At 72.0% G+C, this 55162-nt stretch carries 55 protein-coding genes and 1 riboswitch (2 of these 56 cut by a window edge); of the genes, 21 read left to right on the top strand and 34 right to left on the bottom strand.

The annotated features are described in order from the left end of the window. A protein-coding gene (locus ABZ642_RS14250) for a DUF3488 and transglutaminase-like domain-containing protein (protein WP_360482313.1) crosses the window boundary here: on the top strand, window positions 1-1253 show its 3' portion. The gene continues 1132 nt to the left of window position 1, outside the view; the window shows 1253 of its 2385 coding nt (coding positions 1133-2385); its start codon lies beyond the left edge, outside the window; its stop codon occupies window positions 1251-1253. A 175-nt stretch (window positions 1254-1428) separates the two neighbouring features. On the opposite strand, the gene ABZ642_RS14255 is transcribed toward ABZ642_RS14250, so the two are convergent. The 3 genes from ABZ642_RS14255 to ABZ642_RS14265 form a co-directional block, all read right to left on the bottom strand. Continuing rightward, a complete protein-coding gene (locus tag ABZ642_RS14255) occupies window positions 1429-1818 on the bottom strand; it encodes a DUF3040 domain-containing protein (RefSeq protein ID WP_360482316.1) in 390 nt (129 codons plus the stop codon). 277 nt (window positions 1819-2095) lie between these two features. Further along, a complete protein-coding gene (locus ABZ642_RS14260; protein ID WP_360482319.1) occupies window positions 2096-2866 on the bottom strand; it encodes a methyltransferase in 771 nt (256 codons plus the stop codon). Window positions 2867-3047: 181 nt separating this feature from the next. Continuing rightward, entirely contained in the window at window positions 3048-3611 is a 564-nt protein-coding gene (locus ABZ642_RS14265) for an SAV_6107 family HEPN domain-containing protein (RefSeq protein WP_360482322.1), read from the bottom strand. 195 nt (window positions 3612-3806) lie between these two features. On the opposite strand from ABZ642_RS14265, the gene ABZ642_RS14270 reads away from it, so the two are divergent. From ABZ642_RS14270 to ABZ642_RS14290, 5 genes are all read left to right on the top strand, one after another. Further along, complete coding sequence (locus tag ABZ642_RS14270) at window positions 3807-4577, top strand: ATP-binding cassette domain-containing protein (RefSeq protein ID WP_360482325.1); 771 nt, start codon at window positions 3807-3809, stop codon at window positions 4575-4577. Next, entirely contained in the window at window positions 4549-6633 is a 2085-nt protein-coding gene (locus tag ABZ642_RS14275; RefSeq protein ID WP_360482328.1) for a YhgE/Pip domain-containing protein, read from the top strand. Before ABZ642_RS14270 ends, ABZ642_RS14275 begins: the two co-directional genes overlap by 29 nt. A gap of 62 nt (window positions 6634-6695) precedes the next feature. Further along, window positions 6696-7322, top strand: coding sequence for a TetR/AcrR family transcriptional regulator (locus ABZ642_RS14280; protein ID WP_360482331.1), 627 nt, complete (start codon window positions 6696-6698; stop codon window positions 7320-7322). A 443-nt stretch (window positions 7323-7765) separates the two neighbouring features. After that, window positions 7766-8380 carry a DUF4126 domain-containing protein gene (locus tag ABZ642_RS14285; protein ID WP_360482334.1) on the top strand — a complete coding sequence of 205 codons (615 nt, stop codon included), beginning with the start codon at window positions 7766-7768 and terminating at the stop codon, window positions 8378-8380. Between the two features lie 47 nt (window positions 8381-8427). Beyond that, window positions 8428-9942: an NAD(P)/FAD-dependent oxidoreductase gene (locus tag ABZ642_RS14290; RefSeq protein WP_360482337.1), complete on the top strand. Its 1515-nt coding sequence runs from the start codon at window positions 8428-8430 to the stop codon at window positions 9940-9942. A 31-nt stretch (window positions 9943-9973) separates the two neighbouring features. On the opposite strand, the gene ABZ642_RS14295 is transcribed toward ABZ642_RS14290, so the two are convergent. The 5 genes from ABZ642_RS14295 to ABZ642_RS14315 all read right to left on the bottom strand — a co-directional run bounded on the left by ABZ642_RS14295 (window position 9974) and on the right by ABZ642_RS14315 (window position 14556). Next, a complete protein-coding gene (locus ABZ642_RS14295; RefSeq protein WP_360482340.1) occupies window positions 9974-10948 on the bottom strand; it encodes a hypothetical protein in 975 nt (324 codons plus the stop codon). 56 nt (window positions 10949-11004) lie between these two features. Beyond that, the gene (gene metF, locus ABZ642_RS14300; RefSeq protein WP_360482343.1) at window positions 11005-11928 is read right to left on the bottom strand and encodes a methylenetetrahydrofolate reductase [NAD(P)H]; all 924 of its coding nucleotides are present in this window, start codon (window positions 11926-11928) and stop codon (window positions 11005-11007) included. Window positions 11929-12137: 209 nt separating this feature from the next. After that, window positions 12138-12785: a thiamine phosphate synthase gene (thiE, locus tag ABZ642_RS14305; protein WP_360482346.1), complete on the bottom strand. Its 648-nt coding sequence runs from the start codon at window positions 12783-12785 to the stop codon at window positions 12138-12140. Between the two features lie 34 nt (window positions 12786-12819). Beyond that, window positions 12820-13185 carry an Rv2175c family DNA-binding protein gene (locus ABZ642_RS14310; RefSeq protein ID WP_360482349.1) on the bottom strand — a complete coding sequence of 122 codons (366 nt, stop codon included), beginning with the start codon at window positions 13183-13185 and terminating at the stop codon, window positions 12820-12822. A gap of 132 nt (window positions 13186-13317) precedes the next feature. Beyond that, window positions 13318-14556 (bottom strand): FAD-dependent oxidoreductase, encoded by a 1239-nt coding sequence (locus ABZ642_RS14315; protein ID WP_360482352.1) that lies wholly within the window; start codon window positions 14554-14556, stop codon window positions 13318-13320. A 129-nt stretch (window positions 14557-14685) separates the two neighbouring features. After that, window positions 14686-14797: riboswitch (TPP riboswitch) on the top strand. On the opposite strand from ABZ642_RS14315, the gene thiO reads away from it, so the two are divergent. The 5 genes from thiO (at window position 14795) to ABZ642_RS14340 (ending at window position 19990) form a co-directional block, all read left to right on the top strand. After that, the gene (thiO, locus tag ABZ642_RS14320; protein WP_360482355.1) at window positions 14795-15964 is read left to right on the top strand and encodes a glycine oxidase ThiO; all 1170 of its coding nucleotides are present in this window, start codon (window positions 14795-14797) and stop codon (window positions 15962-15964) included. (Overlaps the previous riboswitch by 3 nt.) Next, a complete protein-coding gene (gene thiS, locus ABZ642_RS14325) occupies window positions 15961-16161 on the top strand; it encodes a sulfur carrier protein ThiS (RefSeq protein WP_360482358.1) in 201 nt (66 codons plus the stop codon). The genes thiO and thiS overlap by 4 nt, the downstream gene beginning before the upstream one ends. Before the next feature lie 3 nt (window positions 16162-16164). After that, window positions 16165-16959: a thiazole synthase gene (locus ABZ642_RS14330; protein WP_360482361.1), complete on the top strand. Its 795-nt coding sequence runs from the start codon at window positions 16165-16167 to the stop codon at window positions 16957-16959. A 132-nt stretch (window positions 16960-17091) separates the two neighbouring features. Beyond that, a complete protein-coding gene (pknB, locus tag ABZ642_RS14335) occupies window positions 17092-19053 on the top strand; it encodes a Stk1 family PASTA domain-containing Ser/Thr kinase (RefSeq protein WP_360482364.1) in 1962 nt (653 codons plus the stop codon). 34 nt (window positions 19054-19087) lie between these two features. Continuing rightward, window positions 19088-19990, top strand: a complete 903-nt coding sequence (locus tag ABZ642_RS14340) for a deoxyribonuclease IV (protein ID WP_360482367.1) — start codon at window positions 19088-19090, stop codon at window positions 19988-19990. A gap of 11 nt (window positions 19991-20001) precedes the next feature. On the opposite strand, the gene ABZ642_RS14345 is transcribed toward ABZ642_RS14340, so the two are convergent. From ABZ642_RS14345 to ABZ642_RS14365, 5 genes are all read right to left on the bottom strand, one after another. Beyond that, window positions 20002-20499, bottom strand: a complete 498-nt coding sequence (locus ABZ642_RS14345; protein ID WP_360482370.1) for a Pycsar system effector family protein — start codon at window positions 20497-20499, stop codon at window positions 20002-20004. Then, window positions 20496-21584, bottom strand: coding sequence for a hypothetical protein (locus ABZ642_RS14350; protein WP_360482373.1), 1089 nt, complete (start codon window positions 21582-21584; stop codon window positions 20496-20498). Before ABZ642_RS14350 ends, ABZ642_RS14345 begins: the two co-directional genes overlap by 4 nt. Then, window positions 21581-23788 carry a hypothetical protein gene (locus ABZ642_RS14355; RefSeq protein WP_360482376.1) on the bottom strand — a complete coding sequence of 736 codons (2208 nt, stop codon included), beginning with the start codon at window positions 23786-23788 and terminating at the stop codon, window positions 21581-21583. The genes ABZ642_RS14350 and ABZ642_RS14355 overlap by 4 nt, the downstream gene beginning before the upstream one ends. Next, window positions 23785-24567 (bottom strand): hypothetical protein, encoded by a 783-nt coding sequence (locus ABZ642_RS14360; RefSeq protein ID WP_360482379.1) that lies wholly within the window; start codon window positions 24565-24567, stop codon window positions 23785-23787. Before ABZ642_RS14360 ends, ABZ642_RS14355 begins: the two co-directional genes overlap by 4 nt. A 111-nt stretch (window positions 24568-24678) precedes the next feature. Beyond that, the gene (locus tag ABZ642_RS14365; RefSeq protein WP_360482382.1) at window positions 24679-25377 is read right to left on the bottom strand and encodes a Crp/Fnr family transcriptional regulator; all 699 of its coding nucleotides are present in this window, start codon (window positions 25375-25377) and stop codon (window positions 24679-24681) included. A gap of 394 nt (window positions 25378-25771) precedes the next feature. On the opposite strand from ABZ642_RS14365, the gene ABZ642_RS14370 reads away from it, so the two are divergent. Further along, window positions 25772-26194 (top strand): DUF4396 domain-containing protein, encoded by a 423-nt coding sequence (locus ABZ642_RS14370; protein ID WP_360482516.1) that lies wholly within the window; start codon window positions 25772-25774, stop codon window positions 26192-26194. 16 nt (window positions 26195-26210) lie between these two features. Here the strand turns inward: ABZ642_RS14370 and ABZ642_RS14375 are convergent, their stop codons facing one another. Then, the gene (locus ABZ642_RS14375) at window positions 26211-26843 is read right to left on the bottom strand and encodes a sulfite oxidase-like oxidoreductase (protein ID WP_360482385.1); all 633 of its coding nucleotides are present in this window, start codon (window positions 26841-26843) and stop codon (window positions 26211-26213) included. Between the two features lie 200 nt (window positions 26844-27043). Here ABZ642_RS14375 and bfr point away from each other — a divergent pair, with 200 nt between their 5' ends. Next, complete coding sequence (bfr, locus tag ABZ642_RS14380) at window positions 27044-27526, top strand: bacterioferritin (protein ID WP_360482388.1); 483 nt, start codon at window positions 27044-27046, stop codon at window positions 27524-27526. Window position 27527: 1 nt separating this feature from the next. Here bfr and ABZ642_RS14385 read toward each other — a convergent pair whose 3' ends face one another. Both ABZ642_RS14385 and ABZ642_RS14390 read right to left on the bottom strand, forming a co-directional pair. Further along, the gene (locus ABZ642_RS14385; protein ID WP_360482391.1) at window positions 27528-27782 is read right to left on the bottom strand and encodes a (2Fe-2S)-binding protein; all 255 of its coding nucleotides are present in this window, start codon (window positions 27780-27782) and stop codon (window positions 27528-27530) included. 160 nt (window positions 27783-27942) lie between these two features. Further along, on the bottom strand, window positions 27943-29295 hold the full coding sequence (locus tag ABZ642_RS14390) for a class II 3-deoxy-7-phosphoheptulonate synthase (protein ID WP_360482394.1): 1353 nt from the start codon (window positions 29293-29295) through the stop codon (window positions 27943-27945). A 105-nt stretch (window positions 29296-29400) separates the two neighbouring features. Between ABZ642_RS14390 and ABZ642_RS14395 the strand changes: the two genes are divergently transcribed. Next, on the top strand, window positions 29401-29457 hold the full coding sequence (locus tag ABZ642_RS14395; RefSeq protein ID WP_111582571.1) for a trp operon leader peptide: 57 nt from the start codon (window positions 29401-29403) through the stop codon (window positions 29455-29457). 98 nt (window positions 29458-29555) lie between these two features. Continuing rightward, complete coding sequence (locus tag ABZ642_RS14400; RefSeq protein WP_360482397.1) at window positions 29556-31436, top strand: anthranilate synthase family protein; 1881 nt, start codon at window positions 29556-29558, stop codon at window positions 31434-31436. A gap of 62 nt (window positions 31437-31498) precedes the next feature. On the opposite strand, the gene ABZ642_RS14405 is transcribed toward ABZ642_RS14400, so the two are convergent. From ABZ642_RS14405 to ABZ642_RS14420, 4 genes are all read right to left on the bottom strand, one after another. Further along, window positions 31499-32527, bottom strand: coding sequence for a 6-phosphofructokinase (locus ABZ642_RS14405; RefSeq protein WP_360482400.1), 1029 nt, complete (start codon window positions 32525-32527; stop codon window positions 31499-31501). A gap of 135 nt (window positions 32528-32662) precedes the next feature. Beyond that, window positions 32663-33337, bottom strand: coding sequence for a response regulator transcription factor (locus ABZ642_RS14410; protein WP_360482403.1), 675 nt, complete (start codon window positions 33335-33337; stop codon window positions 32663-32665). Then, window positions 33334-34548, bottom strand: a complete 1215-nt coding sequence (locus ABZ642_RS14415) for a DUF5931 domain-containing protein (protein WP_360482406.1) — start codon at window positions 34546-34548, stop codon at window positions 33334-33336. Before ABZ642_RS14415 ends, ABZ642_RS14410 begins: the two co-directional genes overlap by 4 nt. Before the next feature lie 43 nt (window positions 34549-34591). Continuing rightward, window positions 34592-35314, bottom strand: coding sequence for a lysophospholipid acyltransferase family protein (locus tag ABZ642_RS14420; RefSeq protein ID WP_360482409.1), 723 nt, complete (start codon window positions 35312-35314; stop codon window positions 34592-34594). A 180-nt stretch (window positions 35315-35494) separates the two neighbouring features. Here ABZ642_RS14420 and ABZ642_RS14425 point away from each other — a divergent pair, with 180 nt between their 5' ends. Then, window positions 35495-36274 (top strand): alpha/beta fold hydrolase, encoded by a 780-nt coding sequence (locus tag ABZ642_RS14425; protein ID WP_360482412.1) that lies wholly within the window; start codon window positions 35495-35497, stop codon window positions 36272-36274. After that, window positions 36267-36830 (top strand): hypothetical protein, encoded by a 564-nt coding sequence (locus tag ABZ642_RS14430; protein ID WP_360482415.1) that lies wholly within the window; start codon window positions 36267-36269, stop codon window positions 36828-36830. The genes ABZ642_RS14425 and ABZ642_RS14430 overlap by 8 nt, the downstream gene beginning before the upstream one ends. A 25-nt stretch (window positions 36831-36855) precedes the next feature. On the opposite strand, the gene ABZ642_RS14435 is transcribed toward ABZ642_RS14430, so the two are convergent. From ABZ642_RS14435 to ABZ642_RS14460, 6 genes are all read right to left on the bottom strand, one after another. After that, complete coding sequence (locus tag ABZ642_RS14435) at window positions 36856-37608, bottom strand: endonuclease/exonuclease/phosphatase family protein (protein WP_360482418.1); 753 nt, start codon at window positions 37606-37608, stop codon at window positions 36856-36858. Between the two features lie 172 nt (window positions 37609-37780). After that, a complete protein-coding gene (locus tag ABZ642_RS14440) occupies window positions 37781-38734 on the bottom strand; it encodes an ROK family glucokinase (RefSeq protein ID WP_360482421.1) in 954 nt (317 codons plus the stop codon). A gap of 55 nt (window positions 38735-38789) precedes the next feature. Then, a complete protein-coding gene (locus ABZ642_RS14445; RefSeq protein WP_360482424.1) occupies window positions 38790-39251 on the bottom strand; it encodes a DUF5304 domain-containing protein in 462 nt (153 codons plus the stop codon). A 63-nt stretch (window positions 39252-39314) separates the two neighbouring features. Then, window positions 39315-40469 (bottom strand): ArsA-related P-loop ATPase, encoded by a 1155-nt coding sequence (locus ABZ642_RS14450; protein WP_360482427.1) that lies wholly within the window; start codon window positions 40467-40469, stop codon window positions 39315-39317. A gap of 204 nt (window positions 40470-40673) precedes the next feature. Then, on the bottom strand, window positions 40674-41117 hold the full coding sequence (locus tag ABZ642_RS14455) for an SRPBCC family protein (RefSeq protein WP_360482430.1): 444 nt from the start codon (window positions 41115-41117) through the stop codon (window positions 40674-40676). A 134-nt stretch (window positions 41118-41251) separates the two neighbouring features. Next, complete coding sequence (locus ABZ642_RS14460; protein ID WP_360482433.1) at window positions 41252-42049, bottom strand: metallophosphoesterase; 798 nt, start codon at window positions 42047-42049, stop codon at window positions 41252-41254. Window positions 42050-42365: 316 nt separating this feature from the next. On the opposite strand from ABZ642_RS14460, the gene ABZ642_RS14465 reads away from it, so the two are divergent. Beyond that, the gene (locus tag ABZ642_RS14465; protein ID WP_360482436.1) at window positions 42366-44162 is read left to right on the top strand and encodes an AMP-dependent synthetase/ligase; all 1797 of its coding nucleotides are present in this window, start codon (window positions 42366-42368) and stop codon (window positions 44160-44162) included. A 37-nt stretch (window positions 44163-44199) separates the two neighbouring features. Here ABZ642_RS14465 and ABZ642_RS14470 read toward each other — a convergent pair whose 3' ends face one another. Together ABZ642_RS14470 and ABZ642_RS14475 are read right to left on the bottom strand one after the other, a co-directional pair. Continuing rightward, the gene (locus tag ABZ642_RS14470; protein ID WP_360482519.1) at window positions 44200-45783 is read right to left on the bottom strand and encodes a GMC oxidoreductase; all 1584 of its coding nucleotides are present in this window, start codon (window positions 45781-45783) and stop codon (window positions 44200-44202) included. Between the two features lie 127 nt (window positions 45784-45910). Beyond that, window positions 45911-47053: a glycosyltransferase family 4 protein gene (locus tag ABZ642_RS14475; RefSeq protein WP_360482439.1), complete on the bottom strand. Its 1143-nt coding sequence runs from the start codon at window positions 47051-47053 to the stop codon at window positions 45911-45913. 111 nt (window positions 47054-47164) lie between these two features. Here ABZ642_RS14475 and ABZ642_RS14480 point away from each other — a divergent pair, with 111 nt between their 5' ends. Then, window positions 47165-48400, top strand: a complete 1236-nt coding sequence (locus ABZ642_RS14480) for a glycosyltransferase 87 family protein (protein WP_360482442.1) — start codon at window positions 47165-47167, stop codon at window positions 48398-48400. Window positions 48401-48412: 12 nt separating this feature from the next. On the opposite strand, the gene ABZ642_RS14485 is transcribed toward ABZ642_RS14480, so the two are convergent. The 5 genes from ABZ642_RS14485 to ABZ642_RS14505 all read right to left on the bottom strand — a co-directional run bounded on the left by ABZ642_RS14485 (window position 48413) and on the right by ABZ642_RS14505 (window position 53788). Next, on the bottom strand, window positions 48413-49609 hold the full coding sequence (locus ABZ642_RS14485) for a hypothetical protein (protein WP_360482445.1): 1197 nt from the start codon (window positions 49607-49609) through the stop codon (window positions 48413-48415). A gap of 30 nt (window positions 49610-49639) precedes the next feature. Then, window positions 49640-50656, bottom strand: a complete 1017-nt coding sequence (locus ABZ642_RS14490) for an NlpC/P60 family protein (RefSeq protein ID WP_360482447.1) — start codon at window positions 50654-50656, stop codon at window positions 49640-49642. A 263-nt stretch (window positions 50657-50919) separates the two neighbouring features. Continuing rightward, on the bottom strand, window positions 50920-51954 hold the full coding sequence (locus ABZ642_RS14495; RefSeq protein WP_360482450.1) for an NlpC/P60 family protein: 1035 nt from the start codon (window positions 51952-51954) through the stop codon (window positions 50920-50922). Between the two features lie 210 nt (window positions 51955-52164). Further along, window positions 52165-53508, bottom strand: a complete 1344-nt coding sequence (locus ABZ642_RS14500; RefSeq protein ID WP_360482454.1) for an NYN domain-containing protein — start codon at window positions 53506-53508, stop codon at window positions 52165-52167. A gap of 40 nt (window positions 53509-53548) precedes the next feature. Further along, window positions 53549-53788: a hypothetical protein gene (locus tag ABZ642_RS14505; protein ID WP_009309707.1), complete on the bottom strand. Its 240-nt coding sequence runs from the start codon at window positions 53786-53788 to the stop codon at window positions 53549-53551. A 152-nt stretch (window positions 53789-53940) separates the two neighbouring features. On the opposite strand from ABZ642_RS14505, the gene ABZ642_RS14510 reads away from it, so the two are divergent. After that, window positions 53941-54684: a rhomboid family intramembrane serine protease gene (locus ABZ642_RS14510; RefSeq protein WP_360482457.1), complete on the top strand. Its 744-nt coding sequence runs from the start codon at window positions 53941-53943 to the stop codon at window positions 54682-54684. Beyond that, window positions 54681-54962 (top strand): Lrp/AsnC ligand binding domain-containing protein, encoded by a 282-nt coding sequence (locus ABZ642_RS14515; RefSeq protein ID WP_024882613.1) that lies wholly within the window; start codon window positions 54681-54683, stop codon window positions 54960-54962. The genes ABZ642_RS14510 and ABZ642_RS14515 overlap by 4 nt, the downstream gene beginning before the upstream one ends. Window positions 54963-54984: 22 nt before the next feature. Here ABZ642_RS14515 and ABZ642_RS14520 read toward each other — a convergent pair whose 3' ends face one another. Beyond that, window positions 54985-55162, bottom strand: the 3' portion of a protein-coding gene (locus ABZ642_RS14520; protein ID WP_360482460.1) for an aminotransferase class V-fold PLP-dependent enzyme. Its footprint extends 1175 nt past the window's final position; only the last 178 of its 1353 coding nucleotides appear in the window; the start codon falls outside the window, past its right edge; its stop codon occupies window positions 54985-54987.

The following is a 55162-nucleotide window of genomic DNA, read 5'->3' on the forward strand; positions in this document are numbered from 1 at the left end:
TCGGCGACCACGGGCAGAACACCCGCGGTGAGACCTACCAGGTCACCAGCCTGGACGTGCAACCGACGGCGGATCAGCTGGCCGCGGCGCCGGAGCCGTCGGCGGCCATGAAGAAGGACTACACCAAGGTGCCGTCCTCGCTGCCGTCGGTGGTGGCGCAGACGGCCCGGGAGGTCACCGCGGGCGCGACGAGCCATTACGAGGAGGCGGTCAAGCTCCAGGACTACTTCGCGGTGAACGGCGGCTTCCAGTACGACACCCAGGTGCAGGTCGGCCGGGGCGAGGGCGCGATCGCGAACTTCCTGAAGGAGAAGCGCGGTTTCTGCGTGCACTTCTCCTTCGCGATGGCCGCGATGGCCCGGACGCTGGGCATCCCGGCCCGGGTCGCGGTGGGCTTCGCGCCCGGTACCCCGCAGGCCGACGGCACGGTCTCGGTGGGCCTGAAGGACGCGCACGCCTGGCCGGAACTGTACTTCGAGGGCGTGGGCTGGACCCGGTTCGAGCCGACCCCGACCCGGGGCACGACGCCGTCGTACACCGTCTCGGACACCCCCGGCTCCTCGGCGCCGGACGAGGCGCTGCCCTCCAAGGGCGCCTCGGCGGCACCGTCGGCCTCGGCCTCGGCGAGCGAGAGTTGCTCGGCCCAGCTGCGCAAGCAGGACGTCTGCGCGAGCCCGTCGGCGGCGGGCGTGGTGCAGCAGGGCGACGGCGGGCCGCCGTGGTGGCAGCTGGCGCTGTGGGCGCTCGCCGGACTCGCCGTGCTGGCGGTGCCGCTGTCACCGATGCTCTACCGGCAGCGGGTGCGTGCCGACCGGCTCGGGGCCTACGACCGTACCCCCGACGGTGTGGCGGCGCACACGCTGGCGGTCTGGCAGGAACTGATCGACACGGCCTGGGACTTCGGCATCCCGCCGGACGACTCGCAGAGCCCGCGCGGCGCGGCCGCCCGGATCGTCCTGCTGGGCCGCCTCGATCCGGTCTCCGCCGCCTCGGTGCACCGGGTGGCGGACGCGGTCGAACAGGTGCTGTACGCGCCACGGCCGCGGCTGACGGCGGGCCTCTCGGACGACGTCCGCCGGGTGACGGCCGCGTTCAACGGCGCGGTCAGCGTCCACACCCGGCTCAGGGCGCTGTTCGCCCCGCGGTCGGCCGTGCGGGCGCTGTGGGCGGCGGCGGGGTGGTGGGCACGGCTGCGGGAGCGGGCGGCAGCGACCCGACCGACGCTGCGCAAGCCGTCGGAACAGCAGAGCTGACCGGCGGCGGGCTCGCTGACCGGCACAGGGCCGGCCGGTCAGCGGGCTCGCTGACCGGCAGGGAGCACGACCGGCAGAGGGCCCGGCAGCGGGCTCTGCGGACATGACTGAGGGGTGACCACCCGGTGGGTGGTCACCCCTCAGTCGCGCTCTGTTCTGCCTGTTCGGCGAAGTCCTAGTGGCCCTGCTCGTCTCGGCGGCGCTGCCAGCGCTCCTCGATGCGGTCCATCATGGAGCGCTTCGGCCGGACCTGACGGCGGGCCTGCTGGCCTCCCGCGGGCTGCTCGCCGGGCTTGGGAGCCTTGCGCCAGCCGGTGACGGCGAGGACCGCGCAGCCCAGCATGACGAGGAAGCCCACCACGCTGACCCAGATCTCCTTGGCGACCATTCCGGCCATGAGGAGCGCGATACCCACGAGGAAGCCCGCGATCGCCTGGTAGACCCGTCGCCGGGTGTACGACCGCAGCCCGCTTCCCTCAAGCGCTGTCGCGAACTTGGGGTCTTCGGCGTACAGCGCTCGCTCCATCTGCTCAAGCATTCGCTGCTCGTGCTCCGAGAGCGGCACGGCGTCCTCCTCATCGTGCAGTCGCCGGGGCGACCCGGGGGGTCCCTTCAGGATAGGCAGGGAATCGCCCCCGTGAAACCCGCCCCTCTAGGCCAATTGGCCAACCGGAACCCGCCATGGCCGTTCCAGCTCGCTGAGGCTTCCATTCCCCGGCGGCCGGCCCGTCATGCCGAGCGGTCTCCCTCGATCATACGGCGCAAACCCCTCGATCGGGGGGGCTGTGGCGTACTCCATCCGCTGCCGAGTCCCTGATCAGCGGGCTCGTCTCAGGAGAATCTCAGACCCCGGCCGCACCCGGAGTCTCGCCGAGCACATGGAGCTGGGTGGCGACGGCATGGAAGGCCGGGAGCTCGGCCGCGGCGGCCTCCAGCTTGAGCAGCGCGTCGAGAGCGCCGGGCTCGGTGTCCACCAGGACGCCGGGGACGAGGTCGGCGAAGACCCGCACGCCGTGCACGGCGGCGACGGCCAGACCCGCGCCCTCGACCAGGCCGGTGAGCTGCTCGGCGGTGAAGCGGCGCGGCATGGGGTCGCCGGTGCCCCAGCGGCCGTCGGGGTCGTCGAGGGCCTGCCGGGCCTCCTTGAAGTGCCCGGCGAGGGCCCGCGCGACCACGGCCCCGCCGAGTCCGGCGGCGAGCAGGCTGAGGACGCCCTCGGAGCGCAGCGCGGCCACCGTGTTGCGCACACCCTCGGCCGGGTCGTCGACGTACTCCAGGACGCCGTGACAGAGCACCACGTCGTGGCTGCCGCGCTCGACCACGTCGAACAGGCCGAGGACGTCGCCCTGGACGCCCTTGACCCGGTCGGCGACGCCGGCCTCGGCGGCGCGGCGCTCCAGCGCGAACAGCGCGTTCGGGCTGGGGTCGACGACGGTGACGCGGTGTCCGAGGCGGGCGAGGGGCACGGCGAAGTTGCCGCTGCCGCCGCCGGTGTCCAGGACGTCCAGCGCGTCCCGCCCGGTGGCCTTGACCCGGCGGTCGAGGGCGTCCTGGAGGACCTCCCAGACCACGGCGGTACGGAGAGAAGCGCGGGGTCGTGTGGGGTCCGGCACGGCAGTTGACTCCTCGGCGCGGCACCGCCTGTTGCCCGGCGGCGCGAACTCGGTGCCTCCCCGGCCCGAGTGCGGGAGGAGGGAAGGCTTCAGGCGCTCTCCACCCTATTGCCTCCGCTGCCCGGCCATGGCCTCCGCCGCCTCGCCCCGGACCTCCCGCGCCGGGCGTCCGCCGTCCTGGTCAGCCCGCGTCGGGCAACCCCCTGTCCGGGGGGCCGTCCGGCTGCTCCCCGTCCTGTCGCCGGGGCTGCGGCAGCACCGGCTGGAGAATGAGCATCCGCTCGACGATGCGGAGGAACATCTCCACGTCCCGTATCAGGTCGTCGGCGTCGCGGCGGCCCGCCGCGCCCTGGATGCCCGCCTCGGCGCGGGCGCGGCGGCCGGCGCCGGAGGCGAACAGGGCGCTCCACTCGGTGAGCTCGGGCGCCACCTCGGGGAGCACCTCCCAGGCGCTGCGGATGCGGGCCCGGCGCCGGGGCGAGGTCTCGGGGCGGGCGCGGGCGGCGAGCACGGCGGCCGCGGTGCGCAGGGCGGCCAGATGGGCGGTCGCGTAGCGCTCGTTGGGGGTGTCGAGGAGTTCGGCCTCGTCGAGGGCGGCACGGGCCTGGGTGAGCAGGTCGAGGGCGGCGGGTGGGGCCGTGGCCCGGCGGAGCACGGGGTGCACGTCGCTCGCCGGGCCGGTCAGTGAGGGGGCAGGGCCGGTGGCGCGGCGCCGGTGGGCGGCGGCCGCTGAGGAGTTGGCCATGACGAACCTCCTGTCGTCTGGGTGACGGCTCCCTTACCCGGGGTGCCGTATGTGCCCATCGTGCGATATGGCACTGACAATCCGTTCTGACCTGGGGTTTTGCTTCGATCGCGAGTTCGGGTTAGTTTTTGCACTGACCAGTCAGTTCAAAAATGAAGCCGATGCGGACACCACTTCGGAAGGCAGGGGGGACCTGTGCACGGCGTACCTGTCACGGCCGAGCGGCTCGGGCTCAAGGGCCCGCGCGGCTGGGCGTTCCAGGGGATCTCCCTGGACGCCGGGCCCGGCGCGCTGATCGCGGTGGAGGGGCCGTCCGGCTCCGGCCGCACCTGTCTGCTGCTCGCGCTCACCGGACGGATGAGGGCCACCGAGGGCACCGCGGCCGTCGGCGAGGCCCGGCTGCCCAAGCAGTTGGCGGCCGTGCGCCGGATCAGCGCGGTGGCCAACGTCGCCGGGGTCACCGACCTCGAACCCGCCCTGACCGTCGGCGAACACCTGCGGGAACGGGCCCTGCTGCAGCGACGGTTCGGCGACTCGCTGCGCGCCCTGGTGCGGCCCCGGGCCGAGAAGGGCGCACAGGCACGGCAGTCGACCGACGAGGCCCTGGCCGCCGCCGGGCTCGACCTGGAGTCGCTGCCGAAGGGCGCCCGGACCGCCGTACGGGATCTGGAGCGGATCGAGGCGCTGCGGCTGTCGGTGGCGCTGGCGCTGGTGGGGAAGCCGCGGCTGCTCGCCGTGGACGACGCGGACCTGAAGCTGTCGGCGGCCGAACGGACCCAGGTGCGGACGCTGTTGGCGTCGATCGCCGAGGCCGGCACGACTGTGGTGGCGGTCTGCGGGGAGGCGCCGGCGGGGGCCGTGGTGGTGCGCACCGGGACCGTTCAGGAAGAGGAGACCGGGATGCCGGAAGGCCCCGGAACCGGGGAGGAGGCCGGCGATGCGCTCGCCACGACTGGCCGCGCTTGAGCTCAGGCGCTTCGGACGGGGGAGGCTGCCCCGCGCGGCCCTGGTGGCCCTGCTGGTGCTGCCGCTGCTGTACGGCGCGCTCTATCTGTGGTCGTTCTGGGATCCGTACGGCCGGCTGGACCGCATCCCGGTGGCGCTCGTGAACGACGACAAGGGGGCGAGCGCGAGCGGCAGGAAGATCACCGCGGGCGACGACATCGTCGACGGGCTGCGGGACAGCAGGACGTTCGAGTGGCACCAGGTGAGCGCGGCCGAGGCCCACCGGGGTGTCGAGAACGGCACCTACTACCTGTCGCTGACCATGCCCGCCGACTTCAGCTCGCGCATCGCCACCAGTGCCGGCGACTCCCCGCAGACCGGTGCGCTCCAGGTCCGCACGAACGACGCGAACAACTACATCGTCGGCCAGATCTCCCGCACGGTCTTCAACGAGGTGCGCTCGGCGGCGTCCGCGAAGGCCTCCCGGTCCTTCCTGGACCGCATCTTCATCTCGTTCGCCGACATCCACGGGCAGACCGTGCGGGCCGCCGAGGGCGCCGACACGCTCACCGGTGGCATCGGGAAGGCCGAGAAGGGCTCGAAGGACCTCGCCGACGGGCTGACGGACGCCAAGACCGGCAGCGGGAAGCTCGCCAAGGGGATCAGGAAGCTGGACACGGGCGCGGGGACGCTCAAGGACGGTTCCCGGCAGGTCGCGGACGGCACCCAGGCCCTCGCGGACCAGGTCAACGGGGTCTACGGCAAGGTCGGCCCGTATCTCGAGGACAACGAGAAGACCATCGGCGACACGGCGCGGCTGGTCGCCGACTCGGCGCGGACCGTCCGCGACAACCTGGGCGTCCTGGTGAAGGCGGCCCCCGTGGCGGCGAAGACCGCGCACACGGCCGCCGGCACGCTGGACGACGTCTACCGGGCGCGCTGCTCGGCCGAGCTGCTGACCGACCCGGTCTGTCCCGACCTGAAGAAGGCCAGGGACGCGGCCGACGACGTGGCCGCCGTCGCCGACGACCTCGACACGCTGATCGCGGACCAGCACGGCGACCTGAAGACGCTCGACGGGAACCTCGGCACTCTCCAGCGGCAGGCTCAGGCCCTCGCCGACCGGGCCCCGCACCTCTCCGAGGACGTCGCCGACGCCGTCAAGAAGATCAACAAGCTGAACGACGGCGCGGCCCGGGTCGCCGCGGGCGCCGAGCAGCTGGACACCGGCCTCGGCACGGCCCTGACCGGAGCGACCGGCCTGGACACGGGCGTCGGCAAGCTCGAGACCGGCGCCAACGACCTCAACGGCGGGATGTACAAGCTCGTCGACGGCTCCGACAAGCTCGCCGGCGGTCTGCACGACGGCGCCGCCCGGATCCCCGACTACGGCAAGAACGACCGCGACCGGCGCACCGAGGTGATGGCCGACCCGGTCCAGCTCGCCTCCAGGGACCTGCACAAGGCGCCCAACTACGGCACCGGGTTCGCCCCGTACTTCATCCCGCTGTCCCTGTGGGTCGGCGCGATGGTGGCCTACATGCTGATCCAGCCGCTCAACCGGCGTGCCCTGGCGGCCGGTTCGGCGGCCTGGCGGATCGCGCTGGCGGGCTGGCTGCCGGTGGTCGCGGTCGGGGTGCTGCAGACGGCCGCCCTGATGGCCGTACTGCACTGGGCGATCGGTCTGGAGATGGTCCGCGCGGCCGGGACGGTCGGGTTCCTGTTCCTGGTGACGGCGTGCTTCGCGGCCATCGTGCAGTGGCTGAACGCACGCTTCGGGGCGGCCGGCCGGATCCTGGTGCTGGCACTCCTGATGCTCCAGCTGACCTCGGCGGGCGGCACCTATCCCGTGCAGACCAGCCCGGGCTTCTTCAACGCGATCCACCCGTTCCTGCCGATGAGCTACATCGTGGCGGCCCTGCGGAGGCTGATCACGGGCGGTGGGCTGGGACCTGTGTGGCAGGCCTGTGCCGTCCTGACGGCGTTCACGGCGGGCGCCCTCGCGCTCACCGCTCTGTCGGCCCGGCGCCGCCAGGTGTGGACGCTGGACCGGCTGCACCCCGAGCTGAGCCTGTGAGGAGATCCATGTCCTTGCCTCCGGTGCCCGGCGGTGCCGCCGTTCCTGTGAGAATCAGGACCATGGAAAGCAGCAGCACCACGGGCGGCAGCACGCGCCGTGAAGCCACCCGGCAGAAGCTCTACGAGGCGGCCGTCACCCTCATCGCCGAGCAGGGCTTCTCCGCCACCACCGTGGACGAGATCGCCGAGCGTGCCGGGGTCGCGAAGGGCACGGTCTACTACAACTTCGCGAGCAAGTCGGTCCTCTTCGAGGAGCTGCTGCGGCACGGCGTGGGCCTGCTCACCGCCTCCTTGAAGGAGGCCGCCGAGCGGACCGCGCGGGAGGGCGGCAGCCGGGTCGACGCCCTGGACGCCATGATCCGCGCGGGCCTGGTCTTCATCGACCGCTACCCGGCCTTCACCCAGCTCTACGTGGCCGAGCTGTGGCGTACCAACCGGGCCTGGCAGTCCACGCTGATGGTGGTCCGGCAGCAGGCGGTCGCGGTCGTCGAGGGCGTGCTGCGCGAGGGCGTCGAGAACGGCGAGTTCAGCTACGAGATCGACATCCAGCTGACGGCGGCCGCGCTGGTCGGCATGGTGCTGGTGGCCGCGCTGGACTGGAAGTCCTTCCAGCCGGAGCGCTCCCTGGACGACGTCCACTCGGCGCTGTCCCGGCTGTTGCAGGGGCGGGTGAGCGGGAAGGCCTGAGCCCTTCCCGGACCGGCACGCGCGCGCGTGGCCACGAGAAGACCACCCGCGCGCGTGGGCGGACGAAAGCACCGCCCGCGCGTGGGCGGACGAAAGCGCCGGCCCGCCGTGGCCGCGTCCCCCGCGGGCCACCGTCGGACCGGCGCCTTCCGTACACCCCCGCGTTTCCCCCGGTTTCCCGTTGTTTCCCCCGGGTCCCCTCTCCCCCGTGTCTCGCTTCCGCCGACGGATCGGCGGAAGGAGCGGTCGAGGGCGCCGGCGCCGTTCCGCCGCCCCGTGTCGGCGGTACCGGACCTGGCGCCCCTTTCCGTGCCTCCACTCTCTCGTTCACGCAGGTCGCGGCCCATCCGCGCGCGTACTCAACTCACTCCCTAGGTACGCGTACTCAGCTCTGCGTGCTCAGGCCCAGGACGCGCGGGCGCCGACTGGCTACGATCGCGTCCGTGTCGGTACTCCCCTTGGTCTTCACCAGCGGCTGGGCCTGCGGAATCAACGCGTACGCGGTGGTGCTGCTGCTCGGCTTCTTCGGCGCGACAGGCCTGAGCGACGACGTCCCCGAGACGCTGCAGCGCCCCGAGGTGCTGATCATCGCGGGCGTGCTGTTCCTGTGCGAGTCGGTCGCCGACAAGATCCCGTACGTCGACTCGGTGTGGGACTCCGTGCACACGGTGGTCCGCCCGGTGGCGGGCGCCTGGGTCGGGGCGCTGCTCGCCGGGCACAGCGGCTCCCTGTCGGACGTGGCGGCCGGGCTGATCGGGGGCTCGACGGCGCTGGCCAGCCACACGGTCAAGGCCGGGACCCGGATGGCGGTCAACACCTCGCCGGAGCCGTTCAGCAACATCGTGCTGAGCTTCGCCGAGGATCTCGGGGTCGGCGCGATCGTCTCGTTCGCGATGTTCCACCCGCTGGCGGCGGCGATCATCGCGGCGGTACTGCTGGCCACCGGTCTGATCGTGCTGGTGTTCCTGATCTCCCGGATCCGCCGCTTCTGGCGCCGCCGCGCCCAGCGCCGGGAGGAACGCCGGCTGGCGACCCAGGTGGGCGGACCACCGGGCTGACGGGCCGCCGGTCCGGGTTGTCAGTGGCGGTCGATAAAGTCGCGGGCATGGGACGGATTGCGGTGATCGGCGCCGGGATGGGCGCCATGGCGGCGGCCGCCCGGCTGGCCGTCGCGGGCCACCGGGTGACGGTGTACGAGCGTTCGGAGACGTACGGCGGCGGGGTGCGCCGGTTCGAGCGCGACGGGTTCGCCTTCGACACCGGCCCGGGGCTGCTGCCGCTGCCCGCCGTCTACCGCGACCTGTTCGTCAAGACCGGCAAGGAGCCGCTGGAGGACCGGGTCGAGCTGGTCCAGGTCGACCCCTCGGCCCGGCACGTCTTCGCGGACGGCACCGAGGTCGCGCTGCCGAACGCGTCCCGCGCGGGCGTCGTCACCGCCCTGGACGAGGCGCTCGGGGCGGGCGCCGGACAGCGCTGGGGCGACTTCCTGGTGCGGGCCCGGGAGGCCTGGGACCGCACCCGGCGTCCGCTGCTGGAGGAGCCGCTGTGGCCGAACTGGCAGGTGCTGGCCGAGCGCGAACCGTATCCGTCCGTGCCGCACAAGAAGCTGCTGCGCACCCGCCGGGCCGGCACGCTCGCCGAGATCGGCGCCTGGGAGCTGCGCGACGAGCGGCTCGCCGCCCTGCTGAACAGCCACGCGCTCGCCCATGGCCTCAACCCCCGTGACACCCCGGCGAGCGCGGCGGTGCTGCCGTACCTGGAGCACGCCTTCGGCACCTGGTATGTGCGTGGCGGGATCAGGGAGTTGGCGCGTGCGGTGTACGAGCGGTGCGTACAGCGGCGGGTCGAGTTCGTGTTCGGCGCGGAGGTCACCGCGGTACTGGCGAAGGACGGCCGGGCGGCGGGGGTGGAGCTTGCCGGGGGCGGTGTGATCGACGCGGACCATGTGGTGGCCGGAGTGGATCCGGTGCGGCTCGACGCCCTCACGCGGCTGACGGGGTGCCACCTGGACGCCGCGGACGATGTGCGGGCCGACACGAAGGCGGCGCGCCCCGGCCGCTTCACCGTGCTGCTCGCGCTGCGGGGCGGGCCCGAGGCCGGTGCCGCGCACCGCACGATCGTGCACGCCCCGGACGACGAGACCGAGCTGGACCTGCTGTCCGCACCCGGCGGCGACCGTCCGGTGCGCCCCACCGTGACGGTGCTGCGCCCCGACGACCCGGCACTGAGACCGGACGACGACCACGAGTCCGTGGTGCTGTCGGCGGTGCTGTCGACCGATGCCGGCTGGGAGAGGGCCGACACGGCCCGGGTGTGTACGGAATTTCTCCTGGAAGCCGCCGAGGCCGCCGTCCCGGGGCTGCGGGAGCGCCTGATCTGGCACGAGACGCTGCTGCCGGAACAGGTCACGGGGACCGGGGGGTTCGGGGAGATCTCGGCTCCCGCCCTCGCCTCCGGCAAGGGCCGTTTCCTGCATCCGGCCAACACCACCCGGCTGCCGGGCCTGTACCGGGTCGGCGGCTGGTCGCACCCCGGCGGCGGGCTTGCGCACACCGGTATGTCCGGGGCGCTGGTGGCCGGGCTGATCGTGGAGGGGCCGGAGTTCCGCGGCTCGCAGTGAGGCGCGGCCCACGCCGCACGGAACAGCAGCTTCAGAAACGGTACTGCTCGTCGTACCCGGTGCCGTGCTGGCCCTGCTGCTGGCCCTGCCCGTCGCCCTGGTAGGGGTACGGCTGCTCCTGCGGGAGTTCGCCGCCGTAGGTCTCGTCGGCGCGCTGCTGGGGAACCCAGACACCGCCCGCCGGGGTCTCGCCGTAGCCGCCGTTGCCGTACTGGTCCTGGGCGTAGCCCTGCTGGTCGTACTGCTGGGTGCCGTACGACTGGTCGTACCCGGCGCCGCCGTAGGTCTGGTTGCCGATGTACGGGTCGGAGTAGTTGGCGTACTGCTGCTGGCCGTTGGCGTCGTAGCCGTACTGCTGCTGGCCGTAGCCGGAGTAGTCGTAGGCGTAGTTCTGGTCGGTGCCCTGGGCGGCGTACGCCTGGTCCTGGCCGGCGGTCGCGTAGGCGGGGTCGCCGGTGGTGGCGTAGCCGGAGTCGTTGTATATGCCGTAGGAGCCGGTGTCGTCGGGCATCGGCTGCGGCTCGTACACCGCCGTGGACTCGGCGGCCGCGGGCTCGGCGGTGCGGCCCGGGGAGAAGACGTCGTCCCGGTCGTAGTCGTCGCCGTAGGCCGGGTTACCGCCGGTGTCGTAGCCGGCCTGCTGGTCGGCGTAGGCGGCGTCGGCCGCGTCCGGGTCGGTGGCCTCCAGGCCGGGGTCCTCGTCCGGCTCGCCGCGGCGGCGCTTGGTCAGGCCGCCCTCACCGTCCGCGCCGGGGCGCTTGACCGCCCAGCCGGACTCGAAGCCGCGGCGGAACGAGAGCGTGACGTAGGTCTGGCCGACCGCGAACGCGATCGCGCCGAGCCCGATGACGATCACCGACGGAATCAGGACACCGAACACGACCCCGAGGAAGCCGGCGAAGGCGAGCAGCCGCCAGCGCAGCCGCGCCTTGTACTGCAGCAGTACCTCGCCCAGCAACCACAGCGCGACGATGCCGAACGCTACGTAGAGGACCGTCCAGCCCATGTACGCCCCTCTCCCAGTAACCGCTACGCAGTGTGTCGTACTCCGGTGCGGCCGGTCTAGGCCCGCGGGGGATGGTGCAGGCCCAGGTTCTCGTGGATTTCCAGCGTCGCCGTGGAGCTGTTGAGCGTGATGAAGTGCAGTCCGGGGACGCCTTCGGCCAGCAGCCGTGCGCAGAACTCCGTGGCGAACTCGATACCGATGGAGCGTACCGCCGCCGGATCGTCTTTGGCTGTGAGGATCCGCTCTTTCAGGGCGTCCGGGAAGGCCGCGTTGCTGAGTTTGGGCAGCCGTTCCAGCATCTTCACACTGGTGACGGGCAGGATTTCCGGAATCACCGGGGTCTCGCAGCCGGCCGCGGCGACCCGGTCGCGAAGGCGAAGGTAGGACTCGGGCTGGAAGAACATCTGCGTGATGGCGTAGTCGGCGCCGGCGCGGCACTTGTCGACGAAGTGCCGGACGTCGGTGTCCCAGTCGCCGGAGCGCGGGTGCATCTCCGGGAAGGCCGCCACGCCCACGCAGAAGTCACCGGACTCCTTGATGAGCCGGACGAGTTCGGCCGCGTAGGTCAGGCCCCGCGGGTGCGCCACCCACTCCCCCATCGGGTCACCGGGCGGGTCGCCGCGCACCGCGAGCATGTTGCGGATCCCGGCGTCCGCGTACTGCCCGATGATGTTGCGCAGTTCGGCCAGGGAGTGGTCGACCGCGGTGAGGTGGGCGACCGGGGTGAGCGTGGTGTCGGCGACGATCTGCTGGGTCTCCCTGACGGTGCCCGCCCGGGTGGAGCCGCCGGCACCGTAGGTCACGGAGACGAAGTCGGGGGCGACCGCCTCGACCCGCCGGAGCGCGCTCCACAGGTTCCGCTCGCCCTTGGGGGTTTTCGGCGCCGAGAACTCGAACGAGTACGTGGTCTTGCCGGAGGCGAGCATGTCACGCACCGTGCGTGCGCGGTCAGTCCTGGTGGATGCGGTTCCGAGGGCCATACTCGCAGGTTAGCCAGGGGTGGACGGACACCCAACCGCACTCGGGATATTTGCCCGGATTGTCGGCCCCACGTCCGGATACTGGACAAGTTTCCGGACGCTCCGCCGGTGAGCCGCGCCGACCGGAGCGGGCGCGGCGCAGGAGCTACGCCGATCTGAGCGGGCGCGGCCGAGAAGCCACGCCTACCTGAGCGGGCGCGGCCCAGGAGCTACGCCGACCGCAGTCGCTTCGCGAACTCGGCCGCCGCGGCGCCCGGGTCGTCGGCCTCGGTGAGCGCGCGGACCACGACCACCCGGCGGGCGCCCGCGTCCAGCACCTGGTCGAGGTTGCCCAGGTCGATGCCGCCGATGGCGAACCACGGGCGGTCCGTGCCCAGGGCGGCGGTGTACCGCACCAGGTCGAGGCCGGGAGCGGGACGGCCGGGCTTGGTGGGGGTGGGCCAGCAGGGGCCGGTGCAGAAGTAGTCCACACCGTCCTCGACGGCGGCCGCGGCGGCCTCGGAGTCGGCGTGCGTGGAGCGGCCGATCAGGACGTCCGGGCCGAGGATCGCCCTGGCGGCCGGGACCGGCAGGTCGCCCTGGCCGAGGTGGAGCACATCGGCGCCGGCCGCGTGGGCGACGTCCGCGCGGTCGTTGACCGCGAGCAGCTTGCCGTGCCGGGCGCAGGCGTCGGCGAACACGGCGAGGTGCTCCAGCTCCTCGGCCGCCTCCATGCCCTTGTCGCGCAGCTGCACGATGTCGACACCGCCCGCCAGGACCGCGTCCAGGAACCCGGCGAGGTCGCCCTGCTCCTTACGGGCGTCTGTGCACAGGTACAGCCGGGCGTCGGCCAGCTGCGCGCGGGCGGTGTCGGTCATCGGTGCGTCCCCCGTTGTGTCGGTACTGGCTGCCTCAGACGGCGAGCGCCTGGGCGCGGCGCTTCACCTCCGTGCCACGATTCTCGCTGAGCGCCTGCGCGGGGGTGCCGGGCAGGGTCTCGTCGGGCGTGAACAGCCACTCCAGCATCTCTTCGTCCGTGAAGCCGTCGTCCCGCAGGAGCGTCAAGGTTCCGGACAGGCCCTTGACGACCTTGTCCTCGTCGATGAAGGCGGCGGGGACGTGCAGCGCGCGGTTCTCACCACGGCGGACGGCGATGAGCTGGCCCTCCTTGACCAGCTGCCGCACGCGCGTCACATCGACGTCCAGCATCTCTGCGATGTCGGGGACGGTGAGCCAGGCGGGGACGAGAACATCGATCTTTGCGTCAATCTCGGTCACGGAAACAAGGGTAGGCGTTCCGGCGGGTGGGTCGCGATAGGGAAGCGCCAGGATGGGTGGGTGATCGGCTGCGGTTCGTCATGGCTGGTCGCGCCCGCGCGGCGGAGCCGCACATGTCCCGGCCCCGCGCCCCTAAAGGGGCGCCGCGGTCGCGTTCTTCAAGGGGCGGGCGGGGTCGGACAGGGCTTCCGGGTCCATCTGGCGGCCCCCTTCGATCAGCCTGCGCCCCTGCGCCAGGTCTCGTGGGCGGCCTACCGCCAGGAGAGCGACCAGGCGGTCCTCGCGGAGCCAGCAGACGCTCCAGGCCGGGCCCGTCGGGTCGCCGCGCCAGATCATGCGGTCGGCGACGGCGTGGTGGCCGGCGTACTGCACGAAGCGGCCGAACTGCTCCGACCAGAAGTACGGCACCGGGTCGTAGACCGCGTCGGACTCGCCGAGGATGTTGGCGGCCACCGTGCGCGGGCCCTGGAGGGCGTTGTCCCAGTGGTGGACCAGCAGGCGCTCGCCGTAGCGGCCGGACGGGAAGGAGGCGCAGTCGCCGACCGCGTAGACGTCCGGGACGCCGGTGCGCAGCCGGTCGTCGGCCAGCACCTCCCCGTGCGCGCCCAGTTCGATGCCGGAGCCGGCGAGCCAGGCGGTGGCGGGGCGGGCGCCGATGCCGACCACGACGGCGCCCGCGGGCACCCGCGAGCCGTCGTCGAGCACCACCGCGCCGGGTTCGACCCGCGCCACGCGCGCGTGCGTGCGCAGTTCGGCGCCGCTGTCGGCGTACCAGCCGGTCATCGGCGCGGCCACCTCGGCCGGGAGCGCTCCCGCGAGCGGGCGGTCGGCGGCCTCCACGACGGTCACCGCGCAGCCGGCCTGCCGGGCCGCGGTGGCGAACTCGGCGCCGATCCAGCCCGCGCCGACCACCACGATGTCGTGCTGCCGGGCGAGCACGGGCCGCAGCCGCTCGGCGTCGTCCAGGGTGCGCAGCAGATGGACGCCGGGCACGCCCTCGGTGCCGGGCAGCGTGATCGGCTCGGCGCCGGTGGCGAGCACCAGGTCGTCGTAGGGCACCGGTCCGGTCTCGGTGTCCAGCTCACGGTCGGCGGGGCGCACGCCGAGGGCCTCACGGCCCAGCGCCAGCTCGATGCCGAGCGCCTCGAAGTCGACCTCGAAGGCGGAGCCCTCGGACTTGCCGAGCAGCACCGCCTTGGAGAGCGGCGGCCGGTCGTACGGCTGGTGCGGCTCGGCGCCGATCAGGGTGACGGTGTCGGTGAACCCCCGCTCGCGCAGGGCCACGGCGGTCTGCACCCCGGCCATGCCCGCGCCCACGACGACCACGCGTCGCTTCTGTGACGTGCTCGGTCGCTGCGTCTGCTCGCTCACCTGATCACCATAGACAAGAACCATAGACAACTGACAAAGAGTCAGTCAGTGGGCGTGCTGAGTGACCTGTTCCACACCGCCGGGGCAGGCCGTCTTACAAGGGCGGAGGCCCGCGGGCTAGGGTGGCCGGGAAGCACACGCGGGAGCCCGGACGCACCGGGCTGAGAGGGAGGCTGGCGGCCTCCGACCGTACGAACCTGATCCGGGTCATGCCGGCGAAGGGAGGGGCTGGACGCCCATGTCCGCACATACGTCCGACGTCCTGGTCATCGGGGGCGGGATCATCGGCCTGGTGACTGCCTGGCGGTCCGCGCAGCGCGGGCTCGCCACCGCCGTGGTCGACCCCGAGCCCGGCGGCGGGGCCGCGCAGGTCGCGGCGGGGATGCTGGCCGCGGTCACCGAACTGCACTACGGCGAGCAGACCCTGCTGGGACTCAACCTGGCCTCCGCCCGCCGCTATCCCGACTTCGCCGCCGAGCTCACCGAGCTGACCGGCCACGACCTCGGCTACCGGCGCTGCGGCACGCTCGCGGTCGCGCTGGACGCCGACGACCGGGCGCACCTGCGCGAGCTGCACGCCCTCCAGCATCAGTCCGGGCTGGACTCCGAGTGGCTGTCCGGGCGGGAGTGCCGGCGCCTGGAGCCGATGCTCGCGCCGGGTGTGCGCGGCGGGCTGCGGGTCGACGGCGACCACCAGATCGACCCGCGCCGGCTGGCGGCCGCGCTGGTGGCGGCGTGCGAGCGGGCCGGGGTGGTCTTCCACCGCGGCTGGGCCGAGCGTCTGGAGGTGGTACGGGAGCGGGCGGCCGGTGTCCTCACGCGCGCGGGGGACCTGTTGGCCGCGGACCGGGTCGTGCTCGCCGGCGGCAGCCTGAGCGGGCGGCTGGCGGGGGTGCCGGACGAGGCGCTGCCGCCGGTGCGGCCCGTGAAGGGGCAGGTGCTGCGGCTGACCGTGCCCGCACCGTACGCGCCGTTCCTGAGCCGGACCGTGCGGGCCGTGGTGCGCGGTGGCCATCTCTACCTGGTGCCCCGGGAGAACGGCGAGCTGGTCGTGGGGGCGACCAGCGAGGAGCTGGGCTGGGACACGACGGTCACGGCGGGGGGCGTGTACGAGCTGCTGCGCGACGCGCACGAGCTGGTGCCCGGCATCACCGAGCTGCCGCTGACCGAGACCCGGGCCGGGCTGCGCCCCGGCTCCCCCGACAACGCGCCGCTGCTCGGGCCGACCCGCCTCGACGGGCTGCTGCTGGCCACCGGGCACCACCGCAACGGAGTGCTGCTCACGCCGGTCACGGGAGACGTGATGGCGGAGCTGCTGACCGGCGGTGAGCTGCCGGAAGAGGCCCGTCCGTTCAGCCCGAAGCGTTTCGGCCCCGTCCCCGGCCCACTCCTGGAGCAGACCGCATGAACATCTCCGTCAACGGGGAGCGCCGGGAGATCACCCCCGGCACCGCTCTCGACACGCTCGTGAAGTCCCTGACGGTCGCGCCGTCCGGGGTGGCCGCGGCGGTCAACGAGACCGTCGTACCGCGCGGGGAGTGGCCGGGTACGGCGCTCGCCGAGGGTGACCGCGTGGAAGTCCTGACCGCCGTACAGGGAGGCTGAGCCATGGCCGACGATCCTTTCGTGCTCGGGGGTACGGCCTTCTCCTCCCGGCTGATCATGGGCACCGGGGGTGCGCCCAGCCTGGAGGTGCTGGAGCGGGCGCTGGTCGCCTCCGGGACCGAGCTGACGACGGTCGCGATGCGGCGGGTGGATCCGGGGGTACGGGGGTCCGTGCTGTCGGTCCTCGAACGGCTGGGGATCCGGGTGCTGCCGAACACCGCGGGGTGCTTCACCGCCGGCGAGGCCGTGCTGACGGCCCGGCTGGCCCGGGAGGCACTGGGGACCTCGATGGTCAAGCTGGAGGTCATCGCCGACGAGCGGACCTTGCTCCCCGACCCGATCGAGCTGCTTGACGCGGCGGAGACGCTGGTCGACGACGGGTTCACGGTGCTGCCGTACACCAACGACGATCCGGTGCTGGCCCGGAAGCTGGAGGACGTCGGGTGCGCCGCGGTGATGCCGCTGGGGTCGCCGATCGGGTCGGGGCTCGGGATCCGCAACCCGCACAACTTCCGGCTGATCGTCGAGCACGCGCGCGTGCCGGTGATTCTGGACGCGGGGGCCGGTACGGCGTCCGACGTGGCGCTGGCGATGGAGCTGGGCTGTGCGGGGGTGATGCTGGCGTCGGCGGTGACCCGGGCGCAGGATCCCGAACGGATGGCGTCCGCCATGCGGGCCGGGGTGGAGGCGGGGCGGCTGGCCCGGCTGGCCGGCCGGATCCCCTTCCGCCACTTCGCCGAGCCGTCGTCCCCCACGGAGGGCCTGGCCGCCCTGGACCCCGAGCGCCCCGCCTTCTGACCGCCGGCCGGGTCGTTCGGGGCGCGCGGAGGGGCGCGCGGAGGGGCGCGCTGCGTCACAGGTGCGCTGCAAGTCGGTGGGGAAATCTGTCTCACCTGTGGGGGTTTCAGCCGGGGCTCGTACACTCGCGGGGTGGATACGACGCTTCAGGACCCCCTCGTCGGGCAGGTGCTCGACGGCCGTTATCGCGTCGACGCGCGAATCGCCGTCGGCGGGATGGCCACGGTCTACCGGGCCCTGGACGTCCGGCTGGACCGGGTGCTCGCGCTGAAAGTGATGCATCCGGCGCTCGCCGCCGACGGATCCTTCGTCGAGAGATTCATCCGCGAGGCCAAGTCGGTCGCCCGGCTGGCCCACCCGAATGTCGTCCAGGTCTTCGACCAGGGGACCGACGGGCCGTACGTGTATCTCGCGATGGAGTACATCGCCGGCTGCACCCTCCGTGACGTGCTGCGCGAGCGCGGCGCGCTGCAGCCGCGGGCCGCGCTGGACATTCTGGAGCCCGTGCTGGCCGCGCTGGGCGCCGCGCACCGCGCCGGGTTCGTGCACCGGGACATGAAGCCCGAGAACGTGTTGATAGGGGACGACGGACGGGTCAAGGTCGCCGACTTCGGGCTCGTGCGGTCCGTGGACAGCGTCACCAGCACGACCGGCGCGGTGCTCGGGACCGTGGCGTACCTGGCACCCGAGCAGGTCGAGAGCGGGGCCGCCGATCCCCGCGTCGACGTGTACGCGTGCGGTGTCGTGCTCTACGAGATGCTCACCGGAGAGAAGCCGCACGACTCGGACTCGCCCGCGGCGATCCTCTACAAGCATCTCCACGAGGACGTGCCGCCGCCGTCCGCCATCGTGCCGGGGCTGGCCCACGAACTGGACGAGCTGGTCGCCCACGGCACCGCCCGCAATCCCGAGGTCCGGCCGTACGACGCCGTCGCGCTGCTGGCCCTGGTGCGGCAGGCGCGGGCCACCCTGCGTGACGAGCAACTGGACGCCGTACCGCCGCAGGCTCTCTCCGAGGCGCATGACATAGCCGAGGACCGCACCAGCGTCATTCCGCGGTCGCTGACCTCCCCCACGCTCGGCTTCGCTCGCGCGGGGGGACCCCCGTCCCGGCCGCTGCCCGTCAACGAACCGGACGACCGGGTCCTGATGACCAGCCGGTTCGAGGCGCCGCCGGTGCCGGAGCGCCGGCACGGGGCGCGCCGCCGGTCCCGGCGCGGACTGGTGACGCTCGTCGTCGCGGTCCTGGTCGTCTTCGGTGCCGGCACCGGGATCTGGTACATCAACTCCGGACAGTTCACCAAGGTCCCGCCGCTGCTGTCGAAGACCGAGGCACAGGCCACCGCGCAGCTGAAGGAGGCCGGACTCGACGTCAAGAAGGTCGAGCACGCCTACAGCGACACGGTGCGGCGGGGCACGGTGATCAGCACCGACCCGGCGGCCGGCCGGCGCATCCGCAGCAACGACTCGGTGACGCTCACCGTCTCGGACGGCCCGGAGACGGTGAACGTACCGGACGTGCAGGGCCGGACGCAGGCGCGGGCCAAGGCGCTGCTGAAGGCCGGCGGGCTCGAACCGGGCATGGTGACGCGGGAGTTCAGCGACAACGTGCCGAAGGGGTCGGTCATCTCCACCGATCCGGGCGCCGGGAGCAAGCGGCACGCGGGGACGGCGATCGCGCTCGTCGTCAGCAAGGGTTCGCCGGTCGACGTCCCGGATGTCACCGGTGACGACCTGGACGACGCCCGGCAGGAGCTTCAGGAGGCCGGGCTGAAGGTGACCGTTTCGGCCACCGAGGTCACCTCCGAGTACGACCAGGGGCAGGTGGCCCGGCAGACCCCGGCGGGCGACGCGCGGGCCGCCGAGGGCGACACGGTGACGCTGACACTGTCCAAGGGCCCGGAGATGGTCGAGGTGCCGAACGTGGTCGGGGCCACCGTCGACGACGCGACCAAGCTGCTGGAGCAGTCCGGCTTCCAGGTCAAGGAGGACCGCGGGCTGTTCGGGCTGTTCGGCAACAGTGTGCAGCGGCAGTCGGTGGACGCCGGGAAACAGGCGCCCAAGGGGTCGACGATCACCATCACCATCCGGTGACGGGGGCCGGCCCACGGCGTGACACCCTTGCCTGGTGAAGAGCCACCCGTCCCGTCCCTCCGGCCCCCCGCAGTCCGGTCCCTCCCGCAACCCCGTCGGCGGTCATGTCCCGGTGGCCGGTGGCCTGCACTCGGTGGGACTGTCGTACGCCCGTGAGCTGAAGGCCGAGACCGTGCAGGTCTTCGTCGCGAACCCGCGTGGCTGGGCCACCCCGGCGGGCAACCCGAAGCAGGACGAGGCGTTCCGGGCGGCCTGCGCGGAGGGGTCGATCCCGGCGTACGTGCACGCCCCCTACCTGATCAACTTCGGCTCGCACACCGAGGCGACGGCTCAGAAGTCGGTGGAGTCACTGCGGCACTCGCTGCGGCGCGGACGGGAGATCGGGGCGCTCGGGGTGGTCGTGCACACCGGGAGCGCCACCGGCGGGCGGGCCAGGGAGGTGGCGCTGAAGCAGGTACGGGCGTATCTGCTGCCGCTGCTCGACGAGCTGACCCATGACGACGACCCGTTCCTGCTGCTGGAGTCCACCGCCGGACAGGGCGCCTCGCTCTGCTCGCGGACCTGGGACTTCGGGCCGTACTTCGAGGCGCTGGACGCACATCCCAAGCTGGGCGTGTGCCTGGACACCTGTCATGTGTTCGCCGCCGGGCACGACCTGACCGGGCCGAGCGGCATGCACCAGACGCTGGACCTGCTGGTGGAGACGGTCGGCGAGGGACGGCTGAAGCTGATCCACGCCAACGACTCCAAGGACGTCGCCGGCGCGCACAAGGACCGGCACGAGAACATCGGCGCCGGGCACATCGGCGAGGACCCGTTCCGCGCGCTGATGACCCACCCGGCGACCGCGGGCGTACCGCTGATCATCGAGACGCCCGGCGGCAAGGAGGGGCACGCGGCCGACGTCGAGCGCCTCAAGCGGCTCCGCGACGGCTGACCGCACCCGGGTCAGCCGACCGCCAGCGGCACCGCCGCCAGCAGCAGTCCCGCCCCGAGCAGCGCCATCGACCGGCGCAGCCAGCGGTACTTCGCCGAGAGGATGACACTGACGTCCTGGAACTGGGTGAGCAGCCAGCCCACCCGGTCCGCGCCGACCTCGGCGGCGGCGCGGCGCAGCGCCTCCTGGTCGGTGACGGTGAGCGCGTCGGCGTAGAAGGTCGGGCCCGGTGCCGAGCGGAACGTACGGGTGCGGGGCACGATCACCGCGAGCAGCAGCAGGGTGCCCGCCGCCCACAGCGCCGCGCCCGCCGCGAGGAACACCACGGCGGGCCCGGAGACCCCGGGCGGCAGTCCGCGCCCGAGGACCAGGGCGGGTACCGCCACGGCGCCGGACAGCAGGACGGACGCCTTCACGTCCGCCCTGCCCAGGTCCTCGCGCACGGTCAGCAGCAGCCGTTCGGCGACATAGTGCGCGGCGGCGTCGGGGTCGGGGCCGGCTGGGGTCATCGGCGCGCCTCGGGGCTGGAGTCGTCCTCCACCCCCGTCCCCTCTCCGGGGATGGTGTCCACCGGGGACACCGGCGGCGCGGGCGGGATCGGCGGGGGCGCGTCGGCCGGGAGCAGCGGCGGCGCGGGCGGCATCGGCGGGATCGGCAGCGAGGTCGGGGCCTGCGGCAGGCCGTTCGGGAAGACTCCGGTGGAGACCGTGCGGCTGAAGTCGATGAGGGCCTGGACCTGGTCGTCGATCTGGTGGCGCTGCACCACGCCCTGGTTGATCAGGTTGGTCAGGTAGTCCAGGGCGCCCTGGCGCTGTTCGCGGGCCTGCTGCTGGAGCACACCGAGGATCTCGTGCGCGCGGCTCGGGTCCGAGGCGAGCATGTGGGCGTACTGGACGGTCTCGCCGGCCGTGATCAGCTTCTGCGCGTCGTCCATGTTGGCGGCGATCCGCGCCTTGTTGACGTTGTCGATGGCCTCCTGGACCACGCCGCCCTTCTCCACCGCGACCATCTGCGCCTGGTAGTCGGCGGCCGCCTGGCCGAGGTCGATCCGGACGAACACCTGGGTGGCGAGGCCGAGATCGGCGCCGAAGTCGCCCCACCGGCCGCTGGCCAGCTCGTCCTGGATCGCCTCGTCGACCTGCTGGGCCGAGTCCAGGCTGTAGCGGCGGCTGAGCCCGCGCAGCCGGGCCTCCAGCGAGGGGCGCAGCATGCGCTCGACGTCGACCACGCGCTTCTCGGCGGCCTGGTAGAAGTCGTGCACCTCCCAGTTGACGTCCGCGCCCGCCCGGAACCGGGAGCGGTCGCCGAAGGTGGGCAGTTCCAGCTGGAAGGAGACCTGGTGCTGGCCGCGGGCGATCCAGCACACCGAGGTGGGCTTGCCGATCAGCGGCTTGTTGAAGTGCTCGGCACCGCGGACGGTGATGATGCTGTGGCCGCCGTTCTTGTAGTAGAGCACCGAGGCGACCTGGCTGTTGCGGTGCCGGTAGGTGGTCTGTGGGGCGAACTCGCGGACGAAGGGGCCTCTGAGGTCGTGCGGAAGGACGAACTCCTCGTCCTGGGGCGGCCACGGCTGCCCCCACTGGTTGTGCGTCATGGTGTACTCGCTCCCTGGACCGCGCCCCACAGGCGGCGGACCTGCTGATCGTTCAGTGGTTGGTCGGGGTCTTCGGTCAGTTCCTTGATCAGGCCGAGCAGCCGGTTGCGGTCGTCGTGGGTGTGCACGAGGAGCGGCAGGAACCGCTCCAGCCGGTCGGCCCAGGGCTGGTCGGCCGAGTCGCGCAGCCAGTCGGAGACGGTCTCGATCGCCGCCTCGTACGACCGTGGGGTCTGGAGCGCGGTCCACAGGAGCCCGGCGAGTTCCGCGGCGAGGGCGGGCCGGACGGTGGCCAGGGCCAGCATCAGCGGCCAGTCGCCGTAGCCCTCCAGTTCCTCGTGCTGGTTCCAGAGGTCGACGACGGGGATGGCGGCGAGGTAGACCGTGCTCTGCAGGCCGAGGTCCTGCTGGGTCCGGCGTTCGTCGGAGAGCCAGGCGCGGATCCGGCGCAGGGTCTGGGGCTCGGGGTGGGCGCCGGCGAAGTGGGCGACCTGGACGGCCGCTTCGGCCCGCAGTCTGCCCTCGTCCCAGACGCCGATCCCGCCGAGCAGGTCGAGCGACTCGCGGACGGTGTCCGTGGCCCGGCCCCGGCCGAGCACGGCCCCGGCGGTCCAGCGCAGTTGCTCGTCGCCGTAGCGGGCCCAGGAGCCGGCCAGGGCGCGGACGGCGGTGCCGACCTCCGGGGAGCGCACGGCGACGTCGAGCACGGTCGCGGCGAACAGCCGGCGGCGGGCCCGCTCGGACTGGGCCATGGGCTGGACCAGTTCGTGCACGGTGTGCGAGAGGTCGAGGCCGCACAGCTGACCGGCCGCTACGGCGGCCCGTACCCAGACCTGCGGCCTGGTGTCCTCGCAGAGTCCGGCCAGCCAGCGCAGCACGGGTCCGCGCGCGTTGTGCCGGTGCTGCCACAGGTGGCCGAGGACGGCCGGGGCGAGGGCCTCGCCGCCGAACCGGACGGTGCGGACCGGCACTTCCTCGGTGCCGACCTCCTCGGTGCCGAGTTCGGCGACCGCGCGGGCGGAGACCAGCCGGGCGTCGACGCCGTCGCTGAACAGCGGCCGGCCGGGGGTGGCCTCCGGGTCGACGGTGACGGCCAGTTCCCAGGCGAGCACCTCGGCGGCCTCGGCGACGGCGCTGAGCGAGGCGCCCTCCAGTACGGCGACGGCGATCCGGTAGGCCGCGTCCCGCAGCCGCTCGGGGGTCTCGGAGCGGATCCCGCCGGCGAACCATTCGGCGGCCTGGCTCTCGGCGAACCCGCGGCACTCGGCGAGGAGTTCGTCGTGGTTGAGCTCGTCCCTGGTGTGCCGGGCGAGGAGCCGCGCGAAGCGGGCGGCCTCCGCCGGCCGTAACTCGTCGAGTCCGCGCGCCTCCAGGACGTCGGGGTCCAGGGCGGTCGCCCGGGCCCGCTCGTACAGCTCGGGGCCCGAGTCCGCGAGTTCGACGGCGAGATGGCCTTCGAGTACGGCGGTCTGGGCGGCAGGGGTGTGGACGCGGTAGTAGCGGCCGCCGCGGGAGAGGACGTCGCCGGGTTCGGGGGTGGCCAGCAGGACGGCGTACGCCTCCTTCCTGCCGAGCAGCTCGCAGAGCCGGTCGAGACCGGTCTCGTCCGGCAGTCCGGTGGCGCTGGGTTCCAGGGCGTAGCCGTGGCCGTCGTGGATCTGCTCGTCGTCCAGCCGGTCCAGGTCGGTGCGCGGGTCGAGCCGGGAGACCTGGCCGCGGGTGAGGTCGTCGAGCAGGGACAGGGCGGTGTAGGCGCGGCCGGTGCCGGGCTGGCCGTACAGCACCAGGAGGCGGCCGCCACGCAGTTGCTCACGGTGGTCGCCGTAGTCCGCCGGTTCCTGGAAGACCCGGCGCAGCCTGCGCAGTTCGTCCTCCGGGAGCGGGCCGGCGAGCAGGCGTTCCGCGGTCTGTCGGCTGTAGAAGTTCATGGTGCCGACGGATCCGGAGCTGATGAGGGTGCCGGAGCCGTGCTGGTTCACGGTGGAGCGGTAGATCCGGGAGGCGGCGGCCGCGGCCCCGGGCAGGGCCTCCTCGCCGAGCGGGTTGGCGGCGGATCCGCCGATGACGTCGGCCCTCTCCGGTTCGGGTGCGCCGCCGGACTCGGCGCCTGCGGGCTTGTCCGGCTCGGCCTTCTGCTGCGGCTGCGGCTGCTGGGGCTGTGGTTTCGGGCCGGCCTGGGGCGGCTGGGGGTTCTGCGCGTTCACCGGTCACCGCCGTCGGAGAAGTTGATGGTGTCGATGGTTCCGCCGACGACGATCCGGCCGGTGCCGTGCTGGTTGGTGTTCTGGACGACGCCGGTCCCGGTGTCCTCGGGTGCCGGCGTCCGCGGCGGGTTGCCCCCCGGCGGCCGTTCCGGATCGACCGGCCCGTCGGCCGCGTCCGGCCCCTGTTCCTCCTGCGGCTCGGGCGGCCGGGACCGTCCGGGGACCATGAACCAGGCGGTGGTGCGGCCCTCCTTGAGCTCCACGTCGTGCCGGCGGTAGTGCTCGGGGTCCACCCAGCGTCCGCCGGGCAGGATGAAGTCCTCGTGCACCCGGTCGGAGGCGACCACCACCATGGGTGCGCCGTCCGCCGCCTTCAGGACCGCCTTGGCGACACCGCAGTCGGCCAGCCGGCAGGCGAGGTCGACGGCGCGTCCGGAGCGGCCGTGGGCGTCGGCCGTGACCCGGCCGATGTGCAGGCCGACGCGGAGCCGCAGCGGTTTCCTGAGGTGCCGGTTGCTCTCCCGCAGGTTCTGGTGGAGGTGTTCCACCCATTCCCCGAGGACCCGGACGGGCGGCACGTCGGGCGCCAGTACGCCGAGGATGCCGTCGCCGCGGTCCTCCTGGTAGAGGCGCGGCGGCCGGATGCCCGCCTGTTCGAAGGCGGTGCCCGTGACGTCGTAGAGTCTGCGCCGCATCTCGGGTTTCTCGGTGTCGGACAGCAGTCCCGAGCCCTGTGCGTCCACATTGACGATGAAGCCGTAGGCGGCTTCCCCCTCCATCGTTTTCTCCTCCCTGCGGTCCCGCCGGGCCACCGGCGCCTCCGGTGCGATGCTCGCGGAGCCGGCCGGTCGCCGCTGTAGCCGTTTACACAGCGCGGGACTCGGTGCTTGTCAGGTCTCCGTGCCGTGTGGTTGTCCGGCGGCGAGCAGGCGGAGCGGGTCCAGGTCGGCGACGGCCAGGGTGCCGGGGCCGGTGCGGACCAGGCCCTGTTCCCGTAACAGGCGCAGGGCCTTGGCGACGGCCTCGCGGGTGGAACCCACGGAGGCGGCCAGTTCGTGCTGGGCGAGGGGCAGCCGGATGGTCACGGCCTCGTTCTCCAGCCGGCCGGTGCGGTCGGCGAGTTCGACGAGACGCTCGGCGAGCCGCTGCAGCACGGTCATCGAGGCCAGGGCCCGACGCTCGTGGTCCGCGCTGCGCAGCCGCTCGGTGAGCTGGATCGTCATCAGCGCGTTGGCACGCGGCCGGGCGGCAAGAAACCGTCGTAACCGCTCGCCGGGTATGACCAGGCCGGTGACCGGGCCCAGGGTGCTCACCGAGGCGCTGCGCGGGCGGCCGTCGAGCGCCGCCATGTCGCCGACGACCTCGCCGGCCCGCCGCAGGGCCAGGATCAGCCGGCCGCCGCGTTCGGTGGGCGTCCACACCGTGCACCAGCCGCTGAGCAGGACCACCGCGAACGTGGTCCGGTCGCCTTCCGCGATGACCGTGTCGTACGGCGGATACTCGTGCCGGGTGCCGAGTCCCGCCAGTGCCTCCCGGTCCCCCGGACCGAGCCCGCCCATGAAGGTATGCCGCTCTCCGAACAGCCCCACCGTCGTCCCCCGACCGCTCGCCCCCGAACCGGACCACAAGCGGAACCCCAAGGGCCCCTTGGATCCGTCTTTGCCCGGTGTGTCTCCCGCCAGGCAAGGATCTCAGCGTAGCGCTCTGGGCACGGAATGTGCCGCCCGTTACCGGAACGAGCCCGAACGCTTCACGGGAATACCCCAGGGGGGTATATATGTCGGTGTCTCAAGAAGGATCCGCACCTGACACCGGGGATCAGCCATGGACCACGACCACACCCTTCACGAGCACCACGAGCGCCACGAACACGACGAGCACGCGGAACAGCCCCACGCGCACCACGAAGCACACGGGACACACGGGACACACGGGGCACACAGGGCACACGGCACGCACGGCCCCGCCGGCGCCTCCTGGGCCATGGCCGTCCAGGCGACGCTGCACTGCCTCACCGGCTGCGCCATCGGCGAGGTGCTCGGCATGGTCGTCGGCACGGCCTTCGGCTGGGGGAACCTGCCGACCACGCTGCTGGCGATCGTGCTGGCGTTCTTCTTCGGCTACTCGCTCACCATGCGCGGAGTGCTGAGGGCGGGCGTCGACCCGCGCACCGCGCTGCGGGTGGCGCTGGCCGCGGACACCCTCTCGATCGCCGTGATGGAACTGATCGACAACGGCACGATCCTGGTCTGGCCGGCCGCGATGGACGCCCAGCTGGGTGACGCGCTGTTCTGGGTCTCGCTGGCCGTCTCACTGGTGATCGCGTTCGTGGTGACGACCCCGGTCAACAAGTGGACGATCGGCCGGGGCAAGGGGCACGCGGTGGTGCACCGCTACCACCACTGACCCCGCCTCCGAGAACTCAGAGTTCCGGACCGTCCCCCGGCCCCTCCTGGTAGGAGTAGCGCTGCTCCTTCCAGGGGTCGCCGAGGTTGTGGTAGCCGCGCTCCTCCCAGAAGCCGCGGCGGTCGGCCGTCATGTACTCGATGCCGCGGACCCACTTGGGACCCTTCCAGGCGTACAGCTGCGGGACGACCAGACGCACCGGGAAGCCGTGCTCGGCGGTGAGGAGTTCGCCGTCCTTGTGGGTGGCGAAGATCGTGCGGTCGGTGGCGAAGTCCGTGAGGCGCAGGTTGGAGCTGAAGCCGTACTCCGCCCACACCATCACATGGGTGACATCGGGGGCGGGCGGCGCGAGCTCCAGGACGGTCCACGCCGGGATCCCGCCCCACTCGGCGCCCAGCATGCTGAACTTCGTCACGCAGTGCAGGTCGGCGACCACGGTGGTGTACGGCAGGGCCGTGAACTGCTCGTGGTTCCAGGTGTGCGGGCCCGCTTCGGCGGTGGCGCCGAAGACCCTGAACTCCCAGCGCTCGGGACGGAACTTGGGCACCGGGCCGTAGTGGGTGACCGGCCAGCCGCGCTGCAGCCGCTGCCCCGGCGGAAGCCCGGCTCCCGCGGCTTGTCTCGACGCGCGTTCCACCGGATGACCCATGCCTTCCATCCTGACAGACCACGGGTGGTGCACCTGACCACACAGTTCCCGCAAAAATCACAGAAGCGATCAACTGGCACCAAACATGCCCTTACTTACTAAGTACGCACTTACTGGACGATCTTCTGTGCCGGTGCAATCATGCGCCGCACACACCCAGTGCGTCCCCCCACGTAACCCATGCGGAAGGAGCCTCTGCGATGCAGGGCGACCCCGAGGTCATCGAATTCCTCAACGAGCAGCTCACGGGTGAGCTCACCGCGATCAACCAGTACTTCCTGCACGCGAAGATGCAGGAGAACTTCGGCTGGTACAAGCTCGCCAAGTACACCCGGCACGAGTCGTTCGACGAGATGAAGCACGCCGAGGTGCTCACCGACCGGATTCTGTTCCTGGAGGGACTGCCCAACTACCAGCGGCTCTTCCACGTGCGGGTCGGGCAGACCGTCAAGGAGATGTTCGAGGCGGACAGGCAGGTCGAGGTGGAGGCCATCGACCGCCTCAAGCGCGGGATCAAGGTGATGCGCGAGAAGGGCGACATCACGTCCGCGAACATCTTCGAGTCCATCCTGGAGGACGAGGAGCACCACATCGACTACCTCGACACCCAGCTGGACCTGGTGGAGAAGCTCGGCGAGGCGCTCTACATCTCGCAGATCATCGAGCAGCCCGAGAGCAGCTGAGTCACGCGGCTTCGTCGAGCGCGTCGAACCCGTCGGGCTCGGCGAGATCGGCGGTAAGCACCGGGCGGCCCTGGTCGGCCAGCTCCCGGCGGGGACAGGCGCCCCGACCGAGAATCGCCTGGATGCGACGGACGCACGAACCGCAGTCCGTCCCCGCCTTGCAGGCGGACGCTATCTGGCGAGGGGTACAGGCCCCGCCCTCCGCGTGCTTCTTGACCTGGGCTTCGGTCACCCCGAAACAGCTGCAGACGTACACGCGGATTCACCTCCCGCCGGGATCGATCAGTGGTGCCGTCCCGACTGGTCGGTGAGGCAAACCTAACCTTACCCATCACCCGGCGAGTGCAAAAGTGGAGTGGGGCGCGGATCGTATGTGATCCGCGCCCCACTTCTCGCGAGACTCCCCGCGAGGCCGCCTACTGGTCGCGGTACATCTCCGCGACCAGGAACGCCAGGTCGAGGGACTGGCTGCGGTTCAGGCGCGGGTCACAGGCCGTCTCGTAACGCTGGTGCAGGTCGTCGACGAAGATCTCGTCGCCGCCGCCCACGCACTCGGTGACATCGTCACCGGTGAGCTCGACGTGGATGCCGCCCGGGTGGGTGCCGAGCGTCTTGTGGACCTCGAAGAAGCCCTTGACCTCGTCGAGCACGTCGTCGAAGCGGCGGGTCTTGTGGCCGGAGGCCGCCTCGAAGGTGTTGCCGTGCATCGGGTCGGTCACCCAGGCGACGGTGGCGCCCGAGGCGGTGACCTTCTCGACCAGCTCGGGAAGCTTGTCGCGGACCTTGTCCGCGCCCATCCGGACGACGAAGGTCAGCCGGCCGGGCTCGCGGTCCGGGTCGAGGCGGTCGATGTACTTCAGCGCCTCCTCGGCCGTCGTCGTCGGGCCGAGCTTGAGGCCGATCGGGTTGCGGATCTTGGACGCGAACTCGATGTGCGCGCCGTCCAGCTGCCGGGTGCGCTCACCGACCCACACCATGTGCGCCGAGACGTCGTACAGCTTGCCGGTGCGGGAGTCGACCCTGGTCAGGGCGGACTCGTAGTCCAGCAGCAGCGCCTCGTGCGAGGAGAAGAACTCGACCGTCTTGAACTCCTCGGGCTCCGCGCCGCAGGCCTGCATGAAGTTCAGCGCGTTGTCGATCTCGCGGGCGAGCTGCTCGTAGCGCTGGCCCGACGGGGAGGACTTCACGAAGTCCTGGTTCCACGCGTGCACCTGGCGCAGGTCCGCGTAACCGCCGGTGGTGAAGGCACGCACCAGGTTCAGCGTGGAGGCGGACGCGTTGTACATCCGCTTCAGCCGCTCGGGGTCCGGGACGCGGGAGGCCTCTTCGAACGCGAAGCCGTTGACGGAGTCGCCCCGGTAGGTCGGCAGCGTCACCCCGCCACGGGTCTCGGTCGACTTGGAGCGCGGCTTGCTGTACTGGCCGGCGATCCGGCCCACCTTCACCACCGGGACGGACGCGGCGTACGTCAGCACGGCGCCCATCTGGAGGAGGGTCTTGAGCTTGTTGCGAATCTGGTCGGCCGACACCGCGTCGAAGGCCTCGGCACAGTCGCCGCCCTGGAGGAGGAACGCCTCTCCCTTGGCGACCGCCGCCATCCGGGCGCGCAGCTGGTCGCACTCGCCCGCGAAGACGAGCGGCGGATACGACTCCAGCTCCGCAACGACTGTGCGCAGAGCCTCGGGGTCGGGGTACTCGGGCTGCTGCGCCGCGGGCAGGTCTCGCCAGGTGTTGCCGGCGCTCGGGCCGGTCTTAGCGTTCACGGTCACCCCGTAAACATTACGGGGTCGTGTCGACTGTTTTTTCCCTGGCTCGACTGGTGAGACGCAGTGATTGTCCTGTGGACGGAGGGAGGGGTGCGGTACGGTATGCGCATGTTCGCGCTTTCGAACCAGAACTGGTGGTGGACCGCTTCTCCGGCGGCCCACTGACTGCGCGTACGCAAGACTTCGCGAAGGCCGCCCGAGGGGCGGCCTTCGGCGTTTCCGGGGCCGTTCCTCTCCCACCTGCAAGGGATCGCAGAGGAATCATGGATCTGACCCAGCTGCTCCACGACGACCGCCCGTTCGCCCTGCTCCGCCGCCGTACCCCCGGCCACGACGAGAGCACGGTGGAGGTGCTGCTCGGCCCGGTCACCGCCCATGACCGGCTGGCCGCGCTGCCCGAGGAGGGGCTCGCCCTGGTGCCTTTCCGCCAGATCCGCGAGCGCGGCTTCGACGTCCGCGACGACGGCACGCCCCTGCTGGTCCTCACCCCCGAGGAGACCCACACCCTGCCGCTGGCGGACGCCCTGGCCCAGCTGCCCGCGCACGCGGTGCGGGTCGAGGACGGGGGCTTCGACGTCGACGACGAGGAGTACGCGGAGATCGTCGGCCGGGTGCTGCGCGAGGAGATCGGCCGGGGCGAGGGCGCGAACTTCGTGATCCGGCGGACGTACCAGGGCCGGATCCCGGACTTCGGCCGGGCCGACGCGCTCGCGCTGTTCCGGCGGCTCCTGGAGGGCGAGCGGGGCGCGTACTGGACGTTCGTGGTGCACACCGGGGACCGGACCCTGGTCGGCGCCAGTCCCGAGGTGCACGTCCGGATGTCCGGCGGCACGGTGGTCATGAACCCGATCAGCGGGACGTACCGCTATCCGGCCGAGGGGCCCACCCCGGAGCATCTGCTCGGCTTCCTCGCCGACGGCAAGGAGATCGAGGAGCTGTCGATGGTCGTCGACGAGGAGCTCAAGATGATGTGCACGGTGGGCGACATGGGGGGCGTGGTGGTCGGGCCCCGGCTCAAGGAGATGGCTCACCTCGCGCACACGGAGTACGAACTGCGCGGCCGGTCCTCGCTGGATGTCCGGGAGGTCCTGAAGGAGACCATGTTCGCGGCGACCGTCACGGGCTCGCCGGTGCAGAACGCCTGCCGGGTGATCGAGCGCCACGAGGTCGGGGGGCGCGGCTACTACGCGGGTGCGCTGGCCCTGCTCGGCCGGGACTCCGGCGGCGCCCAGACCCTGGACTCCCCCATCCTGATCCGCACCGCGGACATCTCCTCGCAGGGCCGGCTGCGGGTCCCGGTCGGCGCCACGCTGGTGCGCGGCTCGGACCCGGCCGGCGAGGTCGCGGAGACGCACGCGAAGGCGGCGGGGGTCCTCGCGGCCCTCGGGGTACGGCCGGCACGGCCGCGTGCCGAGGGGACGCGGCCCCGGCTGGCCGACGACCCCCGGGTGCGGGCCGCGCTGGACGGGCGCCGGGCCGCGCTGGCGCCGTTCTGGCTGCGGATGCAGGAGCGGACCGGGGAGCTGGCCGGACACGCGCTGGTGGTGGACGCCGAGGACACCTTCACCGCGATGCTCGCGCACGTGCTGCGGGCGGCCGGGCTCGACGTCACCGTCCGGCGCTACGACGAGCCCGGGCTGCGGGCGGCGGTGCTCGCCCACGAGGGGCCGGTGGTGCTGGGCCCGGGTCCCGGTGACCCGTCCGACCTGGACGATCCGAAGATGCGGTTCCTGCGGAAGCTCACGGCGACCGTGATCCGGGAGCACCGGCACGGGGTGCTGGGCGTCTGCCTGGGACACGAGCTGATCGCGGCCGAGCTGGGCCTGGACATCGTACGGAAGGAAGTGCCCTACCAGGGGGCGCAGACGACCGTGGACCTGTTCGGGCGCCCGGAGACCGTCGGCTTCTACAACAGCTTCGTGGCCCGCTGCGAGGAGGACGCGGCGCGGGAGCTGGCGGCGCACGGCGTGGAGGTGAGCCGGGCGGCCAACGACGAGGTGCACGCCGTACGGGGGCCGGGGTTCGCCGGGGTGCAGTTCCACCCCGAGTCGGTGCTCACGCTGAACGGCGCGGCCGTGGTGCGGGAGCTGATCGGTCGGGTGCGCGGCACCAGCACGTTCGCCGCGCGGCGGCCGGCCCGGTAGTCCGGGAAGCCGTTCCGGGCGGGTCCGGCCCCGTCGGGGAGGGAGCCCGCCCGGACTCGGACTCAGCCGAAGAACACGCCGACCTCTTCGTACAGCTTCGGGTCGACGGTCTTCAGCCGGGCCGTGGCCTCCGCGATCGGCACCCGGACGATGTCGGTGCCGCGCAGCGCGACCATCTTGCCGAAGTCGCCGTCGCGGACCGCGTCGATGGCGTGCAGGCCGAAGCGGGTGGCCAGCCAGCGGTCGAAGGCGCTGGGCGTGCCGCCGCGCTGGATGTGCCCGAGGACGGTGGTCCTGGCCTCCTTGCCGGTGCGCCTCTCCAGCTCCTTGGCCAGCCACTCGCCGACCCCGGAGAGCCGCACGTGCCCGAAGGAGTCCAGCGACTCGTCCTTGAGGACCATGTCGCCGTCCTTCGGCATGGCGCCCTCGGCGACGACCACGATCGGGGCGTACGACGCCTTGAACCGGGACGTGATCCAGGCGCACACCTGGTCGACGTCGAAGCGCTGCTCCGGGATGAGGATGACGTTGGCACCGCCCGCGAGCCCGGAGTGCAGGGCGATCCAGCCGGTGTGCCGGCCCATCACCTCGCAGACCAGGATCCGCATGTGCGACTCGGCGGTGGTGTGCAGCCGGTCGATGGCCTCGGTGGCGATGCCCACCGCGGTGTCGAAGCCGAAGGTGTAGTCGGTGGCGGACAGGTCGTTGTCGATGGTCTTCGGTACGCCGACGACGGGCACGCCGTACTCGTCGGTGAGGCGGGCGGCCACGCCCAGGGTGTCCTCGCCGCCGATCGCGACGAGCGCCTCGACCTCCTGCTTGGCGAGGTTGTCCTTGATGCGCCGGATGCCGTCCTCCTGCTTCAGCGGGTTGGTCCGCGAGGAGCCGAGGATGGTGCCGCCGCGGGGCAGGATGCCGCGCACGGCGGGGATGTCGAGACGGACGGTGTCGCCTTCGAGGGGTCCGCGCCAGCCGTCCCGGAAGCCGACGAAGTCATAGCCGTACTCCTGCACGCCCTTGCGGACGATGCCCCGGATGACGGCGTTGAGCCCGGGGCAGTCGCCGCCTCCGGTCAGTACTCCGACCCGCATGGAAATGTCCCTTCGCCGCGGTTGCCTGGTGGGACTCACGCTAATGGTGATCCAGCTCACACAGGGATGGGCGCGGAAGGGCAATTCCGGTGAATTGTCGGGCGGTTGGTTTACGTCCGGGCCGCGAAGATCAGATCAGCCGCCTTCCGGACCGTCGTCGAGACCACGCTCTATGGCGTATCTGACCAGCTCCACCCTGTTGTGCAACTGGAGCTTGCCGAGGGTGTTCTGGACGTGGTTCTGGACCGTGCGGTGCGAGATGACCAGCCGCTCGGCGATCTGCTTGTAGCTCAGGCCCTTGGCGACCAGCCGCAGCACCTCGGTCTCGCGGTCGGTGAGCCGGGGCGCGTCGGGACCGCCGGCGTCCGCGGCCGGCGCCGGCTCGGAGGCCAGCCGGCGGTACTCGCCGAGCACCAGACCGGCGAGGCCCGGCGTGAACACCGGGTCGCCGACGGCGGTACGGCGGACCGCGTCCAGCAGCTCCTCGGTCGAGGCCGACTTCAGGAGGTAGCCGGTCGCGCCGGACTTCACCGCCTCCAGGACGTCGGCGTGCTCCCCGCTCGCCGAGAGCACCAGCACGCGCAACGCCGGGTTGTGGCCGACGAGTTCCTTGCAGACCTGGACACCGGGCTTGGCGGGCAGGTTGAGGTCCAGGACGAGGACGTCGGGCGCGGCCGCCTTGGCGCGGCGCACCGCCTGCTCGCCGTCCCCCGCGGTGGCGACCACCTCGAGACCGGACTCGGCCAGATCCCGGGCGACCGCGTCGCGCCACATGGGGTGGTCGTCGACCACCATGACCCTGATGCTCATCGCCGCTCCGCCTTCCCCAGGGAGACCTTCGGTACTTTCAGCTCTACTTCCGTGCCCTGCCCGGGAGTCGAGAACAGCTCGGCGCCGCCGCCGAGGTCGCGCAGCCGCCCCCGGATCGACTGGGCCACCCCGAGCCGCCCCTCCCCCTCGGCCTGGGCCAGCCGGCCCTCGGGGATGCCGGGGCCGTCGTCCCGTACGGTCACCACGATCTCGTCGGGCTCGTCCTCGACCAGGATCCAGGCCCGCGCCCCGTCCCCCGCGTGACTGCGCACATTGTCCAGGGCGGCACCGACGGCGGCCGCCAGCTCACGCGCCGCGCCCGGCGGCAGCTCCACCGGCGCCCCGGGCTCGGCCAGGCTCACCCGCGCCCCGGCGTACGGCGCGAGCAGCGCGCGCAGGTCGACGGGACCGGCGTCGTCCGGCTCCTCGACGAGGCGTACGACCGCGCCCAGGGCCGCGTCCTCGGAGGCCCGGGAGAGCGGCACCAGACCACCGGAGACCAGGGTGCGCAGCGCCACCTCCTGCTCCCCCGCCATCCGGCCCAGTGCGGCCGCCTCGCCGCCGAGGACGGCGCCGCGCCGCTGCACCATGGCGAGCACCTGGAGCACGCCGTCGTGGATGTCCCGGGCGAGCCGCTCCCGCTCCCGGGTGGCCGCCTCGATCTCCAGGGCGCGGGCCAGGGTGCGCTCGGAGGCGCGGGCCACCTCGACGACGTACCCGATGGCGATGGAGGCGACCCAGACCAGGATCACGTTGTGGACGGTGTCGCGGGCCGGGTGGCCGCGCTCGATCAGGTTGGCGGCGGCGACCGGCGTGGAGGCGAACGCGGCCCAGCGCCAGCCGCCCTTGAGGGCGTAGGCGAGGACCGAGCCGGCGGTCCATATCGACGGCAGGGTCGCGCCGCCACGGTCGATGTGGCTCTGGGTGACCACCCAGGGGGTCAGCACGATCCCGGTGAGCGCGATCGCCAGGTCGACGGCGAGGAAGCGCTTGGTGCAGGCGGCCGCGCTCTGGACGCGGGGCAGGGTCGCCAGCGTCCAGACGGCCAGGACGGCGTAGTAGGCGATCGCGACACCCGGACGGTCGTACTCGTCGTAGGCGGACGCGAACAGGCCGATCGCGTACAGCAGGGTCAGCACGCGGTAGCCGGTGAGGGCACGCCACAGGGGCAGCTCCACCGACATCCGTATGACGCGTTCCCGCTTGGTCATCTCCCCCGGTCCCCCCGGTCCCTCGGTCCCCCTCGCCGCCGGTCTAGGACTCGGCGGCCTTCTTCTCGGCCCTCGCCGCCTCCTTCTCGGCCTTGGCGGCCTCCGCGATCCGCCGCTTGGCCGCGGTCGCGTAGATGTCGACGTACTCCTGGCCGGAGAGCTTCATGATCTCGTACATGACCTCGTCGGTCACCGCGCGCAGCACGAACCGGTCGTGCTCCATGCCCTGGTAACGGCTGAAGTCCAGCGGCTTGCCGATCCGGATGCCCGGCCGCATCAGCTTGGGCATCACCTGCCCCGGCGGCTGGATCTTCTCCGTGTCGATCATGGCGACCGGGACGACCGGGGCGCCCGTCGCGAGCGCCACGCGCGCGAGGCCGCCGGGCTTGCCCCGGTAGAGACGGCCGTCGGGCGAGCGGGTGCCCTCCGGGTAGATGCCGAACAGCTCGCCGCGCTCCAGCACGTCCATGCCGCTCCGCACCGCCGCCTCACCGGCGCCGCGCCCGCCGGAGCGGTCCACCGGGAGCTGGCCGACGCCCTTGAAGAAGGCGGCCGTGAGGCGGCCCTTCACGCCGGGCGTGGTGAAGTACTCGGCCTTCGCGATGAAGGTGACCTTGCGGTCCAGCACCGCGGGCAGGAAGAACGAGTCCGAGAAGGACAGATGGTTGCTCGCCAGGATCGCCGGGCCCTCGGCCGGGACGTTCTCCAGGCCCTCCACCCAGGGCCTGAAGGTGACCTTCAGCGGTCCCCCGATAGCGACCTTCATCGCGCCGTACAACACCCGAGTGCCTCCCGTTTCCGTCGATGAGACCTTAACCCGCAGCGCCGGGAATGGCCCCGACGACCCTGGTCGGTGTCAGTGCCGTCGCGTACGGTGAAGCACATCCGAAGTCGTCGTTCGGGCCTCTCTCAGTTCCTGCCCCCTCTCACGAATTGGAGACCGAAGGTGCCGGTTCTCCCCGGAGCCGAGCCGTACCGCCATGACGGCGGGGAGGTCGGTGTCCTGCTCTGTCATGGTTTCACCGGCTCGCCCCAGTCGCTGCGCCCCTGGGCGGAGCACCACGCGGCACACGGCCTGACCGTGGCCCTCCCCCTGCTGCCGGGGCACGGCACCCGCTGGGAGGACATGCAGGTCACCGGCTGGCAGGACTGGTACGCGGAGGTGGACCGCAAGCTGCGGCTGCTGCGCGAGCGCTGCTCCCAGGTGTTCGTGGCGGGCCTGTCCATGGGCGGCACCCTGGCGCTGCGGCTCGCCGCCAAGAACGGGACGGGTGTGGACGGCGTGGTGATCGTCAACCCGGCGAACAAGGTGCACGGGCTTTCCGCGTACGCCCTTCCGGTGGCCCGGCACCTCGTCCGCACGACGCCGGGCATCGCCAGTGACATCGCCAAGCCGGGCGCCGCCGAGGTGGGGTACGACCGGGTGCCGCTGCATGCCGCGCACTCGCTGCGGAACTTCTTCCACCGGGTGGACGGCGAGCTTCCGCAGGTGACCCAGCCGCTGCTGCTGCTGCGCAGCACCCAGGACCATGTGGTTCCGGCGGTGGATTCGGCCCGGATCCTGAGCCGGGTGTCCTCCACGGACGTAACCGAGGTAGTGCTGGAACAGAGTTACCACGTGGCGACGTTGGACCACGATGCGGACCGGATCTTCGAGGAGAGCCTCGCCTTCATCGGCCGGCTCGCACCCAGTGTCGGCAAGGAAGGGACGGCCGCAGTTGGCTGAGCACGACTCCGACCGCGAGGACCGCGAGCCGGACGAGAAGGGGGTGCCCTTCGACGAGGCAGCCGCCTGGGCGGCGATCGTCGCGGGGTACGGCGACGAGCCGCCGGACCCGCCGGGCGCCTCGCCCTACAAGCCGGTGGAGGACCTGGCGCTGCCGGCCATGGAGGAGGACGCCGCCGAACCCGGGGCTGCCGAGGAGCCGCGGCCCGCGCAGCCCCTGGGCAGCTCCGTCTCCTTCGCGCCCGGGGTGGGCCCGCGTGACTACACGGCGCCGGAGCCGTCCGAGGACGACTTCGACGATGACGACGAGGGGCACTTCGTGCCGCCCGAGCCGCCACCGCTGCCGGACTCCGACACGACCGCCAGGTTCGCCTGGCTGGGCGTGGTGGGCGGTCCGATCCTGCTCCTGCTCGCGGTGCTGCTCGGCTGGGACATGACCTGGTGGCTGGCGACGCTGGGGATCGGCGGGTTCCTCGGCGGCTTCGTCACCCTGGTGACCCGGATGAAGACGGACGACGACCAGGACGACGACCCGGGGCGCGGTGCCGTGGTCTGAGACGCACCGAGACCGGGACTCCCCGCTAGGACGCCGGGATTCTGAGGGCGGCCAGGACGGGCAGGTGGTCCGTCGCCCTGGTGAGGTCGGCGTCGGTGATGCCCGGCTGCTCCAGGGGCACCCCGCAGCCGAGCACCTCGATGCCCTTCGTCGCGAAGATCGCGTCGATGCGCTGGTGGGGGTCGGTTGACCCGGAGGTGAACTCGCCGCCCCAGGGCACGGTGGTACGGCAGTCCTGGAAGGCGTCGGCCAGGCGGCGGAAGGTGCGGCCGTCGGGGCGGTCGTTCAGGTCGCCGCCGGCGATGGCGTGCTCCACGCCCATGCCGGCGACCCGGTCGAGCAGCATGCCGCTCTGCTCGTAGCGCTCCTCCTGCTGGAGGCTGAGGTGGAAGCTGGTGACGCCGAGGCGGGCGCCGCCGAAGCGGACGACCGCGGTCGCGAAGCCGCGGCGGTGCAGGCCGGGGGTGAGGGGCAGGAGCACGTCCTCGGTGCGCTCCACGGTGGCGCGCAGGTCGCAGAGGACGGCCGGTCCGGCCGCGGTCGCTCCGCCGGTGAGGATCACCAGGTCGGAGGCGGCGGCCAGGCGGGCGAGCTTCTTGCGCCAGCGGAAGAACCGGGGGGCTTCCTGGATCAGGACCAGGTCGGGGGCGCAGGCCTTGATGACACGGGCCAGGGCCTGGGTGTCGTCCCGCATGGAGCGGATGTTGTAGCTGAGGACGCGGATGACGGCGGAACCGTCGGGCTCTGTGTGGGAGTTGGGGAGCGACACGGTTGCCATGCCGTCAATTTACGACACGAGGGAGTCGGGGCGCCCGATGGGGCGGGACGCGGGGCGGGTGCGCGACCGGCCTCGTCGTGGCCGGTCGCGCTTGCGCGGCGGTAGCCGCATGTCGACTACCGCCCAGTGCCCCCGGGGTGTTGCGGTTGCCGCTCCCTGAGATTCCAGGGCGTCACATGATCGGGTCGGGCTCTCTTGCCAGGTCCGCCGCGCCCACCAGGCCTGCCTCGTTGCCCAGCTGGGCGGCGATGACCTCGGCCACCGGGCGCCAGTTGCCGCCTACCAGCCAGCGCTTGTAGGACTTGCGGATCGGGTCCAGGACCAGTTCGCCCTCGTCGGAGAGGCCGCCGCCGACGATGAAGGCGGAGGGGTCGAAGAGGGAGGCCAGGTCGGCGAGGCCGGCACCGGCCCAGCGGGCGAGCTCGCGGTAGGAGTCCACGGCGACCGGGTCGCCCTGGCGGGCGGCCATGGAGATGTGCTTGCCCTCGATGCCGTCGGGGCTGCCGTCGCCGAGGCCGAGCAGGACCTCGGCGGCCTCGGGGGTGGCGTTGGCGCGCTGCTTGGCGTAGCGGACGAGGGCGCGGCCGGAGGCGTACTGCTCCCAGCAGCCCTGCGAGCCGCAGCCGCACAGCAGCCCGTCCGGGACCATGCGGATGTGACCGAACTCGGCGGCGACGCCGAAGTGCCCGCGGCGCAGCTTGTTGCCGATGATGATGCCGCCGCCGAGGCCGGTGCCGAGCGTGATGCAGATGACGTTGCGGTGGCCCTTGCCGGCGCCGAACTTGTACTCGCCCCAGGCGGCCGCGTTGGCGTCGTTCTCCACGACCACGGGGAGGCCGACGCGGGCCTCGACCTTCTCCTTCAACGGCTCCTGGCGCCAGTCGATGTTGGGCGCGAAGTAGACCGTGGAGCGCTGCCGGTTCACATAGCCGGCGGCACCGATGCCCACGCCGACGATCTCGTGCCCGGCGCGCGCACCCTCTACGGCGGAAGCAATGGCGTCCACGATGCCCTCGGGCGTGCCCGGGGTCGGCACCTTGTGGGTCGAGAGGATGTTGCCTTCCTCATCGACCACGCCGGCCGCGATCTTCGTGCCGCCGATGTCGACGCCGATGGTGAGTCCCATGAATCCCTCAGTTTCGGTCGAGCCCCGCTACGGCCAACCGTACCCGAGGGGGCTGTCAGTCGAGGTCGATGCGTTCGCCGGGGCCGGGGTCGTCGCCCTTGTCGTGGCCGCCGGAGGTCCAGCGGGTCTCCTGGGTCTGGACCGCGGAGCGGTAGGCGGCGAGGAGCTCGCTGCCGGCCGCGGCCAGGTGGTCGAAGACGTCGGGGTTGCGCTCTATGACGGGCTCGACGGCGTTCTTCGCCTGCTGCACGACCTGCCGGACCACCTGCTGGGCGGCGGGCCCGGCGACCGCCCCGAGGAGCGGGGTCTGGATGCCGGAGAGCTTGTCGGCGACGGCGTCGACGAGCTTGCGCAGTTCCTCGGCGGCCGACCCCGGGGGCGGGCCGTACTGGGTGCGGCGGCGGGCCTTCTCCGACTCCAGGTCCTCGGCACAGGCCGTGGCCCACGCGTCGTCGTCGGTCGCTCGTACGTCGTCCGCGGCCTCGGAAGCGTCGGCTGTGGGGCGCTCTTCGCTCATGACGGACTCCTGACTACGGTTCGTCTCTACGACGTTACCCGAACGGGCGTACCGGATTCACCGTCAGCGCGGCCACAGATCCGGGTCCGGCGCGAAGCGCAGCCGCAGCTCGCCGTCGCGCAGCGCGGCCCCGGCGACGGTGCAGCGGCGCAGGGCCGACGGCAGCGCGACGATCCGGCGGAAGCCGCCGACGGTGATCACCAGTTCGTCGCCGCGCCGGACGAGGTCGAGGCCGTCCCGTATCGCGCCGGGCAGCGGGATGTGCCAGACGAGGACGCCGTCCTCCTCGATACGGTCGGCGACGGGCCACTCGACCGGTGCGGGCGCGATGTTGACGCCGGGCACGGCGAGCGCGGCGAGGTCCTCGGTGCCGCGCGGGTCGTGCCCGAGGTGGGGCACGGCGGTGACGTTGAACGTCTCCGCCCAGTCGTCGAGGGCCTTGCGCTGCTGCGCGACGAGGCCGTGCAGCGGGGTGTCCTCGGGCAGCACGCGGTTGGCGACCAGGGCCTCGGTGCGCAGGCCGCGCAGGGCGAGGCCGAGGCGGGCGGTGCGGACCGCGTCGGCGCCGGCCGGGCCGGGCTCGGCGACCAGGCGTACGGCGGTGTGACGGTCGGCGAGGACGGCCTCCACGGCGGCCAGCTCGACGTCCCAGCGGGCGGCCGTCTCGTAGAGCCAGTCGGCGGGCATGGGGACGCCGGCCAGCCGGCCGAGGACCGGGCGCAGGGCGCGGGCCGCCTGCCGCTCGGGCGGCAGCAGCCGGCGCAGATAGCGGCGCAGTTCCTCGGGGAGGGCGAGCAGGGCGAGGGCGTGCGGGGCGGGCGGGAGGTCCACGACGAGCAGCTCGTACCGCTCGGAGAGGGCGGCGTCGCGCAGGGCGCGCAGGAGGGACAGCTCCTCGGCGCCGGGCAGCGGGGTGAGCTCCTCGGCGTCCAGGCGGGAGGCGCCCAGCAGGTCGAGGACGCCGGCGGCGCGAGTCTGGAAGTCGGTGAGGTCCTCCCGGAACCGGGCGGCCGCGTCGGGGCGCCAGACGGTGAGGGTGGGGGTGACCTGTCTAGGCGCCGGTCCTGTCGCCGTGCCCAGGGCCGCGCCGAGGGTGTCCGTGCGGTCGGCGCCGAGCAGGAGGGTCGGAGTGCCCTCGCCCGCGGCGCGCAGAGCGGTGGCCGCGGCGACGGCCGTACGGCCGCTGCCGCCCGGCCCGGTGATCAGGATGGTGCGCATGAGGGTGAACCGTAACGGACGTCCAGGTGGGCCCTCGCTACAGCGGGCGTAGGCAGGTGTCACTCACCGGCGTCGGCAGGGTGCCGCTGCCCGCAGCTATGGAGCTGACGCGACCGCAGCGCCCCGACAGGGGCGCGGGGAACTGCGCGGCCGGCCACGACGGACCCGCAGCCGGGAGACCACGGGTACCCCCGCGGCGGGTCCCTACTTCTCCCCCGACTCCACCCTCTTCTTCAGCCCCGCGAGCGCCCGGTCGATGATGACCTTCTCGGCCTTGCGCTTGATCATGCCGAGCATCGGGATCTTGACGTCCACCGTCAGCAAGTACGTGACCTCGGTCGAACCCGCGCCCGCCGGCTTCAGCAGGTACGACCCGTCCAGCGACCGCAGCATCTGGGACTTCACCAGCGTCCAGGACACCTCGTTGTCACCGGTCCACGTGTACCCGAGCGTCTGGTCGTCCTTGATCGCACCCGCGTCCATGACGAGGCGGACCTGCTCGGCCCGGCCCTTGGCGTCGGTCTTCAGCACCTCCGCCTCCTTCACCTCACCGGTCCAGTCCGGGTAACGGGCGAAGTCGGCGATCACCGCCATGACGTCGGCCGGGGCCGCCTCGATCGTGATGCTCGAGCTGGTGTGTTCCGCCATCGCCGTGGCTCCTCCAGATGCGGGCCGGTGAGACCGGTACAAGGGGTCTCCGTGCGCGAGCGTGCGCACGCGTGTGCAGCGTGAAGGCTACCGCGCGTCCGACCAGGCGACTTCACCCCCGTCCGGGGCCGTCGTCACCATTCCAGCGCCCAGGGCCGGCCGGTACCGGCGAAGTGCCCGACGTTCACGCACTCGGTGGCCCCGATCCGCATCCGCTTCACCAGTGGCTGGTGGACATGTCCGAAGAGCGAGTAACGCGGCCTGGTGCGCCGGATCGCGTCGAGCAGCGCCCGGCTGCCCCGTTCGAAACGGCGCGCCACCGTGTCGTACACCAACTCCGGCACCTCCGGCGGAATGTGCGTGCACAGCACGTCGACCTCGCCGAGCGCCTCGATCTTGGCCGCGTACTCCTCGTCGGAGACCTCGTAGGGGGTGCGCATCGGCGTCCGCAGCCCGCCGCCCACGAAGCCGAAGACCCGGCCGCCGATCTCCACCCGCTGCCCGTCGAGGATTCTGGTGCCCGGTCCCGCGTACTCCGGCCAGAGCGGTGGGATGTCGACATTGCCGTAGGTGGCGTACGTCGGGGTCGGGAACGCCGCGAACATCTCGGCGTACTGCTTGCGCACCGCCTTCTCGATCGCGGTCGCCCGGTCCATGCCGATCCCGCCCCACAGCCGGGCACCCAGCTCCCGGGCCTCCTCGAAGCGGCGGGCGGTGCGGAGTTCGACGAGGCGGTCGGCGTTCTCGACGCCGAACAGGTCCGGGAAGATGCCGCGCGAGTGGTCGGCGTAGTCGAGGAAGAGGACCAGGTCGCCGAGGCAGATCAGGGCGTCGGCGCCGTCACCGGCTCTGGCCAGGTCACGGGCGTTGCCGTGGACGTCGCTGACCACGTGGACGCGGGTCGTTCGGTTGCCGGAGGGTGTGGCTGCCATGGTGATCAAGCGTAGGCCTGTGCGGCAAACGTGAACAGGCGGTGGCCGGACCTGGGGTTACTGGTCAGTCACTAAAGCCGTGGACTACCGTACGCGAAGGAACACCAACCTGTGTGACGCACCGAACATCTCGCCGGGACCCCCTGTCGAAGAGGCCATACCGACGGGTAACGTCCGGGCAGTCCAGTCGTGCTCAGGATTTCAACCAACGGATCATGTGGCCCGTGGCGAAGCCCTGAGTACCTGCCCGAGCCTTGGACCGCACCGTCGCATCGCACAACGTCGTGGCGTCGGCGCCCTATGAGGAGCAGCAGTCTTGCGCGAGTTCAGCCTTCCGGCTTTGTACGAGGTCCCCGCGGACGGCAATCTGACCGACATCGTCCGCAGAAACGCCGCGCAGCATCCCGATGTCGCCGTCATGGCCCGCAAGGTCGACGGTGTGTGGCAGGACGTGACCGCCACCACCTTCCTGACCGAGGTGCACGCGGCCGCCAAGGGCCTCATCGCCTCCGGCGTGCAGCCGGGCGACCGGGTCGCCCTGATGTCCCGCACCCGCTACGAGTGGACGCTCCTCGACTTCGCGATCTGGTGCGCCGGCGCGGTCACCGTGCCGGTGTACGAAACCAGCTCGCCGGAGCAGGTGCAGTGGATCCTCAGCGACTCCGGCGCGACCGCCTGTGTCGTCGAGCTCGACACCCATGTGGCCGCCGTCGAGTCGGTGCGCGAGACGCTGCCGGCCCTCAAGCACGTCTGGCAGATCGAGGCCGGCGGCCTGGAGGAGCTGGGCCGGCTCGGCCAGGGCGTCACGGACGCGACCGTCGAGGAGCGCAGCTCGCAGGCGAAGGCGGACGACCCGGCGACCATCGTCTACACCTCGGGGACGACGGGCCGTCCCAAGGGGTGCGTCCTCACCCACCGCAACTTCTTCGCCGAGTGCGGCAACATCGTGGAGCGCCTGCGTCCGCTGTTCCGCACCGGTGAGTGCAGTGTGCTCCTCTTCCTTCCGCTCGCCCACGTCTTCGGCCGGCTCGTGCAGATCGCCCCGATGATGGCGCCGATCAAGCTGGGCTGTGTCCCGGACATCAAGAACCTCACCGACGAGCTGGCCGCGTTCCGGCCGACGCTGGTCCTCGGCGTCCCGCGGGTCTTCGAGAAGGTCTACAACTCGGCGCGCGCCAAGGCGCAGGCGGACGGCAAGGGCAAGATCTTCGACAAGGCCGCGGACACCGCGATCGCGTACAGCAAGGCACTGGACACGCCGTCGGGCGCGTCCCTCGGGCTGAAGATCAAGCACAAGACCTTCGACAAACTCGTCTACAGCAAGCTGCGCGCGGTGCTCGGCGGCCGGGGCGAATACGCGATTTCCGGCGGCGCCCCCCTGGGCGAGCGCCTGGGTCACTTCTTCCGCGGCATCGGCTTCACGGTCCTGGAGGGCTACGGCCTGACCGAGTCCTGTGCCGCGACCGCGTTCAACCCCTGGGACCGGCAGAAGATCGGCACGGTCGGCCAGCCGCTGCCCGGTTCGGTGATCCGGATCGCGGACGACGGCGAGGTGCTGCTGCACGGCGAGCACCTGTTCCGGGAGTACTGGAACAACCCCGGCGCGACCGCCGAGGCGCTGGCCGACGGCTGGTTCCACACCGGCGACATCGGCACCCTGGACGAGGACGGCTACCTCAGGATCACCGGCCGCAAGAAGGAGATCATCGTCACCGCGGGCGGCAAGAACGTCGCCCCGGCCGTGATCGAGGACCGCATCCGCGCGCACGCGCTGGTCGCGGAGTGCATGGTGGTCGGCGACGGGCGGCCGTTCGTGGGCGCGCTGGTCACCATCGACGACGAGTTCCTGGGCCGCTGGGCGGCCGAGCACGGAAAGCCGGCGGGTTCCACCGCGGCGTCGCTGCGTGACGACCCGGATCTGATCGCGGCGATCCAGGACGCTGTCGACGACGGCAACGCCGCGGTGTCGAAGGCGGAATCGGTGCGGAAGTTCCGCATTCTGTCCTCCCAGTTCTCGGAGGAGTCGGGCCACCTGACGCCGTCCCTGAAGCTCAAGCGCAATGTGGTGGCGAAGGACTACGCGGACGAGATCGAGGCCCTCTACCAGAAGTAGGGCGGCACTTGACCGAGCTGTCCGCTCACGTCTGCGCTCACAGGTCCTCGGCGAGAACCCGTTCCATCGTCCGCTCGGCGAGCGCGGTGATGGTCACGAACGGGTTCACGCCGATGTTCCCGGGCACCAGCGAGCCGTCCGTGACGTACAGCTTCGGATACCCCTTCACCCGGCCGTAGTCGTCGGTCGCCTTGCCCAGCACGCAGCCGCCCAGCGGGTGGTAGCAGAAGTCGTCCGCGAACACCTTGCTGGACGAGCCGAACAGGTCGTACCGGTAGATCGTGGCGTTGGCCAGGTTGATCCGGTCGAACAGTTTCCTGGCCATGGCGACCGAGACCGCGCTCTGGGCCGCGGTCCAGCCCAGCTTCACCCCGTCGCTCGCGGAGTCGTAGGTGAAGGAGGCCCGTTGCGGGTTCTTGGTGATCGCCAGGTACAGGCTGACCCAGGTCTCGAACCCGATGGGCAGCGGGGCGATCTCCGCGAAGACCGGGTTGTCGGTGTTGGCCCAGTCGTCGATGCCCATCACCGGCATGGTCGCCTGGTTGGCGCCGGTGGTGTCCCAGATGTGGTTGGCGCGCCCGAGCATGGTGTTGCCGTTGGTGCTCCAGCCGGCGCCGACACTGGCGTTGAGCGCGGGCAGCGCCCCGGTGTCCCGGGCCCGTACGAGCAGTTCGGTGGTCCCGAGGCTCCCGCCGCCCAGGAACAGGTAGGTACAGCTGTACTGCTTGCTCTCGACGACGGCCCCGGTCACGTCGATCCGGTCGACGCCGAGCAGCCAGCTGCCGTCGGTCGCCCGGCTGATGGACCGCACCTTCTCCATGGTGTGGATGGTGAGGTTGCCGGTGCCGAGGGCGGCGGCGAGGTAGGTCTTGTCGAGGCTCTTCTTGCCGTAGTTGTTGCCGTAGATGACCTCCTGGGCGAGCGCGGACCTGGTGGCGGTGCCGGCGGCTTCCTGCTGCATGTACCCGAAGTCGTAGACGTTGGGTACGAAGGTGGTCCTGAGGCCGGTGTTGGCGGCGGCCTTCCGGGAGGTCCGGGTGAACCGGTACCACTCGGTCGACTCGAACCAGGTGGCGTCGACGGTGTTGACGCCGAGCATGGAACGGGCGCGCGGGTAGTACGTGTTGTACATCGCGCTCGCGTCCACGGTCGGGAACTGCTCGGTGAAGTACGACTGGAGCGGGGTGACCGCCATCCCCCCGTTGACCAGCGAGCCCCCGCCCACACCGCGCCCGACGTACACGGACATGTTGTCGTAGTGCACCCGGTCCAGGACGCCGGGATAGGGGGTGATGTCCTTGTTGACGACGTCCAGCCAGAGGAAGCTGGCGAGCGGGGCCTCCGTGCGGGACTTGAACCACATGGATCTCTTGTCCGGGGCGGCGGTGGAGCAGAAGATCTTGCCGTCGGAGCCGGCCGTGTTCCACAGCTGCCCCATCTCGATCATCAGGGTCCGCACGCCGGCCTGTCCGAGCCGGAGCGCGGCCACGGCCCCGCCGTACCCGGAACCGACCACGATCGCGGGCGCGTTGTCGACGGCGGCCGCCTCCTCGGCGGCCTGCGCCGACTGGAGCCCGACTCGGGTGAGACCGGCCGCGGCGGCGGTCTGGAGGGCGATCATGCCCAGGATGTGACGTCTGGTCAGCTGACGCTGCATCAGTTTTGCTGTCATGCGCGCAGCATGTGCGGATTTTCCGGTTCCGCCTAGAGGTACGGCGCCCTTTGCCGCACCCCCTTGAACCTGCCTTTTACAAAAGCTCCTTGAGCCGCTCCGCCAGCAGGTCCCACCGCCACCGCTCCTCGACCCACGCCCGGCCCCGCTCCCCCATCCGCCGCCGCAGCTCCGGGTCCCCCAGCAGCACGACGATCCGCTCGGCGGCCTCCTCCACCGACCCGCCCCGCACCACCCACCCGGTCTCCCCGTCGAGCACCGCGTCGGGGGCCCCGCCGGAGTCCCCCGCCACCACCGGCAAACCGGTGGCCGAGGCCTCCAGGTACACGATGCCGAGGCCCTCCACGTCCAGCCCGCCCCGCCGGGTCCGGCAGGGCATCGCGAAGACGTCACCCGCGCCGTAGTGCGCGGGCAGCTCGGCCCACGGCACGGCCCCCGTGAACCGCACCGACGCCTCGACCCCCGTCTCCCGGGCCAGCCGCCGCAGCTCCTTCTCGTACGGGCCACCGCCCACGATCAGCAGCACCGCGTCCGGCTGGGCGGCCAGGATCAGCGGCATCGCGAGGATCAGCGTGTCCTGCCCCTTGCGCGGCACCAGCCGCGACACGCACACGACCACCGGCCGGTCGCTCAGCCCCAGCCGTGCCCGCACCTCCGCGCCCCCGGACCCGGGATGGAACGTCTTCTCGTCCACCCCCGGCGGCAGCTGTACCATCCGTCCGGCCGCGGCCGGACCGAGCGCGGGGGCGATCCGCGAGCGGGTGTACTCGCCGAGATACGTGATCGTGTCGGTCGCCTCGCCGATCCGCCCGAGCAGCTGCCGGGCGGCGGGCAACTGGGCCCAGCCCGCCTCGTGCCCGTGGGTGGTGGCGACCAGCCGCTGTGCCCCGGCCTTCCGCAGCGCCGGCGCCATCAGCCCGAGCGGAGCCGCCGCCCCGAACCACACGGAGGTGCAGCCGTGCTCCCGGAGCAGCCCGACCGCCGTCCGGGTCGCCCCCGGCGTGGGCAGCAGCATCGTCGTACGGTCGCGTACGACGGTGAAGGGCTGCTCCGCGTCGAACGCGGCGGTGGCCAGGGCGCCCTCCCGGCTCCGCTTCCACGTGGACGCGTAGACGACGAGCCGCTCCGGGTCCAGCCGCAGGGCCATGTTGTGCAGAAAGGCCTGGATACCGCCCGGCCGGGGCGGGAAGTCGTTCGTCACGATGAGGGTCTTGTGCATCGCGGCCGACCTTACCCGCACAGTGTGTTCGGCCGTGCTTCATGGCCGTCGCACAGCCCGGCGGGAGATCATGTGGCGCACTCCCAGGCAGGGCGACGGACAGGGGCTCAGGTGGACAGGACGGGCGAGAGGCGTGCCCTGGCGTTGCTGCTGGTCGTCTGGGGTGCCACCCGGCTGGCGCTGCTGCTGTCCGTACTGAGGGTGTTCGTGTTCCCGGGCGCGGACGTCACGACCGACGTGTCGGTGATCTACCAGGGGTGGTACGAGGTCCTCCGGCACGGAACGTTCCCTCTGGACGACGTCACCTGGCAGTACCCGCCCGCGGCCGCCCTGGCGATCCTCGCTCCCGGGCTGCTGCCCTTCCTGGACTACCCGACCGCCTTCTTCGTGCTGGCCCTCCTGGCCGACCTGGTGGTGCTCTCCCTGCTCCTCTACACGGGCCTGCGGCCCGGCCGGACCCTGCGCGGCGCCTGGATCTGGGTGCTCGGCGTGCCGCTGCTCGGGCCGACCGTCTACTCCCGCTACGACCTGATGGTCACCGCCGTCGCCGTGGCCGCGCTGCTCGCCGGAGCCCGGCACCCCCGGCTGATGGGCGCGCTGGCCGGCTTCGGCGCGATGGTCAAGGTGTGGCCGGCGCTGCTGCTGGTGGGTGCCGTACGACGCCGGGCCTGGGTGTCGGCGGTGGTCACGGCGGGGGTGGTCGGGGCGCTGTTCGCGGTGGCCATGCCCGGCGCGTTCGCCTTCCTGACCTTCCAGCGCGACCGGGGCACCGAGGTGGAGTCGCTGGGCGCGCTGGTCCTGCACATCGCCCGGCACTACGGCTGGCAGGGCGAGGTGCTGCTGAACTACGGCTCGATCGAATTCCTCGGCCCGCGGGTGAAGGCGGTGAGCGCGGCGGCCCTGGTACTGACCGCGTGCGCCTTCGGCTGGCTGCTGCTGTGGCGGCTGTGCGCGGCCCGCTTCCGGTCCCACACGCTCGCGGACGCCGCCTTCACGGCCGTCCTGATGTTCACGGTCACCAGCCGGGTGATCAGCCCGCAGTACATGGTGTGGCTGGTGGGCCTGGCCGCCGTCTGCCTCTGCTTCCGGGCCGGCCGGATGACCCTGCCGGCCGTCCTGGTCCTCCTGGCCACCTTCGTGACGGTCCTGGAGTTCCCGGTCGGCTTCTCGCACATCGTGGTGAGCGACTGGTACGGCATCACCCTGCTGCTCCTGCGCAACGGCCTGCTGGTCGCGGCGACGGTCACGGCGGCCCGGCAGCTGTGGCGCTCCACGGCGACCGAGGCAGCGGCCGCTCCGCTGCCCGCTCAGGCCGCCCGCGCGAAGCAGACCTCGGTCCCCTCCTGAGCTCGGGCCGGTTCAGTCGCCGAGCCGATCCGTCAGGTAGTCACGCCAGCGTGCGGTGAAGTCCGGCAGGGTGGTGCCGAGTTCCGTGCGCAGCGCGTCCTCGACGGCGCCCGCGCGGCCCTGGTGGGCTCCGACGGCCCGGTAGAAGGCGCCGAGCCGCTCCTCGCCCCAGTGGGCGGCGATCATCCGGCAGGCCAGCCAGCCGCCCTCGTAGGCCTCGGCCAGCTTGGTGGGGTCGTCGGTGAAGCCGAAGTCCTTGTCCACCGGGAGGTCCTCGGGCAGGTCCCCGTCCCGCACGGCGCGGGCCAGTTCCGGTGCGGCCTCGGTGGGCGTACGGCCGCTGTCGAGATAGCCGATCCAGTCGGCGTACCCCTCGGAGAGCCAGAGCGGGGTGGCGGCCGAGGTGTGGGCGCGGGTGGCGACATGGGTCGTCTCATGGGTGAGGACCACCTGCTTGCCGACCGAGCCGAGGACGGCGTACGCCTCCGGGTTGAGGATGACCCGGTCCGCCGGGGCCTGGCCGGAGCCGCCCACCTCGCCGGTGGTGACGGCGGCGATGCCCCGGTAGTTGGAGGCGGGGGCGCCCAGCAGGCCCGCCATGCCGTTCAGCGACTTGGGTACGACCAGGACCACCCGCTGGGCCCACTCCGTGCCCCAGGCCTTGGAGACCTCGGGGACGGCGGTGTCGGCGAGGCCGGCGTAGTCCCGCAGGGTGTCCCTGGACTGGCCGACGCCGAGCACCAGGCTGTGCTCGCCCTTGACGGCCGTCACGGTGCCCTGGTCCCACAGCTGCTGCCCCGACTTCCCGGCGGGCTTGTCGGCGGCGACGTACCAGTGGCCGTCGGCGGTGCGGCTGAGGGTCAGGGCGCGGTCGGTGGTGACCGGGGCCCTGTCGTAGCCCTGGATGCGGTAGCTGAGCCGGGCGTCGGCGGTGGCCTCGGCGCCGTCCGGGTGGAGGGCGGTCAGCCGGTAGCTCCAGTCCGCGAGCGGTACGGCCCGCAGGTTCGCGTACGAGTTCCGGGTGCCGGTCTCGGTGTAGGCCCGCTCGTCATGGCCGAGGACGGCGGCCGCGCGCCGGTCCAGGACCTGCTGTACCTCCGCCATCGCCGACCCGGTCGCCGCCTGCCCGCCGCCGCATCCCGTCAGCGGCAGGAGCAGCAGACACAGTCCCACCGCTCCTGAGCGCCACGCCCGCCTGCCACCAGCCACTTTCCGATCGTACGGGTCGGGGCCCGAAAGTCAGGGCCGGGTGACGGAGGAGATGGGCATCATCCCGACCGGGTCGTAGCGGACCGGGGCACCCGGGTAGGGGGCGTGGATGACCTGCCCGTTGCCGACGTACATCCCCACATGGCCGGCGTCGGAGCGGTAGACGACCAGGTCACCGGGTTGCGCCTGGGAGAGCGGTACCTGGCGCCCGGCGTAGCGCTGCTCCTGCGAGGTGCGCGGCAGGTGGATGCCGGCCTGCGCGTACGACCACTGCATCAGGCCCGAGCAGTCGAAGCCGGAGGGGCCGCTGGCCCCCCACACGTACGGCTTGCCGAGGGCGGCGCGGGCGGCGGCCACCGCGGCGGCGGCGCGGCCGTCGGGGGCGCTGACGCCGAAGAGGTCGGGCAGGTCGGCGCGGTCGGCGCCCCGGGAGGCGTGTTCGAAGGCGGCGCGGTCGGCGGCGGGCAGCGCGTTGAGCAGCCGTCGGGCCGTGGCGAGCTTCTTCTCCACGGTGGCCTTGTGGGCGGCGACCGCCGTGCGGCTGCGCTCCAGCTCGGCGAGCTCGCCGGTGGCCTCGCTGCGCTCCTGGGCGAGTTCACGCATCGCCGCCTGGAGCTCCCTGAGCTGCCCGGCCTGGCGGACGTCGATGCGGTCGAGGAGGGACGCCCGGTCGAGGTAGTCCTCGGGGTCGTCGGAGAAGAGCAGGGCGACGGTGGGGTCGATGCCGCCTGAGCGGTACTGGGCGCCGGCCAGTGAACCGAGCGTCTCCCGCATGGCGTTGATGCTCTGCTGCCGGCGGGCGATGCGGTCCTGGGAGTGGTTCACCTCGCGGCGCAGCGCATCGGCCCGCTCGTCGGCCTTGTCGTAGGCCTCGGTCGCCTCCTCGGCCTGCTGGTACAGCCGGTCCACCTCGGCGCGGGTGTGCCCCTGCGGGGCCGCGCTCGCGGGTGCGGCGCCGAGCGCGGCCGCCGCGGCGGACAGCGCACAGAGGGCGGCACCGGCGCCCCGGTTGAACCCGGACGGTGCGAGACGGCGGTGAAACCCCACGGTGGTCCTTCTGCCGGCGGACGGGTACCGCTTCCCCCGGCGCCGAGGACGGGGATGCCCCGGCACCGGAGGAAACGCGGCAGACAGTAGCCGTGCGACCACACCCCGGCCAAAGACCTCGACGGCCACGCAACGTGACGCCCCGCCGCTGACGCAGGTCACCGGCGGGGCGTGGAGTCATCTTCGGTTGTCGGGATTCGCCCGTTCGGGCGCCCCGTGGGGTTGATCTTGGGCCGTACGAGTGTCGCCGTAACCCGCCGGTGTCAGATCCGGACGCCGAACTCGAACGTCATGTCACCGATCGCCTCGTAGCGCACCGAGGCACCGGTGTGCGGGGCGTGCAGCACCTGGCCGCCACCCGCGTAGAGACCGACGTGGTGGTAGTCGCCGTAGAAGATGACCAGGTCGCCGACCTTGAGGTCGCTCTGGCTGTAGATCCGGGTGCCGGCGTTGGCCTGGGCCTCGGAGGTGCGCGGGATGGTGACGCCGGCCTGGGCGTAGGCCCAGGAGGTCAGGCCCGAGCAGTCGAAGGAGGACGGTCCGGAGGCGCCGTAGACGTACGGCGAGCCGATCACGGACTGGGCGGCGGCGAAGGCGGAGGCGGCCCGGCCGGAGGCGGAGCCGGTGTTGCCGAGGTCCACCCGGGAGGAGGCACGGCTGGCGGCCTGGGCCTGCTCGGCGTCCAGGGCGGCCTTCTCCTTGGCCGTCAGGGTGTTCAGGAGCTTCTGCGCGTCGGCGAGCTTGGACTGGACGGCGCTCTTCTGCTTGGCCAGCTCGGTGCGGGTGGCGGAGAGGTCCTTGAGCTTGTCCGTCGCCTCTGCCCGCTCCTGGGCGAGTTCGCGCTGTTTGTCCTGAATCTTCTTCAGGGCCTCGACCTGCTGGCCGCTCAACTGGTCGAGCGTGGACGCCTTGTCGAGGTAGTCGTCCGGGTCGGAGGAGAGGAAGAGCTGGACCGACGGGTCTATGCCACCGGAGCGGTACTGCGCGGTGGCGAGCGAACCGAGGCTGTCCCGCAGCTTGTTGAGGTCCTCCTGACCACGGGCCACATTGTCCTGGATCGTGGAGATTTCCTTCTGCAGCTTCTGCTGCTTGTCCTTGGCTCCGTCCAGCTTCTCGGTGGCCTGCTCGGCCTCCTCGTAGAGCTTGTCGACCTTCGCCTTGACCTCGTCCTTGCTCAGCTTCTCGCTGGGCGCCGCGTTGGCGGCGTTGGCGCTGAGGACGACAGCAGCGGCGGCTGCGGTGGTCAACACGGTCACGCGCGCGCGACTCGGCTGCTTGGGTCGACGATGGGACGCCACGGAGACGGGCTCCTTCGTTTGAGTGATCACCCGTGTGGAGGTTCGAGGCCCGACCCTAGTGACCTCCCTGTGATCAGTTCAAACCCAACAGCGAAAAAACTGGTCACGCAACGCACTCTTTGCACATAACTCACGTGCCGTAATGCTCGATTGACGCTACGTTGCGTGACGGTTCGGTCAATTCGGGCATTGCATATGTCCGTTGAACCTTCAGGACAGTCGCTTCAGAAGCATCGCAGAAGCCACCGGACGGGCACCCGCCTTGGCGACCCCGTCGGCGACCTCGCGGTCGGTCGAGGCGACGATCACCGGACGGCCCGGCGGCTCGGCGCGCACCAGCTGGCGGATCAGCTCGTCCGCGGTGACACCGGGCTTGGAGAAGAGGACCCTGACCCCGCGCGGCGGGGCGAGCAGCACCGGGGCGGCCAGTTCGGCGCCGTCGAAGACACACGTGACCTCGGCGCCGGTCTGCGCGGCGAGCTGGGAGAGCTGGCCGAGCAGCCGCAGCCGCTGCTTCTCCAACGGCATCTGCGGATAGCCGGTCTTGGTCACGTTGTAGCCGTCGACGACCAAGTGCGCCTGGGGCAGGGCGAGCAGCTGGTTGAGAATGGCCGGGTCGTTCTCGGAGAGCGCCCGGGCCGCGATGTCCTTCGGGGTCATCCGTCCCGGTTCGACCGCATCCACGGTCTCGGCGGGCCGCACCGACACCGGCGGCAGCGCCAGTTCGCGGCGCAGCCCCTGGGCCGCGTCCAGGACGGTGTCGAGCAGCAGCCGTACTCTCATGTCCTCGACGCTGCGCCCCTCGCGGGCGGCCCGGCGGCTGGCCTCCAGGGCGGCCTCGACCTCGCCGAGCCGGGCCTTGAGACGCCGGCCCTCGCTCTCGGCGGCGGACACCTGGGCCTGCCCCTCGGTGCGCACCGACTCCATCTCGCCCTGCATCTTGCGCAGCGCGGCCTCGCCCCGCTTGACGTCACTGAGGGCAGCGCGCAGCTTGCGGTGAAGCGATTCCGCTTCCTTCTTCGCCGCGTCCAGCTCGGCGCGCAGCCGCTCCGTGTCGGCACGGGTCTGCTCCCGGGCCCGGTCCAGCTCCTCGCGCAGCCGCTCCAGTTCGGCCCGGCTCTCCTCGTCGGCGCGCTCGGCGTCGGCCCGCTGGGCCTCCTCGCCGGCCGCCGCCACCAGCTTCACCCAGCCCGTGGGGCGCAGTACGTAGGCCGCGGCCGCCACATCGAGCGGGTCCGCGGCCGGGGGCGGTGAGCCGGAGTCGAGGGCGCCGGCGAGTTCCGGCTGGGCCTCTCTGAGCTTCTCCCCGATCCGCTGCCGGAAGAGGGTGTCCGTCTCCAGCGCGGTCGCCATGGCGTTCCCGGCGAACTTGGCCCGCCGGTTCGGGGCGAACCGGGCGTACTGCCGCAGCTGGGCGGGCAGTTCGGCGACGGTCAGCCCGCCGAAGCCGTCCGACACGATCTGCACGACACGCCGTCGCACGCCGTCGGGCAACGGACGGTCAAGCACCTCGGCGGTGCCGTCGCCCGGCCCCCCGCCTGTGGTCTCCACCATCCGTCACACCCCATCACCTGTGCGGGGCCGCCTCCCGGTCTCAGGAGTCGGCACCCGGCCTGTCCACGAGTTCCACCTGGTCCACCGCGTTGCACCAGCGGCAGCGCACCGACTCGATGGTCTCACTGACCACCTCGCGCTCCTCGACCTTGGGCTCACCGGCCAGGTCGAGGTGCACGTACTCCACGACCTTCGACGAGCGGGTCACGTCGAACCGCGTCAGGTTGCCGCAGAGGGTGCAGCGCCACCGCGTCGTGGCGGTCGGCAGGGGAACCGTCATCGTGACTGTTCGCTTCCTTCTAGTGTCCGTGACGCGCCGTCCCGACGCGTGTGGCTCGTTACCCTACGGCCTGGCGAGTACTCGACGCCGCCCTGTCCACGGCGGCGAGGCGATCTGCACCAGTGCATCCCGTTACGCCATGCTCTATGTCCATGATCGGCAACTGGAACACGACGGCCGGCCGGACCCTGCGGAGGCTGAGGGGCACGTCGGCGCCCATGACGTACACCCTGATCGCCGTGTGCTGCCTGATCTTCGTGCTCGGCCCGGCGTCCGGCTTCACCCCGTCCTACGGCACCGGGGACGCCCTGGCGGCCGCGCAGCGCGCGTACTTCCGGCGCTGGGGGGTGGTCCCCGCCGACCTGTTCGACGGTCCGGCGCGGGAGGTGCTCACCCCGGCCACGGCGCTGTTCATCCACGGCAGCTGGGTGCACCTGCTCGGCAACATGCTCTTCCTCTTCGTCTTCGGGGCGATGGCCGAGGAGCGGATGGGCCGTGTGGAGTTCACCCTCTTCTACATCGGCTGCGGCTACCTCGCACTGCTCGGCTACGCGGCCGCCAACGCCACGTCCCAGCAGTCGCTGGTGGGGGCGTCCGGGGCGATCTCAGCGGTCCTCGGAGCGTTTCTGTACCTGTTCCCCAGCGCCCGCGTGACCAGTCTTCTGCCGTTCCTCTTCTTCCTTCCGCTCCGGTTCCCGGCCTGGGTGGTGCTCCCCTTCTGGGCCGCCCTGCAGTGGCTCGCCCTGAACCAGGCCCCCTCCGGCCCCGGCGTGGCCTACCTCGCCCACCTGGTCGGCTTCGGACTCGGTGTCGGCTACGCGTGGGTGCGGTACGGCCGTGGGACTAAAGTGAAGGCCGCCCCAGCTCCGGCACCCGAGGGAGAGAACCAGCCGTGATCACCGCGATCGTCCTCATCAAGACCAGCGTGGACCGGATCCCCGAGATCGCGGAACAGATCGCCGCGCTGGACAGCGTCAGCGAGGTCTTCTCCGTCACCGGTACGTACGACTTGATCGCCATGGTCCGGGTGCGCGAGCACGAGGACCTGGCCGAGGTGATCCCGGGCCGGATCAGCAAGATCCAGGGCGTGGAGGGCACGGACACGCACGTCGCGTTCCGCACGTACTCCCAGCACGACCTGGAGGCGGCGTTCGCGATCGGCCTGGACAGCTGAAGCACCCCGTAAGGGGCGCAGATCAGCTCACCGCCGGGACGCAGCGGCCGTCCTCGGTGCGGTACGACCACTTCGCACCGTCGGTCACCAGTTCCCGTACGGCGTTGACGAACCGCTCCACATGCTCGTCCGGCGTTCCCGCCCCGAAGCTCACCCGGATCGCGTTCAGGGACTTCTCGCCCGGTGCCGCCTCCGGCGCC

Origin of the sequence: Streptomyces sp. NPDC007157 (genome assembly GCF_040634235.1) — a bacterium.
In the GTDB taxonomy this organism is placed as follows: domain Bacteria; phylum Actinomycetota; class Actinomycetes; order Streptomycetales; family Streptomycetaceae; genus Streptomyces.

What these genes read in the sequence shown, in the direction of transcription:
- ABZ642_RS14415 (WP_360482406.1), bottom strand. Translation starts at nt 34,548, where the DNA reads ATGACCAAGCGGGAACGCGTCATACGGATGTCGGTGGAGCTGCCCCTG.
- ABZ642_RS14265 (WP_360482322.1), bottom strand. Translation starts at nt 3,611, where the DNA reads ATGGCCAACTCCTCAGCGGCCGCCGCCCACCGGCGCCGCGCCACCGGC.
- ABZ642_RS14405 (WP_360482400.1), bottom strand. Translation starts at nt 32,527, where the DNA reads ATGCGGGTCGGAGTACTGACCGGAGGCGGCGACTGCCCCGGGCTCAAC.
- thiS (WP_360482358.1), top strand. Translation starts at nt 15,961, where the DNA reads ATGAACATCTCCGTCAACGGGGAGCGCCGGGAGATCACCCCCGGCACC.
- thiE (WP_360482346.1), bottom strand. Translation starts at nt 12,785, where the DNA reads ATGACCGACACCGCCCGCGCGCAGCTGGCCGACGCCCGGCTGTACCTG.
- ABZ642_RS14420 (WP_360482409.1), bottom strand. Translation starts at nt 35,314, where the DNA reads ATGAAGGTCGCTATCGGGGGACCGCTGAAGGTCACCTTCAGGCCCTGG.
- ABZ642_RS14375 (WP_360482385.1), bottom strand. Translation starts at nt 26,843, where the DNA reads ATGGGTCATCCGGTGGAACGCGCGTCGAGACAAGCCGCGGGAGCCGGG.
- ABZ642_RS14330 (WP_360482361.1), top strand. Translation starts at nt 16,165, where the DNA reads ATGGCCGACGATCCTTTCGTGCTCGGGGGTACGGCCTTCTCCTCCCGG.
- ABZ642_RS14460 (WP_360482433.1), bottom strand. Translation starts at nt 42,049, where the DNA reads ATGGCAGCCACACCCTCCGGCAACCGAACGACCCGCGTCCACGTGGTC.
- ABZ642_RS14345 (WP_360482370.1), bottom strand. Translation starts at nt 20,499, where the DNA reads ATGACCCCAGCCGGCCCCGACCCCGACGCCGCCGCGCACTATGTCGCC.
- ABZ642_RS14440 (WP_360482421.1), bottom strand. Translation starts at nt 38,734, where the DNA reads ATGGGACTCACCATCGGCGTCGACATCGGCGGCACGAAGATCGCGGCC.
- ABZ642_RS14435 (WP_360482418.1), bottom strand. Translation starts at nt 37,608, where the DNA reads ATGGCAACCGTGTCGCTCCCCAACTCCCACACAGAGCCCGACGGTTCC.
- ABZ642_RS14505 (WP_009309707.1), bottom strand. Translation starts at nt 53,788, where the DNA reads ATGACGGTTCCCCTGCCGACCGCCACGACGCGGTGGCGCTGCACCCTC.
- metF (WP_360482343.1), bottom strand. Translation starts at nt 11,928, where the DNA reads ATGGCCCTCGGAACCGCATCCACCAGGACTGACCGCGCACGCACGGTG.
- ABZ642_RS14445 (WP_360482424.1), bottom strand. Translation starts at nt 39,251, where the DNA reads ATGAGCGAAGAGCGCCCCACAGCCGACGCTTCCGAGGCCGCGGACGAC.
- ABZ642_RS14510 (WP_360482457.1), top strand. Translation starts at nt 53,941, where the DNA reads ATGATCGGCAACTGGAACACGACGGCCGGCCGGACCCTGCGGAGGCTG.
- ABZ642_RS14400 (WP_360482397.1), top strand. Translation starts at nt 29,556, where the DNA reads ATGGATCTGACCCAGCTGCTCCACGACGACCGCCCGTTCGCCCTGCTC.
- ABZ642_RS14350 (WP_360482373.1), bottom strand. Translation starts at nt 21,584, where the DNA reads ATGACGCACAACCAGTGGGGGCAGCCGTGGCCGCCCCAGGACGAGGAG.
- ABZ642_RS14410 (WP_360482403.1), bottom strand. Translation starts at nt 33,337, where the DNA reads ATGAGCATCAGGGTCATGGTGGTCGACGACCACCCCATGTGGCGCGAC.
- bfr (WP_360482388.1), top strand. Translation starts at nt 27,044, where the DNA reads ATGCAGGGCGACCCCGAGGTCATCGAATTCCTCAACGAGCAGCTCACG.
- thiO (WP_360482355.1), top strand. Translation starts at nt 14,795, where the DNA reads ATGTCCGCACATACGTCCGACGTCCTGGTCATCGGGGGCGGGATCATC.
- ABZ642_RS14295 (WP_360482340.1), bottom strand. Translation starts at nt 10,948, where the DNA reads ATGGGCTGGACGGTCCTCTACGTAGCGTTCGGCATCGTCGCGCTGTGG.
- ABZ642_RS14455 (WP_360482430.1), bottom strand. Translation starts at nt 41,117, where the DNA reads ATGGCGGAACACACCAGCTCGAGCATCACGATCGAGGCGGCCCCGGCC.
- ABZ642_RS14370 (WP_360482516.1), top strand. Translation starts at nt 25,772, where the DNA reads ATGGCCGTCCAGGCGACGCTGCACTGCCTCACCGGCTGCGCCATCGGC.
- ABZ642_RS14475 (WP_360482439.1), bottom strand. Translation starts at nt 47,053, where the DNA reads ATGCACAAGACCCTCATCGTGACGAACGACTTCCCGCCCCGGCCGGGC.
- ABZ642_RS14450 (WP_360482427.1), bottom strand. Translation starts at nt 40,469, where the DNA reads ATGCGCACCATCCTGATCACCGGGCCGGGCGGCAGCGGCCGTACGGCC.
- ABZ642_RS14280 (WP_360482331.1), top strand. Translation starts at nt 6,696, where the DNA reads ATGGAAAGCAGCAGCACCACGGGCGGCAGCACGCGCCGTGAAGCCACC.
- ABZ642_RS14470 (WP_360482519.1), bottom strand. Translation starts at nt 45,783, where the DNA reads ATGATCGCCCTCCAGACCGCCGCCGCGGCCGGTCTCACCCGAGTCGGG.
- ABZ642_RS14500 (WP_360482454.1), bottom strand. Translation starts at nt 53,508, where the DNA reads ATGGTGGAGACCACAGGCGGGGGGCCGGGCGACGGCACCGCCGAGGTG.
- ABZ642_RS14290 (WP_360482337.1), top strand. Translation starts at nt 8,428, where the DNA reads ATGGGACGGATTGCGGTGATCGGCGCCGGGATGGGCGCCATGGCGGCG.
- ABZ642_RS14275 (WP_360482328.1), top strand. Translation starts at nt 4,549, where the DNA reads ATGCGCTCGCCACGACTGGCCGCGCTTGAGCTCAGGCGCTTCGGACGG.
- ABZ642_RS14360 (WP_360482379.1), bottom strand. Translation starts at nt 24,567, where the DNA reads ATGGAGGGGGAAGCCGCCTACGGCTTCATCGTCAATGTGGACGCACAG.